This is a genomic window from Caulobacter sp. GW821-FHT11A05, from assembly GCF_058809015.1.
Window position 1 is genome coordinate 55,637 of the sequence record NZ_JBXASF010000007.1, and the last position, 56,554, is coordinate 112,190.

45 protein-coding genes, 1 tRNA gene and 1 riboswitch (2 of these 47 cut by a window edge) are annotated in these 56,554 nt (G+C 70.2%); of the genes, 23 read left to right on the forward strand and 23 right to left on the reverse strand.

The features are described from left to right. Both pgeF and ispH read right to left on the reverse strand, forming a co-directional pair. On the reverse strand, positions 1 to 131 hold the 5' portion of the coding sequence (pgeF, locus tag AC1RSK_RS11655; RefSeq protein WP_492907705.1) for a peptidoglycan editing factor PgeF. It extends 655 nt beyond the left edge of the window; 131 of the gene's 786 nt are visible here — the first part of the coding sequence; it begins with the start codon at positions 129 to 131; the stop codon falls past the left edge of the window. Then, positions 128 to 1,087, reverse strand: a complete 960-nt coding sequence (gene ispH, locus AC1RSK_RS11660) for a 4-hydroxy-3-methylbut-2-enyl diphosphate reductase (RefSeq protein WP_492907707.1) — start codon at positions 1,085 to 1,087, stop codon at positions 128 to 130. Before ispH ends, pgeF begins: the two co-directional genes overlap by 4 nt. A gap of 190 nt (positions 1,088 to 1,277) precedes the next feature. Here ispH and AC1RSK_RS11665 point away from each other — a divergent pair, with 190 nt between their 5' ends. Both AC1RSK_RS11665 and AC1RSK_RS11670 read left to right on the forward strand, forming a co-directional pair. Further along, positions 1,278 to 1,943, forward strand: coding sequence for a Tat pathway signal sequence domain protein (locus tag AC1RSK_RS11665; RefSeq protein WP_492907708.1), 666 nt, complete (start codon positions 1,278 to 1,280; stop codon positions 1,941 to 1,943). Positions 1,944 to 1,969: 26 nt separating this feature from the next. Next, positions 1,970 to 3,811: an arginine--tRNA ligase gene (locus AC1RSK_RS11670; RefSeq protein WP_492907709.1), complete on the forward strand. Its 1,842-nt coding sequence runs from the start codon at positions 1,970 to 1,972 to the stop codon at positions 3,809 to 3,811. Between the two features lie 204 nt (positions 3,812 to 4,015). Here the strand turns inward: AC1RSK_RS11670 and AC1RSK_RS11675 are convergent, their stop codons facing one another. Together AC1RSK_RS11675 and AC1RSK_RS11680 are read right to left on the reverse strand one after the other, a co-directional pair. Continuing rightward, a complete protein-coding gene (locus AC1RSK_RS11675) occupies positions 4,016 to 4,837 on the reverse strand; it encodes a hypothetical protein (RefSeq protein ID WP_492907710.1) in 822 nt (273 codons plus the stop codon). 139 nt (positions 4,838 to 4,976) lie between these two features. Beyond that, the gene (locus tag AC1RSK_RS11680; protein WP_492907711.1) at positions 4,977 to 5,219 is read right to left on the reverse strand and encodes a DUF1674 domain-containing protein; all 243 of its coding nucleotides are present in this window, start codon (positions 5,217 to 5,219) and stop codon (positions 4,977 to 4,979) included. Between the two features lie 55 nt (positions 5,220 to 5,274). Between AC1RSK_RS11680 and AC1RSK_RS11685 the strand changes: the two genes are divergently transcribed. The 6 genes from AC1RSK_RS11685 (at position 5,275) to purH (ending at position 11,966) form a co-directional block, all read left to right on the forward strand. Next, positions 5,275 to 5,700: a hypothetical protein gene (locus tag AC1RSK_RS11685; RefSeq protein ID WP_492907712.1), complete on the forward strand. Its 426-nt coding sequence runs from the start codon at positions 5,275 to 5,277 to the stop codon at positions 5,698 to 5,700. Between the two features lie 87 nt (positions 5,701 to 5,787). After that, positions 5,788 to 6,171, forward strand: coding sequence for a hypothetical protein (locus AC1RSK_RS11690; protein ID WP_492907713.1), 384 nt, complete (start codon positions 5,788 to 5,790; stop codon positions 6,169 to 6,171). A gap of 40 nt (positions 6,172 to 6,211) precedes the next feature. Next, positions 6,212 to 7,492, forward strand: a complete 1,281-nt coding sequence (locus AC1RSK_RS11695; RefSeq protein WP_492907714.1) for an RsmB/NOP family class I SAM-dependent RNA methyltransferase — start codon at positions 6,212 to 6,214, stop codon at positions 7,490 to 7,492. A gap of 187 nt (positions 7,493 to 7,679) precedes the next feature. Continuing rightward, on the forward strand, positions 7,680 to 8,327 hold the full coding sequence (gene rpe / locus AC1RSK_RS11700) for a ribulose-phosphate 3-epimerase (protein WP_492907715.1): 648 nt from the start codon (positions 7,680 to 7,682) through the stop codon (positions 8,325 to 8,327). Positions 8,328 to 8,342: 15 nt separating this feature from the next. Beyond that, a complete protein-coding gene (locus tag AC1RSK_RS11705) occupies positions 8,343 to 10,055 on the forward strand; it encodes a heparinase II/III family protein (protein ID WP_492907716.1) in 1,713 nt (570 codons plus the stop codon). Positions 10,056 to 10,281: 226 nt separating this feature from the next. Further along, positions 10,282 to 10,363, forward strand: a riboswitch (ZMP/ZTP riboswitch). 22 nt (positions 10,364 to 10,385) lie between these two features. Then, positions 10,386 to 11,966 carry a bifunctional phosphoribosylaminoimidazolecarboxamide formyltransferase/IMP cyclohydrolase gene (gene purH, locus AC1RSK_RS11710; RefSeq protein ID WP_492907717.1) on the forward strand — a complete coding sequence of 527 codons (1,581 nt, stop codon included), beginning with the start codon at positions 10,386 to 10,388 and terminating at the stop codon, positions 11,964 to 11,966. A 183-nt stretch (positions 11,967 to 12,149) separates the two neighbouring features. On the opposite strand, the gene AC1RSK_RS11715 is transcribed toward purH, so the two are convergent. Next, positions 12,150 to 12,986, reverse strand: a complete 837-nt coding sequence (locus AC1RSK_RS11715) for an isocitrate lyase/PEP mutase family protein (RefSeq protein WP_492907718.1) — start codon at positions 12,984 to 12,986, stop codon at positions 12,150 to 12,152. A gap of 138 nt (positions 12,987 to 13,124) precedes the next feature. On the opposite strand from AC1RSK_RS11715, the gene AC1RSK_RS11720 reads away from it, so the two are divergent. Further along, the gene (locus AC1RSK_RS11720) at positions 13,125 to 13,880 is read left to right on the forward strand and encodes a dienelactone hydrolase family protein (RefSeq protein WP_492907719.1); all 756 of its coding nucleotides are present in this window, start codon (positions 13,125 to 13,127) and stop codon (positions 13,878 to 13,880) included. Here the strand turns inward: AC1RSK_RS11720 and AC1RSK_RS11725 are convergent. From AC1RSK_RS11725 to AC1RSK_RS11735, 3 genes are all read right to left on the reverse strand, one after another. Next, positions 13,827 to 15,812 (reverse strand): esterase/lipase family protein, encoded by a 1,986-nt coding sequence (locus AC1RSK_RS11725; protein ID WP_492907720.1) that lies wholly within the window; start codon positions 15,810 to 15,812, stop codon positions 13,827 to 13,829. The genes AC1RSK_RS11720 and AC1RSK_RS11725 overlap by 54 nt on opposite strands. A gap of 173 nt (positions 15,813 to 15,985) precedes the next feature. Further along, on the reverse strand, positions 15,986 to 20,836 hold the full coding sequence (locus tag AC1RSK_RS11730; protein WP_492907721.1) for an NAD-glutamate dehydrogenase: 4,851 nt from the start codon (positions 20,834 to 20,836) through the stop codon (positions 15,986 to 15,988). Between the two features lie 330 nt (positions 20,837 to 21,166). Beyond that, entirely contained in the window at positions 21,167 to 22,318 is a 1,152-nt protein-coding gene (locus AC1RSK_RS11735; RefSeq protein ID WP_492907722.1) for an AI-2E family transporter, read from the reverse strand. 344 nt (positions 22,319 to 22,662) lie between these two features. On the opposite strand from AC1RSK_RS11735, the gene AC1RSK_RS11740 reads away from it, so the two are divergent. After that, entirely contained in the window at positions 22,663 to 24,207 is a 1,545-nt protein-coding gene (locus tag AC1RSK_RS11740; protein ID WP_492907723.1) for a helicase HerA-like domain-containing protein, read from the forward strand. A 139-nt stretch (positions 24,208 to 24,346) separates the two neighbouring features. On the opposite strand, the gene AC1RSK_RS11745 is transcribed toward AC1RSK_RS11740, so the two are convergent. Continuing rightward, positions 24,347 to 25,627 (reverse strand): sulfatase family protein, encoded by a 1,281-nt coding sequence (locus AC1RSK_RS11745; protein ID WP_492907724.1) that lies wholly within the window; start codon positions 25,625 to 25,627, stop codon positions 24,347 to 24,349. A 57-nt stretch (positions 25,628 to 25,684) separates the two neighbouring features. Between AC1RSK_RS11745 and AC1RSK_RS11750 the strand changes: the two genes are divergently transcribed. The 6 genes from AC1RSK_RS11750 (at position 25,685) to AC1RSK_RS11775 (ending at position 32,967) form a co-directional block, all read left to right on the forward strand. Beyond that, positions 25,685 to 26,050: a hypothetical protein gene (locus AC1RSK_RS11750; RefSeq protein WP_492907725.1), complete on the forward strand. Its 366-nt coding sequence runs from the start codon at positions 25,685 to 25,687 to the stop codon at positions 26,048 to 26,050. 130 nt (positions 26,051 to 26,180) lie between these two features. Then, positions 26,181 to 27,329, forward strand: a complete 1,149-nt coding sequence (locus AC1RSK_RS11755) for an efflux RND transporter periplasmic adaptor subunit (RefSeq protein WP_492907726.1) — start codon at positions 26,181 to 26,183, stop codon at positions 27,327 to 27,329. A 2-nt stretch (positions 27,330 to 27,331) separates the two neighbouring features. Next, positions 27,332 to 30,565, forward strand: a complete 3,234-nt coding sequence (locus AC1RSK_RS11760) for an efflux RND transporter permease subunit (RefSeq protein WP_492907727.1) — start codon at positions 27,332 to 27,334, stop codon at positions 30,563 to 30,565. A 176-nt stretch (positions 30,566 to 30,741) separates the two neighbouring features. After that, positions 30,742 to 31,365, forward strand: coding sequence for a hypothetical protein (locus AC1RSK_RS11765; protein WP_492907728.1), 624 nt, complete (start codon positions 30,742 to 30,744; stop codon positions 31,363 to 31,365). Beyond that, entirely contained in the window at positions 31,355 to 31,579 is a 225-nt protein-coding gene (locus AC1RSK_RS11770) for a helix-turn-helix transcriptional regulator (protein WP_492907729.1), read from the forward strand. The genes AC1RSK_RS11765 and AC1RSK_RS11770 overlap by 11 nt, the downstream gene beginning before the upstream one ends. A gap of 32 nt (positions 31,580 to 31,611) precedes the next feature. Beyond that, positions 31,612 to 32,967 (forward strand): acyl-CoA thioester hydrolase/BAAT C-terminal domain-containing protein, encoded by a 1,356-nt coding sequence (locus tag AC1RSK_RS11775; RefSeq protein ID WP_492907730.1) that lies wholly within the window; start codon positions 31,612 to 31,614, stop codon positions 32,965 to 32,967. Positions 32,968 to 33,127: 160 nt separating this feature from the next. Here AC1RSK_RS11775 and AC1RSK_RS11780 read toward each other — a convergent pair whose 3' ends face one another. The 4 genes from AC1RSK_RS11780 to cpdR all read right to left on the reverse strand — a co-directional run bounded on the left by AC1RSK_RS11780 (position 33,128) and on the right by cpdR (position 36,936). Further along, a complete protein-coding gene (locus AC1RSK_RS11780) occupies positions 33,128 to 35,548 on the reverse strand; it encodes a putative bifunctional diguanylate cyclase/phosphodiesterase (protein WP_492907731.1) in 2,421 nt (806 codons plus the stop codon). A 177-nt stretch (positions 35,549 to 35,725) separates the two neighbouring features. Then, the gene (locus tag AC1RSK_RS11785) at positions 35,726 to 36,133 is read right to left on the reverse strand and encodes a helix-turn-helix domain-containing protein (protein WP_487297025.1); all 408 of its coding nucleotides are present in this window, start codon (positions 36,131 to 36,133) and stop codon (positions 35,726 to 35,728) included. A 291-nt stretch (positions 36,134 to 36,424) separates the two neighbouring features. Beyond that, a tRNA-Val gene (locus AC1RSK_RS11790) sits at positions 36,425 to 36,499 on the reverse strand. Between the two features lie 77 nt (positions 36,500 to 36,576). Further along, positions 36,577 to 36,936 (reverse strand): cell cycle two-component system response regulator CpdR, encoded by a 360-nt coding sequence (cpdR, locus tag AC1RSK_RS11795; RefSeq protein WP_492907732.1) that lies wholly within the window; start codon positions 36,934 to 36,936, stop codon positions 36,577 to 36,579. Between the two features lie 149 nt (positions 36,937 to 37,085). On the opposite strand from cpdR, the gene AC1RSK_RS11800 reads away from it, so the two are divergent. Beyond that, complete coding sequence (locus AC1RSK_RS11800) at positions 37,086 to 37,997, forward strand: N-formylglutamate amidohydrolase (protein ID WP_492907733.1); 912 nt, start codon at positions 37,086 to 37,088, stop codon at positions 37,995 to 37,997. 76 nt (positions 37,998 to 38,073) lie between these two features. Here AC1RSK_RS11800 and AC1RSK_RS11805 read toward each other — a convergent pair whose 3' ends face one another. Further along, positions 38,074 to 39,513: a DUF1254 domain-containing protein gene (locus AC1RSK_RS11805; RefSeq protein ID WP_492907734.1), complete on the reverse strand. Its 1,440-nt coding sequence runs from the start codon at positions 39,511 to 39,513 to the stop codon at positions 38,074 to 38,076. A gap of 123 nt (positions 39,514 to 39,636) precedes the next feature. Between AC1RSK_RS11805 and AC1RSK_RS11810 the strand changes: the two genes are divergently transcribed. After that, complete coding sequence (locus AC1RSK_RS11810) at positions 39,637 to 39,930, forward strand: hypothetical protein (protein WP_492907735.1); 294 nt, start codon at positions 39,637 to 39,639, stop codon at positions 39,928 to 39,930. A 218-nt stretch (positions 39,931 to 40,148) separates the two neighbouring features. Then, positions 40,149 to 41,981 carry a translational GTPase TypA gene (gene typA / locus AC1RSK_RS11815; protein ID WP_492907736.1) on the forward strand — a complete coding sequence of 611 codons (1,833 nt, stop codon included), beginning with the start codon at positions 40,149 to 40,151 and terminating at the stop codon, positions 41,979 to 41,981. An 85-nt stretch (positions 41,982 to 42,066) separates the two neighbouring features. Here the strand turns inward: typA and bchE are convergent, their stop codons facing one another. The 3 genes from bchE to AC1RSK_RS11830 form a co-directional block, all read right to left on the reverse strand. Next, entirely contained in the window at positions 42,067 to 43,644 is a 1,578-nt protein-coding gene (gene bchE / locus AC1RSK_RS11820) for a magnesium-protoporphyrin IX monomethyl ester anaerobic oxidative cyclase (protein WP_492907737.1), read from the reverse strand. Positions 43,645 to 43,734: 90 nt separating this feature from the next. After that, positions 43,735 to 45,288 (reverse strand): glycine betaine ABC transporter substrate-binding protein, encoded by a 1,554-nt coding sequence (locus AC1RSK_RS11825; protein ID WP_492907738.1) that lies wholly within the window; start codon positions 45,286 to 45,288, stop codon positions 43,735 to 43,737. Beyond that, positions 45,285 to 46,058, reverse strand: coding sequence for an ATP-binding cassette domain-containing protein (locus AC1RSK_RS11830; protein ID WP_492907739.1), 774 nt, complete (start codon positions 46,056 to 46,058; stop codon positions 45,285 to 45,287). Before AC1RSK_RS11830 ends, AC1RSK_RS11825 begins: the two co-directional genes overlap by 4 nt. 289 nt (positions 46,059 to 46,347) lie before the next feature. Between AC1RSK_RS11830 and AC1RSK_RS11835 the strand changes: the two genes are divergently transcribed. Beyond that, positions 46,348 to 46,965, forward strand: a complete 618-nt coding sequence (locus AC1RSK_RS11835) for a DUF938 domain-containing protein (protein WP_492907740.1) — start codon at positions 46,348 to 46,350, stop codon at positions 46,963 to 46,965. A gap of 99 nt (positions 46,966 to 47,064) precedes the next feature. After that, on the forward strand, positions 47,065 to 47,541 hold the full coding sequence (locus AC1RSK_RS11840; RefSeq protein ID WP_492907741.1) for an RcnB family protein: 477 nt from the start codon (positions 47,065 to 47,067) through the stop codon (positions 47,539 to 47,541). Between the two features lie 69 nt (positions 47,542 to 47,610). On the opposite strand, the gene AC1RSK_RS11845 is transcribed toward AC1RSK_RS11840, so the two are convergent. After that, positions 47,611 to 48,090 (reverse strand): GNAT family N-acetyltransferase, encoded by a 480-nt coding sequence (locus AC1RSK_RS11845; RefSeq protein ID WP_492907742.1) that lies wholly within the window; start codon positions 48,088 to 48,090, stop codon positions 47,611 to 47,613. A 40-nt stretch (positions 48,091 to 48,130) separates the two neighbouring features. On the opposite strand from AC1RSK_RS11845, the gene AC1RSK_RS11850 reads away from it, so the two are divergent. Beyond that, complete coding sequence (locus AC1RSK_RS11850; protein WP_492907743.1) at positions 48,131 to 49,285, forward strand: aminotransferase; 1,155 nt, start codon at positions 48,131 to 48,133, stop codon at positions 49,283 to 49,285. 134 nt (positions 49,286 to 49,419) lie between these two features. On the opposite strand, the gene AC1RSK_RS11855 is transcribed toward AC1RSK_RS11850, so the two are convergent. The 4 genes from AC1RSK_RS11855 to AC1RSK_RS11870 all read right to left on the reverse strand — a co-directional run bounded on the left by AC1RSK_RS11855 (position 49,420) and on the right by AC1RSK_RS11870 (position 53,102). Continuing rightward, on the reverse strand, positions 49,420 to 50,193 hold the full coding sequence (locus tag AC1RSK_RS11855) for an SDR family oxidoreductase (protein ID WP_492907744.1): 774 nt from the start codon (positions 50,191 to 50,193) through the stop codon (positions 49,420 to 49,422). Positions 50,194 to 50,255: 62 nt separating this feature from the next. Then, the gene (locus tag AC1RSK_RS11860; protein ID WP_492907745.1) at positions 50,256 to 51,404 is read right to left on the reverse strand and encodes an alpha-L-fucosidase; all 1,149 of its coding nucleotides are present in this window, start codon (positions 51,402 to 51,404) and stop codon (positions 50,256 to 50,258) included. Between the two features lie 118 nt (positions 51,405 to 51,522). Continuing rightward, on the reverse strand, positions 51,523 to 52,281 hold the full coding sequence (locus AC1RSK_RS11865; RefSeq protein ID WP_492907746.1) for an extensin-like domain-containing protein: 759 nt from the start codon (positions 52,279 to 52,281) through the stop codon (positions 51,523 to 51,525). Positions 52,282 to 52,364: 83 nt separating this feature from the next. Continuing rightward, entirely contained in the window at positions 52,365 to 53,102 is a 738-nt protein-coding gene (locus tag AC1RSK_RS11870) for an extensin-like domain-containing protein (protein WP_492907747.1), read from the reverse strand. An 85-nt stretch (positions 53,103 to 53,187) separates the two neighbouring features. Here AC1RSK_RS11870 and AC1RSK_RS11875 point away from each other — a divergent pair, with 85 nt between their 5' ends. Next, positions 53,188 to 54,591 (forward strand): MFS transporter, encoded by a 1,404-nt coding sequence (locus AC1RSK_RS11875; RefSeq protein WP_492907748.1) that lies wholly within the window; start codon positions 53,188 to 53,190, stop codon positions 54,589 to 54,591. On the opposite strand, the gene AC1RSK_RS11880 is transcribed toward AC1RSK_RS11875, so the two are convergent. Further along, a protein-coding gene (locus tag AC1RSK_RS11880; RefSeq protein ID WP_492907749.1) for a methylmalonyl-CoA mutase family protein crosses the window boundary here: on the reverse strand, positions 54,588 to 56,554 show its 3' portion. The gene runs 22 nt beyond the window's last position; only the last 1,967 of its 1,989 coding nucleotides appear in the window; its start codon lies off the right edge, out of view; its stop codon occupies positions 54,588 to 54,590. The genes AC1RSK_RS11875 and AC1RSK_RS11880 overlap by 4 nt on opposite strands.

Genomic DNA, 56,554 nt, shown 5'->3' on the forward strand with positions numbered 1-56,554 from the left:
TCGGACGAGCCGCGGCCGACGTTCAGGCTATCGAACAAGCCTTTGGAGACCCCGCCCTGGCGGGTGAAAAAGGCGTGGCGCACGCCCGGCAAGGCCGCCAACAGCGGCGACTGGACCGGGCTGAGACTCACGCCGTCAGCACGCGCGGCAGCTTGAAGCGCACCGTCTCGCGGGTCGGGGCGACTTCCTCGACAGTGATGTCGAACCGGCGTTCCAGCCGCTCGATCAGTTCCTGCACCAACAGTTCGGGGGCCGAGGCGCCGGCGGTGATGCCGATGCTGGCCACCCCGTCCAGCCAGGCGTCCTTCAGGTCGGCGGCCTTGTCGATCAGATAGGCGCCCTTGACCCCGGCCCGCTTGCCGACCTCGACCAGCCGCACGCTGTTGGAGCTGTTGGCGGAACCGATGACCAGCAGCACCTCGCTGGCCTCGGCGATGGCTTTCACCGCCTCCTGGCGGTTGGTGGTGGCGTAGCAGATGTCTTCCTTATGCGGCGTCGAGATGCCGGGGAAGCGGGCCTGCAGGGCCTCGATGATCTCGGCGGTGTCATCGACCGACAGGGTGGTCTGGGTGACGAAAGCGACGTTCATCGGATCGATGGGATCGAAGCGGGCGACGTCCTCGACGGTCTCGATCAGCTTGACCACCCCCTCGGGCAGCTGGCCCATGGTGCCGACCACTTCCGGGTGGCCCTTATGGCCGATCAGCACGATCTCGCGGCCGTGCTCGTGATGGCGCTGGGCCTCGACATGGACCTTGGAGACCAGCGGGCAGGTGGCGTCGAGATACAGCATCTGCCGCTCGCGGGCCTCGGCCGGCACGCTTTTGGGCACGCCGTGGGCCGAGAAGATGATCGGCCGGTCGACGGGGCATTCGGAGGTCTCCTCGACGAACACCGCCCCCATGGCCTTCAGCCGGTCGACGACGAAGCGGTTGTGGACGATCTCGTGGCGCACATAGACCGGCGCGCCGTACTTCTCGATGGCCCGCTCGACGATCTGGATCGCCCGATCGACGCCGGCGCAGAAGCCGCGCGGGCTGGCGAGAAGGACCTTCAGCGAAGGCTTGGCGGCGACGGTTGCATCCATGCCGCCTAGTTAGGGCTTCGGGCCCCCCACCGCCAGCCTGAACACGGCGAGGCGCGGCGAAACGCCCGCCCGGTTCGCCTCGCACGCTTCGTTGCGTTGCAGGGCCACGCATATGCCTTTATCAGCGGGAACTAACTTACCGGAGGCCGCAGTGCGCGGTCGCCACCTTCTAAGACCTGTCGGGACCCGCATGCGCCGTTTCTTCACCTACGCCCTCGCGGGCCTGATCCTCGTTTCCGCGCCCGCCGCCATGGCCCAGAGCCCCCGCGGCGGCGGTCAGGACCGCCGGCAGGAGGAAGAGTCCGCCAAAAAGAAAAAGACCGACAAGGAGTGGAACCAGCCGGAAGCCCCGCTGCCCGCCCTGCGCAACGCCGGTCCCTGCCCCTATGTGAAGGTGCTCTACGACGCCGGCCGCTACATCGAATTCGAGGGCGGCAAGGAATCAGCCAACACCGTCGTCTACAGCGGCGAGATCCAGGGCCTGTCGTCGGGGTGCGAGTACAAGGACGACGAGCCGATCCGGGTCGCCGTCGAGGTGCTGTTCGGCCTGGGCAAGGGCCCCAAGGCGACCAGCGACCGCAAGACCTACCGCTACTGGGTGGCCGTCACCACGCGCAACTCGGCGGTGATCTCCAAGGAGTACTTTGACCTGCCGGTGAAGTTCGACGACGACCGCACCATGGTCACCGAAAAGCTGGAAGGCATCGTCATCCCACGCGCGACCATGGAAACCAGCGGCGCCAACTTCGAGGTGCTGATCGGCTTCGACGTCACCCCGCAGATGGCCGAGTTCAACCGCGACGGCAAACGCTTCCGCGTCTCCGCCGGCGCTCCTAAAGCGGCCGACTCCAACTAGCCGTTTGCGAAGTCTAGAATAGTTACATGACCGATCTGAAGAGGACGCTTGGCGAGGCGGCCGCAGCCGCGTTCGCCCAACTGGGGATTCCGGCCGAGCTCGGCCGGGTCACCCCGTCCGACCGCCCCGACCTTGCCGACTTCCAGTCCAACGGCGCCATGGCCGGCGCCAAGGCCGCCGGCAAGCCACCGCGCGAAATCGCCCAGTTCGTCGTCGAGCAGCTGACCGGCAACCCGAACCTGGCCTCGGTGGAGATCGCCGGCCTGGGCTTCATCAACATGCGGGTCAGCCCGGCCGCCCTGTCCAGCAGGGCCAATGAGATCGCCGCCGACCCGCGCAAGGGCGCGGTCGAGGTCGAAGAAGGCCGCCGGGTGATCATCGACTACGCCGGCCCCAACGTCGCCAAGCCGATGCATGTCGGCCACCTGCGCGCCTCGATCATCGGCGAGGCGGTCAAACGCATCTACCGCTTCCGCGGCGACGTGGTGCTGGGCGACGCCCACTTCGGCGACTGGGGCTTCCAGATGGGGCTGCTGATCGTCGCGGCCATGGACGAGTTCCCCTTCGTCCGCGCCCTGATGGAGCGGCTGGTCACCGCCCCGGGCGGCTTCTCCGAGGCCGACAGCCAGCGGGTGCTGCAGGAACTGGGCAACCACATCACCCTGGCCGATCTGGACCGGATGTATCCTGAGGCCGCCGGCAAGGCCAAGACCGACGTCGACTACCGCGACCGGGCCCGCAAGGCGACGGCCGAGCTGCAGGGCGGCCGGTTCGGCTACCGCCTGCTGTGGAAGCACTTCGTCAATGTCAGCCGGGTGGCGCTGGAGCGCGAGTTCCACGCCCTGGGCGTCGACTTCGACCTGTGGAAGGGCGAGAGCGACGCCGATCCGCTGATCGCCGGCATGGTCGACGAGCTGCAGGCCAAGGGCCTGCTGGTCGAGGACCAGGGGGCGCGGGTGGTGCATGTCGCCCGCCCCGGCGAGACCAAGAAGAAGAAGCTGGAGGACGGCTCGACCGTCACCGTCCCTTCGCCCGACCCGCTGCTGGTGGTGTCGTCCGAGGGCTCGGCCATGTACGGCACGACGGACCTGGCGACCATCCTGGATCGCCGCAAGAGCTTCGATCCGCAGCTGATCCTCTACTGCGTCGACCAGCGCCAGGCCGACCACTTCGAGCAGGTGTTCCGCGCCGCCTACCTGGCCGGCTACGCCGCGCCCGGCGGGCTGGAGCACATCGGTTTCGGCACCATGAACGGCCCGGACGGCAAGCCGTTCAAGACCCGCGAAGGCGGGGTGCTGAAGCTGCACGACCTGATCGAGATGGCCCGCGCGAAGGCCCGGGACCGGCTGCATGAGGCGGGCCTGGGCAGCGAGTTCCCGCCCGAGGAGTTCGAGGACGTCGCCCATAAGGTGGCGGTCGCGGCCCTGAAGTTCGCCGACCTCAGCAACTATCGCGGCACCAGCTACATCTTCGACCTCGACCGCTTCACCGCCTTCGAGGGCAAGACCGGACCCTACCTGCTGTACCAGGCGGTGCGGATCAAATCGGTGCTGCGCCGGGCCGAAGCGGAGGGGGCCACTCCCTCCAAGGTGTCGGTCAAGGAGCCGGCCGAGCGCGAGCTGGTGCTGATGCTCGACGCCTTCGACGCGGCGGTGACCGAGGCCTACGACAAGAAGGCCCCCAACTTCGTCGCCGACCACGCCTTCAAGCTGGCCCAGACGTTTTCGAAGTTCTACGCCGCCTGCCCGATCATGAGCGCCGAGACCGACGCCGTGCGCGGCAGCCGCCTGCGACTGGTGCGGGCGACGCTGGAGCAGCTGGAACTGGCGCTGGAGCTGCTGGGCATCGAGACGCCGGAGCGGATGTAGGTCTGCGAAGGCGCCCTCCCTCCCCTTTATGGGGAGGGACAGACGGCGAAGCCGTCAGGGTGGGGAACTCACGTTCAAGCCGGGACGGTGGCTGGTCTTGGAATCCCAAGACCACGCGCTCTGGGTGGACTGCATCCGACTACCCCACCCGTCACGCTGCGCGTGACACCCTCCCCATAAAGGGGAGGGAGCGCGACGCCGGTGTCAGTGCCCGCACTTGCCGCAGCCGCCCTTGCCGCCATGGCCGCCATGGCCACCCTTGTGGCCGCCGCGGCCGCCGATGCGGATGCTGACCCCGACGCTGGCCCGGGCCGAGGCGAACGCCGTCGCCCCCGCGCCGGCTTCGGCATAGCCGCCCCCGCCGCCGCCTCCACCGCCGTCGATGTATTCCGGGCCGACCCCGCCGCCGCCCCAGAAGAAGCTGTCGCTCAGGCGGATCTCGCCGCAGCTTTCCAGCAATCGCCCCCGCGCATCGTAGCGCTGACGGCACCGGTCACGGTCCCAGTCAGCGCGGTCGTCATCGCGGCGGTCCCAGCCGCCGCGTTCCTCATAGCCCCAGCTGTAGCCCCCGCGCTCCGCGTAGGAGGTCCGGCGCGCGCCGTAGCGATCCTCGCGCGCTTCGTAGACCAGCCCACCGCCGGTCCGGGCCTGCTCGTCGTGATAGACCGGCTCGCCGACGTAACCGCGCGGCTCTTCGTAATGGGCCGGCTCGCCGACATAGCCACCCTCGTCGTAGCGGACGGGCGGGGCGGCTCGCGGCGGCTCTTCGATCACATAGCCCGGCGGCAGGCAGTAGCCCTGGCAGTTGACCTCGCCGCGCACGGCCGCTCCGCCGCTCTCGCTGGCTTCGCGGCGATAGCTGTAGGCCTCGCCGCCTGAGGCTTGGCGCTGGTAGGCGTAGGCGTCATCGGCATAGCCGGCCGCCGGGGCGCGATAGGGCTCGCGCTCGGCGGCCGGCAGCGACACCGGCCAAAGCGCCAGGGCGCCCGCCAGCAGCAGGGCGGTGTTTCGCAACGCACGCGTCATGGGCCGAACTCCTGGCGCAGATACAGGACCGGCAGGCTACGCCTCGAAAGGAGGCTCAGCGACGCTCTGCGCCCGGCGGGCGAGGGGCAGGGTTAAGGCGCCGCGTGGTTGGTGCTTTTTAACCCTGTCCGGCGCCGCCCTAGAAATCGACAGCGATTCCCTTGCGTTCCCAGTCGCCGAAGCGGGTCGGCTCTGGTCCGGCCGGGCCGCCGTCCTCGGGCGGACGCGTCTCCGGCGGAGCCGCGGCCTTGCGCGCCGCCGCCTCCTCCAGCGCCCGGCGCGCCGCCGGCGTCAGCACCTTCCCGGGCGCGGCGCCGGGGACTTCAGCCACCGCCTCCTGACCAAGATTTAATCGAACACCGTCTTGCGGTTCGTCAGCCATGATGGTCTACGCGCGCTCCCAACAACAACGACAAGTATAGGGAAAGATTACAACCATGTCACGTTGGCCTTATGTGTTTTTCGCCGCCGCCTGCTTCTACATCATGATCGGCGTCTGCTGGGGGATGTACATGGGCATCACCCATGATGTCGCCACGGCTCCCGGTCACGCCCACCTCAACCTTCTGGGCTTCGTCAGCCTGTCGATCATGGGCGGCTTCTACGCCTTGCTCGGCAAGGAGACGCCTGGCTGGCTGATCGCCGTCAACTTCGGTTTGATGAACCTGGGCGTCTGCCTGCTGGCGCCCGCCCTGTTCCTGCTGCTGTCGCAGCGGGTCGAGGTGGCCCAGGTCGTTCCGGTGTTCATGATCGGCGAATTCTCCATCCTGTTCGGCTTCCTGGCCTTCGGCGCCGCCGTCATCGGCGGTCTGCGCCGGGCGGGCAAGGCGCGGTCCGGGCTCCGGACTTTCGCCGCCGCTTGATCAAACGGGGGAACGCTGTTCTCCTGCTGGGGCGGCTTCCGGAGGGGGGGGGGGGGCCCCTTTTTCCTGCCGTTCGGGGGAACGACCATGCCGAAAGTCTCACTGGCCTTCCTGACCACCGCCGCCCTCATCGCCCTGGCCGGCATGGCCTGGGGCACCTACATGGCGATCAGCCGGGATCATTCGCTGAGCCCTGCCCACGCCCACCTCAACCTGCTGGGCTTCGTCTGCCTGTCGATCATGGGCGGCGTCTACGCCCTGCCGGGCATGCGCTACAATACCAGACTGGCCTGGGCCAACTTCGGCCTCTCGGCGTTTGGCGCGGTGGCGATGGGCGCCCTGCTGCCGCAGGTGCTGATGGAGAAGCTGCCCGGTCCGGTGATGATGGCCGCGGAAGTCCCGACCATCCTCGGCATGCTGCTGTTCATCGTCTCCCTGCTCGGCAACTGGCGCAAGCCGGCCGCCGCCTGAATGCCTTGATCCCCGCGCCCGAAAAGCGCAGGGGAGCGGCGTGACCCAAGCACCTTACGACGACCTGGCCGCCCGCCGCGCGGCCCTCACCCTGCTGGAAGCCGCCCTCGACCGCCGGGGCGGCATCGACGAGGCGGCCGCCGCCGGCCCCTTGAAGGCGCTCGACGCCCGCGACCGCGCCTTCGCCAGGGCCCTGACGCTCAGCACCCTGCGCCGGCTCGGCCACATCGACCGGCTGCTGGCGCCCAAGCTGAACCGCGAGCCGCCGCCGCGCATCCGCAACCTGCTGCGCCTGGGCGTCGCCCAGCTGTTCTGGTTCGACACCCCCGACCATGCGGCCGTCTCGACCAGCGTCGACATCGCCGCCGCCGACAAGGCCGGCCGGGCCTTCAAGGGCCTGGTCAACGCCGTGCTGCGGGGCCTGCTGCGCGACGGGGCCCCGGCCGACGATGCCGAGGCCCTGTGCCCGCCCTGGCTGTTCGCCCGCTGGACCAACGCCTGGGGGCCCGAGGCCGCCCGCGCCATCGCCGCCGAGATCGCGAATGAGCCGGCCACCGATCTTACAGTGCGGGCCAACGACGACATCGAACTCTTGACCGCCCAGCTGGAGGCGGCCGCCCTGCCCGGCGGCACCGTCCGCGTCGCCCAGCGCGGCGATGTCGCCCAGTGGCCGGGCTTCGCCGAGGGCCGCTGGTGGGTGCAGGACGCCGCCGCCGCCATCCCCGCCCGCCTGCTGCACGCCAACGCCGAACAAACGGCGCTCGACCTCTGCGCCGCGCCGGGCGGCAAGACCCTGCAGCTGGCCGCCAGCGGCGCCAGCACCGTCGCCGTCGACCGCTCCGAGGAGCGGCTGAAGCGGGTGACCGAGAACCTGGCCCGCATGAGCCTGGCCGCCGAGGTGGTCGCCGCCGACGCCGCCCGCTGGGACGATACGCGCACCTTCGACGCCGTCCTGCTCGACGCCCCCTGCTCGGCCACCGGCACCTTCCGCCGCCACCCGGACGTGCTGTGGGCCGCCAGCCCCGGCGACATCGCCAAGCTGGCCGCCGTGCAGTCGCGCCTGCTGGACAGCGCCGCCGCCCGCACCGCCCCGGGCGGGCGCCTGGTCTACTGCGTCTGCTCGCTGGAGCCGGAAGAGGGCGAGGCCCAGGTCCGCGCCTTCCTGGCCCGCCACAAGGACTTCGCCACCGAACCCTGCGCGGAAGGCGAAGGCGGCGCCCCGGCCGCCTCCCTGACCAAGGAAGGCTGGCTGCGCCTGCTGCCCCATCAGCGCGAGGGCGGCCAGGACGGCTTCTTCGCCGCGCGGCTCAGGCGCAACTAAGGCTGTCATCCTCCGGCCGCGCGCAGCGCGGATCGGGGGACCCAAGGCGGCTCTGGGAAGACTCCAGGCATTCTTCACGCGGACAGATGGGTCCCCCGGTCCGCTGCGCGGCCGGAGGATGACAGCTCTTGTGATTGGAGCCGCGACCGCTGGCCCCTCGCGTGAGTCTCCGCTAAGCCATGGGGCCATGATTATCGCCCCTTCCATTCTGGCGTCGGACTTCTCCAAGCTCGGCGAGGAATGCCGCGCCATCGAGGCGGCCGGCGCCGACTGGGTGCACGTCGACGTCATGGACGGCCACTTCGTGCCCAACATCACCATCGGCCCGGACGTGGTGAAGGCCCTGCGGCCGCACGTCAGCATCCCCTTCGACGTCCACCTGATGATCAGTCCGGTCGACAGCTACCTGGAAGCCTTCCGCGAGGCCGGGGCCGACCTGATCAGCGTCCATCCCGAAGCCGGGCCGCACCTCAACCGCACCCTCAAGCAGATCCGCAAGCTGGGGGCCAAGGCCGGGGTGGTGTTCAACCCCTCCACCAGCCCCGACGTCATCGAATACATGATGGACGACATCGACCTGTTGCTGGTGATGACCGTCAACCCGGGCTTCGGCGGCCAGAGCTTCATCGCCTCGCAACTGAAGAAGATCGAGCGGCTGCGCAGGATGATCGACGCCTCGGGCCGCGATATCATCCTGGAGGTCGACGGCGGGGTCACCGCCGTCACCGCCCCGCAATGTATCGCCGCCGGGGCCACGGCCCTGGTCGCCGGCTCGGCCGTGTTCAAGGGCGGGCCGGACGCCTACGCCGCCAACATCGCCGCCCTCAGGGGCTGACAGGGGGCTTAAGGGGTGAAGCCGCCGCGCCGCGACATCGCCGGACCGGTCCTGACCACGGTCAGGGGCTGGGCCGGCGCGGCCCGTCGGCAGGGCGAGCAGGAGTGGTTCGGCAACCCGCTGCACCAGCTGATGCTCAGCCGCCCGGCGGTGGAGGGCTTCGCCGCCAACCCGCGCGACCGCCGGCCGGTGAACAGCGCCGAGGGCCGGCGCCTGGCTCAGGGCATCTTCGACCTGGCCGGCACGCGGATGAGCGTCGGGGCCAACGGCGACCCGTTCGACAAGCCCAGCCCCGACCGCGCCTTCGCCGTCGCCCTGCATCGCATGGGCTGGCTGCATGACCTGGTCGCCCAGGACGACACCGGGGCCCGCACCGCCCTGCGGCTGGTCACCGACTGGCGGCGCATCTTCGGCCGCTGGAACGGTTTTTCCTGGGGCCATGACTGCCTGGAGCGGCGGGTGTTCAACCTGGCCTGCGCCGCCCGCCGGCTGGCCTCCGTCGCCTCCGACGCCGAGCGGGCCGTGCTGGCCGGCGACCTGGCCCGTCAGGCCCGCCACCTGGCCGACATCTCCATCCATCCCGAACGGGCCCTGCAGCGGGCGGTCGTGGTTGGGGTGGCCGGCTGCGCCCTGGCCGGCGAGGCGGGCGAGCAGCTGATCGACAGGTCGATGGCGGCCCTGACCTCCGGCCTGCCGGCCGCCGTCGCCCCCGACGGCATGCACGCCTCCCGCTCGCCGCAGGCGGGCCTGGAACTGCTGTTCGACCTCCTGACCCTCGACGAGGCCCTGCACCAGCGCGGCCAGGCCGGGCCGGACGAGATGAGCCGGGCCATCGACCGGCTGAGCGCCGCCGCCCGCTTCTTCACCCTGCCCGACGGGCGGCTGGCCAGCTTCCAGGGCGGCGAGGCCGTGGCGTCGCAGCGTATCGCCGCCGCCCTGGCCCATGAGGAGGACGCCGGCCCGCCGCCGTTGAAGGCGCCGCATGGCGGCTACTACCGGCTCGACGGGGCTGGCCTGACCCTGATGCTCGACGGGGCCGCGCCGGCCCAGGGGCCGTGGAGCGCCACCGCCTGCGCCCAGACCCTGGGGATGGAGATCCTGGCCGGCGCCGACCGGCTGGTGACCGGCTGCGCCTGGAGCCCCGACGCCGCCGCGCCTCAGGCCCTGCGCCTGACCGACGGGGCCAGCACCGCCTCCCTCTCCGACGCCTCGGCCGGCGAGCCGCTGCGCGGCCTGACCGCCTGGGGCATCGGCCCCCGCCTCGAGGGCGCGGCCAGGCAGGTCGAGGTCCGCCGCCACGATACCGACGCCGGGGTCTGGCTGGAGTGCAGCCACGACGGCTGGGCCGCCGACTTCGGCCTGATCCACGACCGCCGCCTCTACCTCGACCTGGCGGCCGGCGAGCTGCGCGGCGAGGACGCCTTCCGCCCGGTGTTCGAGGGTCCGCCGACCGACGGCCCGCGCCGCTACCTGCCCTTCACCGTCCGCTTCCACCTGCACCCCGACGCCCGCGCCAGCCTGGCCCGCGACGGCAAGAGCGTGCTGCTCAAAGGCCCCACCGACCAGGGCTGGTGGCTGCGCAACGACGCCATCGAGGTCTCGGTCGAACCCAGCGCCCACTTCGAGAACGGCCGGCCGAGACGGTCCAGCCAGGTGGTGCTGAAGGGACAGGTGCGGGTCGATATCGGCGGGCGGATCCGGTGGAAGATGAGCCGGGCGGAGGGTTAGCCACGGCGTTCCTTCTCCCGCTTGTCGGGAGAAGGTGGCGGCCGCAGGCCGACGGATGAGGGCAGCGCCGGCCCGTCTGGCGACGCGCGTTCTGGCGCGTATCGCGCTATCGCCACCCTTCTCCTTCCGCTCTGCCCTCATCCGACCCGCTTCGCGGGCCACCTTCTCCCGACAAGCGGGAGAAGGATCGGAGGTGGCGACTCCCCGCCACTTCCTGTAAGAGCCAGCTCGTCTCAGCGACTGGCGCACGAGGTGGGTCACCACCGGGGAGCTGACGACGCCATCTGCCGCGCGCCTGGGCGAGACCTCCAACCACAGCCGGAGTCCGCCATGCCCGCCGCCCCCGATTTCCCGCCCTCGCCCGATACCGTCGTCGCCAAACGGGCGCTGATCTCCGTGTCCGACAAGACCGGGCTGATCGAGACCGCTAAGGCGCTGCACGACCTCGGTGTCGAGCTGGTCTCGACCGGCGGCACCAAGAGCGCCATCGCGGCGGCCGGGCTGCCGGTCAAGGATGTGGCCGACCTGACCGGCTTTCCGGAGATGATGGACGGGCGGGTCAAGACCCTGCACCCGATCGTCCATGGCGGCCTGCTGGGCGTGCGCGCCGCGCCGGCCCATGCGGCGGCGATGGAGGCGCACGGCATCGGCGGCATCGATATCCTCTATGTGAACCTCTATCCGTTCGAAGCCACGGTGGCGGCCGGCGGCGACTTCGAGACCTGCGTTGAGAACATCGACATCGGCGGGCCGGCGATGATCCGCTCGGCGGCCAAGAACCACGGCTACGTCGCCGTCTGCACCGCCCCGGAAGACATGGCCCGGGTGGTCGAGGCGCTGAAGGCCGGCGGCACGACGCTGGCCCTTCGGAAAGACCTGGCGGCCCGCGCCTTCGCCCGCACCGCCACCTATGACGCCGCCATCAGCGGCTGGTTCGCCAAACAACTGGGCGAGGCCGCCCCCGCCCGCCGGGCCATCGGCGGCGAGCTGCGCCAGACCCTGCGCTATGGCGAGAACCCGCACCAGTCGGCGGCCTTCTACGTCACCGGCGAGCAGCGGCCCGGCGTCGCATGCGCCCGCCAGCTGCAGGGCAAGGAACTCAGCTACAACAACATCGCCGACACCGACGCCGCCTTCGAGCTGGCCGCCGAGTTCGACGAGCCGGCCTGCATCATCGTCAAGCACGCCAACCCCTGTGGCGTCGGCCTCGGCGCCGACCTTGGCCAAGCCTACGCCCGGGCCCTGGCCTGCGATCCGGTGTCGGCCTTCGGCGGCATCGTGGCGGTCAACCGCCGGCTCGACCGGGCCACGGCGGAGCAGGTCTGCGAGACCTTCACCGAGGTGGTCATCGCCCCCGAGGCCGATGACGACGCCGTCGCCGTGTTCGAGGCCAAGAAGAACCTGCGCCTCTTGGTCACCGGCGGCATGCCGGACGCCTTTTCCACCGGCGAGGTGTTCCGCTCCGTCTCCGGCGGCTTCCTGGTGCAGTCGCGCGACACCGCCCGGCTGACGGCGGCGGACCTCAAGGTGGTCACCAAACGCGCGCCCACCGATGAGGAGGTCCGCGACATGCTGTTCGCCTTCACCGTCGCCAAGCATGTGAAGTCCAACGCCATCGTCTTCGCCCGTGGCGGCCAGACGCTCGGAGTCGGGGCCGGCCAGATGAACCGCAAGGACAGCGCCCGCATCGCCGCCATCCGCGCCGCCGACTTCGGCCTCGACCTGACCGGCAGCGCCTGCGCCTCGGAAGCCTTCTTCCCCTTCGCCGACGGCCTGATCCAGGCGGCGGAAGCCGGGGCGACGGCGGTCATCCAGCCGGGCGGCTCGATGCGCGACGCCGAGGTCATCGCGGCGGCCGACGCGGCGGGGATCGCCATGGTCTTCACGGGCATCAGGGTATTTCGGCACTGACTCCTCCCTCCCCTTTATGGGGAGGGACAGCGAGGCGGAGCCTCGCAGGGTGGGGAACTCAGGTTCCAGCCCGGACGAGAGTGATCTTGGGGAGTCAGGACGGCGGGCTTTGGGCGCGCTGCATCCGACTTCCCCACCCTGACGGCTTCGCCGTCTGTCCCTCCCCATAAAGGGGAGGGATATCTAGAGCCGTTTCGAGAACAGGGCGTTGAGTTCGCCCTGGGGGATCTGGCCCTCCGCGTAGGTCATGGCCGCCTCGGCGCGCAGCTCGCGGGCGGCGCGGCGGACGAGGCCGAGGGCGGCGCGGGCGATGGAGCCGCCGACGCTGATCCGTTGCACGCCGAGGTCCAGCAAGGTGCGCACCCCGCCCTCCATGGCGGTGAGACCGGCGACCAGGTTGAGCGGACCGGGCAGTTCGGCGACCAGGGTGCGGATCGAGGCCAGGTCGCCGACGCCAGGCACGAAGACGCAATCCGCCCCGGCTTCGAGGAAGCGCGCTCCCCGGCGGACGGCCTCGGCCAGCGGATTGTCCATCGAGGTCTGGAAGGGATCGGTGCGGGCGTTGAGCACGAAATCGGGACCGGCGGCGGCGCGGGCGGCGGCGATCCGCTCGACCGCCAGCGCCTCGTCGAGCAGACCGCCGCCCTGGCGGACATCCTCGATGTTGCCGCCGGCCGCCCCGGCGGCGATGGCCAAGCGGATGGTCTCGGCCACGGCCTCGGGCGCATCGCCCCAGCCGGCCTCAAGGTCGGCGTTGACCGGCACCGGCGAGACCCGGACGATCTCGGCGACCCGCGCCAGCATGGCCTCACGCGACACCGCCAGAGCCGGATTCTCGACGGCGTAGTCGGGCCGGCCCAGCGAGAAGGCGATGCCGGCGCTGGTGGTGGCAAGGGCCGGGAAACCCTCCGAGGCCAGCAGGACGGCGCTGCCCGCATCCCAGGCGTTGGGCAGAATGAAACCGCGCGGGGCCTTGTGCAGGGCTCGGAAGCTTTGAGCGGCCTGGGCTTGCGGGGTCATGGCGGTCCCTCGATCTGAGTCGCCACGAGCATGGCTGGAACAGATCGGGAACACAAGCGCGGCAAGGATGTGAGTGAATGATCACTTGCATTTTGAACGCCGGCGGATATCCTGCGGCCCATGAACGCGAGGCGCCGCATGGACACGCTCGAAGCCCGCTGGGCCAGGCTGGAACCGCATGCGGTGGTCCATGGCCCGGCCGACGCTGACAGGCGGCCGGTCGTCATGCTGTTCCATGGCTGCGGCGGCGTGCAGGCGCACCTGGACGCCTACGCGGCGCGGGCGACGGCGGCCGGCTGGCGCTCGGTGATCGTCGACAGCTTCGCCCCGCGCGGCTGGAGCCGGGCCTTTGGCCTGAGCTTCGTCTGCACCGGCACCCAGTTCTGGGGCTTCGAACGGGCCGGCGACGTGCTGGCGACGATCTACGGCATGGGCCAGCGCCAGGACGTCGACCCGACCCGGGTGGTGCTGGCCGGCTGGAGCCACGGCGGCTGGGCGATCATGGACCTGATGACCATGGCCCTGGCCAGCGAGACCGAGGCCCGCATCGGCGGCGCGGGCCCCGGCCTGCTGGACGGCGTCCAGGGCGCCTTTCTCAGCTACCCCTATGTCAACTTCGGCACGCGGGGGGCCAAGCGCGACTGGCTCTACAAGCCCAAGGTCCTGGGCGTCATCGCCCGCCACGACCACCTGGGGCCGCCCAAGCTGCACGAGGCCGCCTACGCCCGGGCCCGGGCCAGCGGCTGCGCGGTCGAGACGGTGATGGTCGAAGGCACGCATGCCTTCGACCAGCCGCAAGAGATGCTGCTCAACCTCTCGCCGATGAAGCGGGACGAGGCGCTATTCCGCGAGAACCTCGGCCGGTTCGGGGGCTTTCTCGGCGGCATCGGCTGACCCTGACAGGGTTTGGGCCGGGAACAGCCGCAGCACCCAGTTTTTCGTCCCCTCGTCGATGGTGCAGTGCTGGGTGTTGCCGCCCGTCGCGTACCACTCGTCGAAGGGCGTCTGGCCGGGCCGCACATCTTCCGGCTTGAAGCCGTAGGCGTCACCGGGCCGTTTCAGGCCCAGGGCGCTGTAGGCCGGGATGAAGCAGCTGTTGGGATGGTCCAGCTGGATCGAGGGGCCGGCGCAGGGCGGGTTCAGGGCGTCCCGCGTCTGGGCGAAGTGCGGCGCCCGGCCGCCGGCGCAGCCGTCGCGGGTGTAGAAACCCTCCGGCGCCGTGATGCTGTAGATGGTCGTATAGCCGAGGTCGCTGATGTAGCAGTTGGCGAAGGCCAGCGGCTGGGGCAGCGGCCGGTTGGCCGTGGTGTAGAGGATGGCGTGGTAGTGCGGCCCCAGGCCCCAGCCCCGCCTGACGGTCAGGGCGTGGGACTCCGGCGGGGCCAGCTGGGCCCCGTTGCGGGCGCCGTTGCAGACGGCGTACGTCTTCATTCCCGTCGGGAAGCCGCCCTTCGCCAGGCCCTCCAGCTCGGCGTAGAAGTCGGTGTAGGTCTTCTTGACGATCGGTTCGGAGGCCGCGCCCCAGTACTGGTGCATCAGCATCTGCCTGGCGCAGTCATAGTTCAGCAGGGTGTTGACGTCGCTCGCCCGGGCCCGGAAGTAGCGGGCCGTGAACTGCACCGCCATCGGCAGGTTGGCCCCGACGTGGGGCGAGTCGAAGGTCATCAGCAGGCTGACCCAGCTGATGTCGACCCGGTTGTGTTCGGCCCAGGCCAGGGCGTAGCGGGCGATCAGGCCGCCCATGCTGCCCCCCAGGGCCGCGACCGGGCCGCCGCATTGGGCGCGGGCCCATTGCAGGTAGCGAAGGTAGGTGGCGGCGTTGGTCTGGATCGCCGCGCCCTTCTTGCCGAAGATCAGGATGACGACGTCGTAGCCGCGCTCGCGCAGGCTGTCGGCCAGGTTGGCGTTGGGGTTCCAGCCCTCCGGCGTCCAGCCGTTGAAGTAGTCGTAGATCATCCGCACCGGATTGCCGCCCGGGAAACCCTCGGCCAGCAGGATCGGCCGCCGCACCTTGCCGCTGGAGTTGCCGCGGCCGAAGTAGACCTGGGCGAAACTGCCGTCGTCGAGGGTGTCGTCGGCAAGGCGGGCGACGACACCGCCGTCATCGGCGGCCCCCTCGTCGGCCGCGACCGAGATCCTGAAGGCCGCCGTCCGTTCGCCCTGCGTGGTCGTGGCGCGCAGCACCACCCGGCGGTCGCCCTCGGCGTCGTAGTCGACGGTCTGCTCGGCGCCCCAGGCCATGGGGCGGAAGCCCTCGCCGTCGTCGAAGTCGATCTCGACGTCGGTCGGCGGGGCGCCGTCGGAGATCAGCAGCTCGGCGGCCAGCCGGAAGCGGACCCGCAGGCCGCGATGCCGGTCGGGCAGCCGTTCGAAACCCCACCAGGCCGGCGCCACGACGGCGCAGGCGGCGAAGGCGGTCTGGGTCTCGAACTGGGCCAGGGCCGGACTGGCCTCGATGGCGGCGTCGTCGCGTTCAGTCCGCAGCAGGGCGTGGGACAGCGGCCGGCTGGGCCGTTGGTAGCGCAGGTGGATCAGGCTGATCGGCGTAACCCCGGGATCGCCGCCCCAGGCCAGATCGAGCACCTCCCGCACCGAACCGAAGCCGCCGGCCCGGCCGCCGTCGACCAGTTCGGCCAGCAGCGACTCCCACTGGCGCTGGTCGACAGCGTCGGTGAAGCGAATGCCGTCACGCAGGGCGCCGAGACCAAAGGCCGGGCCGAGGACGACCGGACCGCCGCCGGCCGCCCTGGCGGCGGTGAGAAGCGCCTCGCGAGCCCGCCGGAAGGTCGGCTTGGGGTCGGTGGTTTCGGTTTGGATGGTGGTCATGTCGCGCTCCCTCAAGGCCAGGATGGCCGGGCGCGGACGGACCGTCTCGGGGCGGAGCTCAACTCTTTCGGGAAACGGTCATCAATCCGCCGGGGATTGTTTTTCCCCGGCGACCGACGTTGGCAATATCGAAACCGGAAAGCGGAGGCTCCGTTTTTCGCGGAGCCTCCGCCCTACTTCGCGGCGTCCTCGGCCAGTTCGCGCAGCGCCGCGTTGGCGATCGTCAGCTTGGCGAAGGTCCAGCCGCCGCCGGCGTGTTCGATCTCCTCGACCGTGCGGCGGACGGCGCGACCGGGGCCCTGGTGCATGGCGGCCCAGGACTTGACGGTCTGGGCGGCCTGGTCGCCGGTTTCGCCGGCCTGGGGGTTGGCGGCGAAGGCCATGACGGCGCGGGTCACGGCCGTCTGTTCGGTCAGCATGTCCTCGATCAGCCGGCGCACGGCCATCCGCTCATAGTGGTCGCCGCCGCGCTTCTCACCGGCCGCGGCGCGCAGCTTGTCGAAGAAGAAGGCGGCGCCGACCTGGTGATAGACGCGGGCGGCGGCCAGGGCCGGCCAGTTCTGGGCGGCGGCCAGGTCGATCAGGTCGGCGGCGGTGGTCAGGGGCTGCAGGGCGGCCACCGCCGTGGCCAGGGCCTCCGGCGCGCCATCGGCGGCGAAGGCCTTGGCGCGGCGGGCGACCGCCTTCTGCTCGAAGGAGGAGAGGATGGCCGGGGTCAGGGCCGCCAGCTCGGCCATGGCCGGGCGGTAGCGGTCGACCAGGGCCTGGACGCTGTCGCCGGCCTTGGCCCGGCGAGCCATCCAGAAGGTCTGGCTGCGCAGGACGTGGCTCAGCGCCCGGAACAGCGACAGCTGGCCCTGGGCCGAGGCCTTGCCGTCGAGGGCCTCGACGTCCTCCCACAGGGCGTCGAAGCCGATGATCCGGCGGCCGGCCTCGAAGCCGATCATCAGGGCGGCGTCGTCGGCGGCGGCGGCGGTCTTCAGCCGGCTGGCGAAGGTCGGGCCACAGCGGTTGACGATCTCGTTGCTCATCACCGTGGCGATGATCTCGCGGCGCAGCCGGTGGCGGTCCATCTCGTCGGCGTATTGCTGCACCCCTTCTGGGAAATAGCCCTGCAGGATGGCGCGGAAGGACGGGTCGTCCGGCCCCTGAGTGGCGATCATGTCGCTGAACAGGTCGAGCTTGCCATAGGCCAGCAGCACGGCCAGTTCCGGCCGGGTCAGGCCCTGGCCGGCCTTGGCCAGGTCCTGCAGCGCCAGCGGGTCGGGCAGGCCCTCGACCCGGCGGTCCAGTTTGCCGTCGGTTTCCAGCTCGGCGATGAAGCGGGCGTGGTTGTCGATCTCGGCCGGGGCGTCCTGCTGCAGCAGGGAGAGGGCCAGGGTCTGGTCGTAATTGTGCGCGAGGACGTGATGGGCCACGTCGTCGGTCATCGAGGCCAGCAGGGTGTCGCGGTCCGGGCGGGTCAGCTTGCCGGCGCGTTCGACCATGCCGGTGAGGATCTTGATGTTGACCTCATGGTCGGAGCTGTCGACCCCGGCGCTGTTGTCGATGGCGTCGGTGTTGATGCGGCCGCCATTGCGCGCGAACTCGATCCGGCCGGCTTGCGTCAGGCCCAGGTTGGCGCCCTCGCCGACCACCTTGACCCGCAGGTCGGGGGCATCGACGCGGATGCCGTCGCTGGCCTTGTCGCCGGCGTCGGCGTGGCTCTCGCGGCGGGCCTTCACATAGGTGCCGATGCCGCCGAGGTAGAGCAGTTCCGCGCGAGCCTTGAGGATGGCGGTCATCAGCTCGTTGGGGGTGACGTGGTCGCTCTTCAACTCGAAGGCGGCCTTGACCTCCGGCGTGATCGGGATGGTCTTCAGGGAACGGGCGAAGACGCCGCCGCCCTTGCTGATCTTGGCCTTGTCGTAGTCCTCCCAGCTGGAGCGCGGCAGCTTGAACATGCGGTCGCGCTCGTCCCAGCTGACGGCCGGGTCCGGATCGGGATCGAGGAAGATGTGGCGGTGGTCGAAGGCGGCCAGCAGGCGAATCTGCTTCGACAGCAGCATGCCGTTGCCGAACACGTCGCCCGACATGTCGCCGACGCCGACGACGGTGAAGGGCTCCTTCTGGATGTCCTTGCCGGCCTCGCGGAAGTGGCGCTTGACCGCTTCCCAGGCGCCGCGGGCGGTGATGCCCATGACCTTGTGGTCGTAGCCGGCCGAGCCGCCCGAAGCGAAGGCGTCGCCGAGCCAGAAGCCGTAGGAGACGGCGATGCCGTTGGCGATGTCGCTGAAGGTGGCGGTGCCCTTGTCGGCGGCGACGACGAGGTAGGGATCGTCGCCCTCATGGGCGATGACGCCGGCCGGGCGGACGACCTCGTTGCCCGAGTCGATGTTGTCGGTGATGTCCAGCAGGCCCGACAGGAAGACGGTGTAGGCGGCGATGCCGCCGGCCCGGATCTGGTCAGGCGTGCCGCCGCGCGGCAGCTGTTTGGGGAAGAAGCCGCCCTTGGAGCCGACCGGCACGATGACGGCGTTCTTGACCTGTTGCGCCTTCACAAGGCCGAGCACCTCGGTGCGGAAGTCGTCGCGGCGGTCGGACCAGCGCAGGCCGCCGCGGGCGACCGGGCCGAAGCGCAGGTGCACGCCCTCGACCATCGGGCTCCAGACGAAGATCTCGCGATAGGGCTTGGGGGCCGGCAGGTCGTCGAGCTCGCGGCTGGCGACCTTGAAGCTGATGTAGGGCTTGGGCTGGCCGTGCTCGTCCTGCAGGTAGAAGTTGGTGCGCTTCAGGGCCATGACCAGCAGGGCCAGGCGGCGCAGCACGCGGTCGGCGTCGAGGCTCTCGACGGCCTGCAGGGCGGCGACGATCTCGGCCATGACCTTGTCGGCCTGGACCTGGCGGGCCGGGACGTCGGCCTTGACGGCCGGGTCGAACTTGACCCGGAACATGTCGAGGATCAGCCGGGCGATGCCGGGGTTGTCACTCAGCGCCTGTTCCTGCACCGACTGGCTGGGGTCGAGCCCCGACTGCAGGCGGTATTTGGCGAAGGCCCGCATCAAGGCGGCGTCGCGCCAGGAGATGCCCAGCTCCAGCACCAGGCGATTGAAGCCGTCGCTCTCGGTCTGGCCGACCCAGACGGCGGTGAACAGCGCCTCGAAGGCGTCCTTGACCTCGGCGAAGATCAGGTGCTCGCCGGCCCGGTCCTCGAGCAGGAACTCGTGGACCCAGACCGGTTCGGGGCCGCTGGGCCCTTGCGGAGTCAGTTCGAAGGCGTCCTCGATAAGGGCCCGCAGGCCCATATGCTCGAGGATCGGGGTGACGTCGGCCAGCGGCAGATGACCGCCCCGATGGTAGAGCTTGAAGCGGAAGCGCAGGGCGCTGTCGCCGACCATGCGGAAAGCGCGGACGCGGAATTCATCCACCCCCATGGCGTCGATTTCCCGCAGGTCGGCCAGGGCTTCGTCGGCGGCGTAGAAGTCGCGGTAGCCGCCGCTGAAGGCGCCCGCCCAGCGAGCCAGGGCCGGGGCGGTCGGCAGGCCGGAGGCGCGGACGGCGGTCTCGAAGCGGTCGCCCCAGGTGCGGGCGGTCTCGGCGATCTCGGCTTCCAGCTCGGCCAGGTCGGGGTCGGCGTGGCCGCCGGGGGTGACGCCGATGATATAGTGGACGCGGGCCAGGGGGGCGTCGGAGAAGCTGGGGTAGTAGGCCGAGACGCGGCCGTTGTAGGCGGCGGCGATCAGCTTGCCGGCCCGCTCGCGCACGCCCGAGTCATAGCGGTCGCGCGGCACGTAGAGCAGGACGGAGATGAAGCGGTCGAAGGGGTCCTTGCGGACGAACAGCTTCAGGCGCGGCCGGTCGATCAGGTGCAGGATGCCCATGGCCTGTTCGAGCAGCTCGCCCTCGGGCAGCTGGAACAGCTCATCGCGCGGGTAGGTCTCGATGATGTGGCGCAGGCGCTTGTCGTTGTGGCTGCCCGGCACGACGCTGGCGTGGTCGAGGGCCAGGCGGATCTTGCGGCGGATCAGCGGCACTTCGTTGGCCGGCGTCTCGTAGGCGTCGGCGGTGAACAGGCCGACGAAGCGGACCTCGCCGGAGGGCAGGCCGTCGGCGCCGTAGCGCTTGAGCCCGACGTAATCCATGTAGGCGCGGCGGTGGACGTTGGAGCGCAGGTTGGACTTGGCGACGGTCAGGGCCGGGCCGGTCTCCAGGTGGCGGCGCACCTGCTGCGAGAGGATGGCCGGCTCGGAGGCGCGGCGCAGGACGGCGCGGGACTGGTCGCGCAGGACGCCGAGGCTGCCTTCGGGCTGGTACAGCGGCTCTTCGGCCGCGTAACCGCCGTCGGCGGTGCGCGGGTATTCGTAGGTGCGGGCCCCGAGGAAGACGAAGCGTTCGTTCTCCAGCCACTTGAGGAAGGCCAGCTGTTCGGCATGCTCGTCGGCGTCGGCCGCGCCGAGGGTGGTGTTTTCCAGCTCCTCGATGGAGCGGCGGATGACCGCCTTCATGGCCTGGAAGTCTTCGACGGCGACGCGGACGTCGGCCAGGGTGGCGGTGACGTTCTCGATCAGGGCCGGGGCCCGGTCCTCGCCGACGGGGTCGAGCTGCACCTGGATCAGCGAGCGGGCCCCCTCCCCTCTTTTTGGGCCGGCGATCCTGGCGATGGGGTGGAACATGGCCCGCACGGGCAGGCCGGCCTCGGCCACCACGCCCATGATGCTGTCGACCAGGAAGGGCCGGTCGTCCTGGACGATTTCGAGGAGGTCGCGGCCCAGGTCGCTGCCGTCCGGATCGGTCCAGCGGCGCAGGCGCACGGCCGGATCCTGGCCGGCGGAGGCCTCGGCGAAGCGCCAGAAGTCGGCGAACATGGCGCCCAGGCCGTCTTCCGAAACGGGGGGCAGTTCCTCGGCCTGCAGGTCGCCGGCGACCTGGTCCAGGAAGCGGGCCTCGGGTTCGAGCAGGGCCTTGGTCTTCAGGTGACGGGCGAAGGCCTGCGCCAGCGGAGAGTCGTCGACTTTGGCAGCCAGGTCGGTTTTCGCGCCGCTCATCCCGTTTTCCTCGAGAATTTTGTCGTTTGAGGGTGATTTAGCGGTCGCTTTAGCCTGTTCGGCGGCAGTTTGCGCTCAAAATCGACCCTGAGTGCGTTGAATTGTCGAACGGGAGTTTAGACCGTTCCTCCCCCGTCGCGCCTGCGGCGCGCCGAGGGAGGATTAGATACGAAGGCGCCGCCGGAGGGGGGTCCGGCGGCGCGTGCCTCGCGGGGGTGGCGAGGCTTATCGAGGGCCCTTCGGGGGGAGGGAGGGCGCCTCTATGGTCCGGGGTTACAGGGGGGAGGGAAGCCCCGGACAGGATCACAGATAGGCGCTCGCTGAACACGTTCAAGAGGCGGAAGGTTTTTGCCTGGGTGAAACTTTCTTCACCTTCGGCTCGGTCTCCCTGGGCGTCCCCGGGGCGTTTTCCAGCGGGCTGTGGCGACCGTGGGCGCCGGCCGGATTGCCGTTGGCCGATAGCAGCACGGCGATCCAGTGCGAGCCCTTGAACTGGGCCAGGATGATCATCGCCATGACCGTCAGCGGCGTGGAGAGGAACATGCCGGGCATGCCCCAGATCAGGCCCCAGAAGGCCAGGGACAGCAGCACCACCACCGGATCGATGTTCAGGCTGTCGCCCTGCATCTTCGGCTGGATGACGTTGCCGACGATGAACTGAACGCTCTGCAGGACCACGGCGATGATGATGGCCGGGACGACGGTCGGAAACTGCATCAGGGCGAACAGCGGCGGCAGGGCGACGCCGATCACCCCGCCGATGATCGGGATGTAGGAGGCCAGGAAGATCAGGAAGGCCCAGAAGAGGGCGTTGTCCAGGCCGACCGCCCACATGCAGAGGAAGGAGCCGAGGGCGATCATCAGGCCGGTGACGGTCTGCACCCACAGATACTGCTCCACGCCGTTGCGGATGCGCTGGAAGATGACCACCGCCTCCTCGCGCTCGGCGTTGTGCGGGAACATGGCGACGATCTTGCGCCGGAAGCCGCGCCGCGAGGCGATCAGGAAGGCCAGGTAGATCAGCACGAAGAAGGTGTCGGACAGGATGCTCTGCGTCTGTTTGGCGATGTCGTCGGCATACTGGCCGGGGTTGGCGCGGCGGATCAGCTCGCCGAGGCTGGGCACGTTCTGGATGCCGAGCGTGTGGGCGGTGCTGGCCAGCAGGCCTTCGAGCCGGGGGCCGTAGCCGGTCAGCTGGTCGGCGAACCCCATGCCTTGCACGGCGATCAGCCAGACGACTCCGATCAGGATCAGGATGGTCAGGCCGATGGCGGTCGGCAGGGCGGCGGCCTTGGGGAATTTCGGCAGGCGCTGCTCCAGCACCCGCGAGAAGCCGTCGATGGTCACCGCCAGGAAGACGGCCAGGGCCAGCTGGGTCAGCACGCCCCGCAGCAGCCAGAGGGCGGCGCCCGAGGCGATGACCGCCATGATGACGACCGCGTTGCGGGAGACGCCGTCGAAGAGGGGCTTGGCGGGGGGCATGGGGCGTCCTGTGTTGCTGCGCCAGAGTCGGGGCGGGGGGAGATTTCGTCAATGCGCAAGGCGATGGCGCGAGGTGCGTTCGCTCTCCGCCCTCCGGGCGGAGGACGGTTCGGAGCGTGAGCGACGGACCAGGAGGCGGGCCCAACGGCGGTTGGGGATTGGCGCGTTCCCTTGGACGCCGGCGGCGGCTTCGGCGCACGACCGCCGGTGGAAGTCCCGCCCCGGTTGGGCTCGCTTGCAGCGCTCGCCCAAGCCACCCCGCCCCAAGGGCGGGGAGCGGAACTTCGGTGACGTCGCCGCCTCGCCACGCTAAGCCTTGGCCGACCCGTAATAAGGAGCCCCGCATGGTCGACGTTCCCGAAGGCGCGCTGTTTGTCGGCATGGCTCCAGAGACGGAGGGCGGGCCGCAGGTGATGCGGCTGGACCGCGCCAACCGCCACGGGCTGGTGGCCGGGGCGACGGGGACGGGCAAGACGGTGACCTTGCAGATCCTCGCCCAGGGCTTTTCCGACGCCGGGGTGCCGGTGTTCGCCGCCGACGTGAAGGGCGACCTCAGCGGCATCTGCGTGGCCGGAACCCCGAACGAGAAGATGCTGGCCCGCGCCGCCGGCATGAAGCTGGAGCTGCGCCCCGACTGCCCGCCGACGGTGTTCTGGGACCTCTACGGCGAGAAGGGCCACCCGGTCCGCACCACCATCTCGGAGATGGGGCCGCTGCTGCTGTCGCGGCTGATGGAGCTCAACGAGGTGCAGGAAGGCGTGCTCAACATCGTCTTCAAGATGGCCGACGACGAGGGCCTGCTGCTGCTCGATCTGAAGGACCTGCAGGCGGCGCTGAAATATGTCGCCGACAACGAGAAGGAGATCGACGTCAAGTACGGCAACGTCTCGGCGGCGACGGTCGGGACCATCCAGCGCGGCCTGCTGCAGCTGGAAACGCAAGGGGCCGAGAACCTGTTCGGGGAGCCGGCCCTGAACCTCAGCGACCTGATGCGGGTCGACGGCTCGGGCCGGGGCATCGTCTCCATCCTGGCGGCCGACAGGCTGATCCAGAGCCCGCGGCTCTATGCGACCTTCCTCCTGTGGCTGCTGTCGGAACTGTTCGAGGAGCTGCCCGAGATCGGCGATCCGGAGAAGCCGCGGCTGGTCTTTTTCTTCGATGAGGCTCACCTCCTGTTCCGCGACGCGCCGCGCGCCCTGATGGAGAAGGTCGAGCAGGTCGTTCGGCTGATCCGCTCCAAGGGCGTCGGCATCTATTTCGTCACCCAGAACCCGGCCGACATCCCCGAGACGGTGCTGGCCCAGCTGGGCAACCGCGTGCAGCACGCCCTGCGGGCCTACACCCCGGCCGAGCAGAAGGGCCTGCGGGCCGCCGCCGCCAGTTTCCGCCCCAACCCCGCCTTCGACACCGCCGAGGCCATCCAGGGCCTGGGGGTCGGCGAGGCCCTGGTCAGCGTGCTCGACGAGAAGGGCGCCCCGACGGTGACCGCCCGCACGATGATCCGGCCGCCGGCCTCGCGCCTGGGACCGGCCAGCCCCGAAGAGCGGGCGGCGGTGCAGGGGCGCAGCCCGGTGAAGGGCCTCTACGATACGCCGCAGGACCGGGAGTCGGCCTTCGAGCGGATCAACCAGAAGACCGCCGACGGCCAGCGCAAGGCAGAGCTGGACGCGGCCGAGGCGCAGATCACCAAGCAGCGCGAGGCCCAGGAGAAGGAATGGGCCAGGGAACAGACGCGGCGCGAGCGGGAGGCCAGCCGGCCGGCGCCCAGAGGCCGCGCCTCCAGCCGCATGGGCATGGGCGAGACGGTGCTGAAGTCGGTGGTCCGCACGGTAGTGCCGCAGCTGACCCGGGCGCTGCTGCGGGGGGTCTTGGGTGGTCTCAAGCGGTAGGGTGTCGAAGCGGCCATTGTAGCACGGCGCGGGAAAGAAATAAGTCTTCTAAATCAACACCCTATGACCTCCCTGGGGTCCGCCGGAGTGGCCGGATCAGCCGCCGGACAGGCCGGATCTCGCCTACGGGGGACCACCCTCAGTCCGGATGCCAGTCGGCGGCCGCGGGACGGACGTAGGGCGGGAAAAGCTTCGTCATCGGCTCGTAGTGGGCGCGGGCCGCGTTGTGCCGGGCCTTGAGGGCGGCGGTGACGTCCGGGTGCAGCGAGGCGACGCTGTAGTTCTCGCCGGGGTCGCGGCGGATGTCGAACAGCAGGGGGTAGTTGAAGCGGCCGACGTTCAATTCGTAGGCCCGGAAGTAGCAGCGGGTGACGTATTTCCAATCCTGGGTACGGACCGCGGCGACCTTGGCGTTGTCGAACAGGATGATGGCCTCGTGCGGCGAGGCGGCGTCGTCGTCGATGACGGCTGAAAGGTCCTTGCCGTCGAGTTCAAGGTCCGGCGGCAGGGCGGCGCCGGTCATGGCCGCGAAGGTCGGCAGGAAGTCGAGGTTGCTGGCGATGGCGTTGCGCACCTGGCCGGCCGGAACGGTCCCTGGCTGGCGCAGGATGCAGGGGACGCGATAACCGCCGTCCCAGCCGGCCCCGCCCTTGCGGTCGCGGAACGGGCCCGAGGAGCCCTCGAACCAGGGGCCGTTGTCGGAGGTGAAGACGACCAGGGTGTCCTCGTCGAGCCCCAGGGCCTTCAGCCGGTCCAGCAGGCCGCCAACGTTGCGGTCAATCTCCTCGACGACATCCCCGTAAGCCCCTGCCGGCGAATCCCAGGCCGCGTCGTCGTTGCGGACCAGCGGCACATGCGGCGCGGTCAAGGCCAGCAAGACGAAGAAGGGCCGGTCGCGGTCCTCCTCGGCGAAGGCCAAGGCGTCGTGGAAGAAGGTCTGGGTCAGTTTGGGGAAGTCGGCCGGCCGTTCGGTCAGGGGACCGTCGCCGACCTTTTCGTAGTGGGCCAGCGGCTGCATGTCGTGGCTGTAGGGCAGGCCCTTGAAGGTATCGAAGCCGTGCACGGTCGGCGGCCAGTGATCGCCGTTGTGCCCCAGGTGCCATTTGCCGATCAGGGCGGTGGCGTGGGTCGGTTGCAGCAGCTTGGGAATGGTCAGCTCGCTGGTGGGCAGGCCACGTGTCTCGGAGGCCTGGATCACCTGGTCGGCGAGGCCCAGGCGGATGGCGTAGCGGCCGGTGAGCAGGCCGGCGCGTGACGGGGTGCAGAGATTGGCCGAGGCGTAGAAGTCGGAGAGCCGCGTCCCCTCCGCCGCCATGCGGTCGAGGTTGGGGGTGCGGATGATGCTCCCGCCGTCGCAGCCCAGATCGCCATAGCCGAGGTCGTCGGCCAGGATGACGATGATGTTGCGCGGTCTGGTCATGGCGGCCCCTGGGTTTGAACCGCGACAGTAGCCAAGCTTTCGCCGGGCGGGAAAGCCGTGCTACAGCCCGCCCCGATGTTGACGGCCGCCTTTCGCCTGCTGGGACGGATCGGACTGCTCGGCGCCCTGTTGATGGCGCTGGCGGCCACGGCCGTCTCGACGCCGGCCGCGGCCTTCGAGACGGGCGCGACCATCGTGGCCTCGGCGACCGCCGACCTGCCGGCCCCCTGCGACTTCGACGACTGCACTGACTGCGGCCCCGCCTGCGGCCATGGCTGCTGTCACGGCTCGCTGGTCGCGGTGGCGGCGACGCAGGCCTCCCTCCCGGCCCCCGTGGTCTTCACGACCGCCCCAGGCTGGACCCAGCGCACCCTGGCGCCGCTCGCCGCGCCCGCCGGGCCGGACCGACCGCCCAGGTCGTAGACCGCCGCCGACCGGCCTCCCGGTCCGCGCGCCCCCTCCCCTGACACGACCGGCCGTGCGGCGCCCCAGGGCGACGCGCGCCCGACCCCGACCATCCGTCGGCCCGTCCGTGGGCCCCGCGAGAACCAGAATGACCCTTGAACGACACTGGCTGCTGACTGGCGTGGCCGTCATCGCCGCCCTGGGCCTGGGCTTCGGCGCCGCCCGCCTGATGCCCACCGGCGCCCCGAAAACGCAGGCCCACGCCGAAGAGGAACACGAGGAGGGCGCGGAGGAAGGCTTTGTCGCCCTCGCCCCGGCGAAGGCCGCCGCGTCCGGCGTCACGGTCGTCGGCCTGGAGCGCGGCGGCGGATCGGAACTGATGCTGCCCGGCCGGGTGGAGTTCGCGCCCGGGGCCGAGGCGGTGGTCGATGCGCCCCTGCCGGGCACGGTGCTGCAGGTGCATGTCGGGCCGGGGACGCCGGTGCGGGCGGGGGCGGCCCTGGTCACCCTGCGCAGCCCGGAAGGGGCCGGGGCCCGGGCCGAGGTCGATGCGGCGGTGGCGGGCGACCAGGCCGCCCAGGCCGCCCTGCGACGGGACCAGTCGCTGTTCGAGCGGGGCTATGTCGCCCGCTCGCGGCTGGACATCACCCAGGCCGAGGCCCGCCGCACCGAGGCCCAGCTGCGCGCCGCCCGCGCCCGGCTGGCCGCCTGGGGTTCGCCCGGCGCCGATGGCCGGGTGGTGGTGCGCAGCCCGGTCGCCGGGGTCGTCACCCGGCTGACCACCTCGCCGGGCCAGGTTCTGCACGAAGAGGATCAGGAGGTCGCGGCGGTGGCCGACGCCGGCCGCGTCGAGCTGGTGTTCGAGGGGCCGCCGGCCGCCGCCGCCCTGCTGCGGGTGGGCGGGGCGATCGAGGGACGCACCGGCGATGGCCAGCCGGTCGCCGGCGTCGTCATCGCCATCGCGCCGGTCAACGAACGCGGCGTGGTCACGGTGCGGGCGCGCTCCACCGGGGCCATGCCGCCGGCCGGGGCGGTGCTGTCGGCGCGGCTGAAATCCGGCGGCGGAGGCGGGGCGCTGACCGTGCCCAGCGAAGCGGTGCAGACCGTCGAGGGCCGCAGCTCAGTGTTCGTCGTCGAGGCCACGGGCTTTCGCGCCCGCGCCGTCGTCACTGGCCGCACCGCCGCCGGCCGGACCGAAATCCTCAGCGGCCTGACCGGGGCGGAACGCATCGCCGGCCCCGGCGCCTTCCTGCTCAAGGCCGAACTGGCCAAGGGCGAAGCCGAGCACGGACACTGACCATGCTGGACAGGATCATCGACGCCTCCGTCCGCTTCCGCTGGCTGATCGTGCTGCTGGCCGCCGTCCTCGCCCTGCTGGGCGGGCGCGAGCTCCTGCGGCTGCCGATCGACGCGGTGCCCGACATCACCAACCGCCAGGTGCAGATCACCACCGTCGCCCCGGCCCTGGGGCCCGAGGAGGTCGAGCGCCAGGTCACCTTCCCGCTGGAGACCGCCCTGGCCGGCCTGCCGGGCCTGACCGAGACGCGGTCGCTCTCCCGGCACGGCTTCTCGCAGATCACCGCCGTCTTCACCGACGCCACCGACATCTATTTCGCCCGGGGCCTGGTCAACGAACGGATGCAGGCGGCGCGCGAGGACCTGCCGGCTGGCCTGGCGCCCACGATGGGGCCGGTGGTCACGGGCCTGGGCGAGGTCTTCATCTGGACGCTCGAATTCAAGGGCGCCCCGGCCAAGCCCGGCGCCGCCTACGTCACGCCCGAGGGCGAACGGCTGGTCACGGACGAAGAGAAGGCGACCTATCTGCGCACCGTCCAGGACTGGATCGTCGCCCCGCAGCTGAAGACGGTGAAGGGCGTCGCCGGCATCGATGTGCAGGGCGGCTACGTCAAGGAGTACGCGGTGCATCCCGACCCCGCCCGGCTGGCCGCCTATGGGGTGGGCCTGGTGCAGCTGGTCGAGGCGCTGGAGCACGCCAACCGCATCGCCGGGGCCGGCTACGTCAATCGGGCCGGCGAGGCCTACATCGTGCGGGCCGACGCCCGGGTGAAAACCCTGGAGGAGCTGGCCCAGACGCCGATCCTCAATCGCCAGGGCCAGGTCATCCGCGTCTCCGACCTGGCCAAGGTCGAGACCGGCCGCGCCCCGCGCCTGGGCTCGGCCAGCGCCGACGGTCGTGAGACCGTCGTCGGCACGGCCATGATGCTGCAAGGCGAGAACTCGCGCGAGGTGGCCAAACGGGTCGGCCAGCGGCTGAAGGACATCGCCCCCAGCCTGCCGCCGGACGTCCTCATCCGCCCGGTCCTGGACCGCACCCAGCTGGTCGAGGCCACCATCCGCACGGTCGAGCACAACCTGGCCCTGGGGGCGGCCCTGGTCATCGCCGTGCTGTTCTTCGCGCTGGGCAACGCGCGGGCGGCGGTCATCACCGCCCTGGTCATCCCGCTGTCCTTCCTGTTCGCCGCCTCGGCGATGAACCGGTTCGGGATCAGCGCCAATCTCCTGAGCCTCGGGGCGCTCGACTTCGGGCTTATCGTCGACGGGGCGGTGGTGGTCATCGAGAACACCCTGCGCCGGCTGGCCCAAGCACAGGAGGCGGAGGCGCGCGCCCTCACCCCGGCGCAGCGGCTGTCGATCGCCGCCAGCTCGGCCCGCGAGATGGCCCCGCCGGCCGCCTTCGGCCAGGCCATCATCCTCTTGGTCTACGCCCCGCTGCTGATGTTCGAGGGCGTCGAGGGCAAGATGTTCGGGCCGATGGCGGCGACGGTGATGCTGGCCCTGCTGGGCGCCTTCGTCCTCAGCTTCACCTTCGTGCCGGCGCTGACCGCCCTGTGGGTGCGCGAGCCGAAAGCGGGGCATGGCGAGACCCGCCTGACCCGCGCCGCCACGGCCCGCTATGCGCCGATGCTGGCCTGGGCCATCGCCCGGCCGCGCGCCATCCTCGCCGCCGCCGGGCTGAGCCTGCTGGTCGGGCTGGCCGCCTTCCTGCTGCTGGGCCGGGAGTTCGTGCCGACCTTGGACGAGGGGGATATCCTGGTCCAGGCGATGCGCGTGCCCTCGACCTCGCTCGAACAGAGCCAGGCCATGCAGTTCCGCGTCGAGCGGACCTTGAAGGCGATGCCGGAGGTGGCGCTGGTCTTCACCCGCACCGGCACGGCGGAGGTCGCCACCGACCCGATGCCGCCGTCGATCTCCGACACCTTCGTCATGCTCAAGGATCGCAAGGCATGGCCTGACCCGGACCTGTCGAAAACGCAGCTCGTCGCGCGCATGGAGACGGCGCTCGGCAGACTGCTGGGCAACAATTACGAGTTCACCCAGCCCATCCAGATGCGCTTCAACGAACTGATCGCCGGGGTCCGCTCGGACGTCGCGGTCAAGGTCTATGGCGACGACTTCGCCGCCATGAGCCGCACGGCGCAGCAGGTCGCCGCCGTCCTGCGCGGCATTGACGGGGCGGCCGATGTGCGGGTCGAGCAGATCTCCGGCCAGCCGACCATCACCGCCACGGTCGACCGCACCATCGCGGCCGCGCAGGGGGTGCATGCCAGCGACGCCGCCGACGCCCTGGCCATCGCGCTGGCCGGGCGGGAGGCCGGCCATGTGCTGGAGGGCGACCGCCGGTTCGATGTGGTGGTGCGGCTGGACGAAGACCTGCGCAACGATCCGGCCGTCATGGCCCAGCTGCCGGTCATGGCCGAGGACGCCCCGTCCGGCGCCGCGACCATCCCGCTGTCGGCCGTGGCGCGGTTCGACACAGCCGACGGGCCGGGCCAGATCGGCCGCGAGAACGGCAAGCGCCGCATCGTCGTGCAGGCCAATGTGCGCGGCCGCGACCTGGGAAGCTTCGTCGCCGAGGCCCGGAGCGCCGTGGCCGGGCAGGTGAAGCCGCCGCCCGGCGGCTGGCTCGACTGGGGCGGCCAGTTCGAGAACCTGGAGCGGGCCAGCGCCCGGCTGGGCCTGATCGTGCCGATCGTCTTCGCCACCATCGGCCTCCTGCTCTACCTGGCCCTGCGGTCGATGCGCGACGCGGCCCTGGTCTTCGCCGGCGTGCCCCTGGCCCTGGTCGGCGGGGCCCTGGCCCTGCTGGCGCGAGGCATGCCGCTGTCGATCAGCGCGGCGGTCGGCTTCATCGCCGTCTCCGGCGTGGTGACCCTCAACGGCCTGGTGCTGATGCAGGCGATCCGGCGGCGGCTTGCGGAGGGCTTGGACCCGGCCCAGGCGGCGCTGGAGGGGGCGACGGCCCGGCTGCGCGCCGTGCTGACCACGGCGCTGGTGGCGATCCTCGGCTTCGTGCCCATGGCCTTTGCCTTCGGGCCGGGGGCGGAGGTGCAGAAGCCGCTGGCGACGGTGGTCATCGGCGGCCTGCTGACGGCGACGGCCCTGACCTTGATCGTTCTGCCGACCCTGGCGGCGTGGGGAAGGGCGTCCCCCGAAGCCCCGCTCATCCCGGCGACCCGAAGGGCGGCGCGAAGCGTCAATGCCGGGACCCATCCGCGTGATCTCGATGCCTGAAGAACGGGAGCCGATCAGTTGTCGGAAGTCGAGATAGGTGGCCAATCGGAATCGCCCGCGCTCTGGCAAATGGGTCCCGGCGTTCGCCGGGATGAGCGGACAGAGAACGTGAATCATGTCCGCTTGACACGACACAATGTCCGGTTAAACGTACATCTCAAGTCGAGGGCATGGGCGTGATCCGGATCATCGTGGCGTTGCTGGGCAGTCTGGGGCTCGGCGCGGTTCTGGCCGCGCCTCTGCCCTGGCCCCTGCCGGCGGGCCTGTTTGGGGCCGCCGTCCTCGTGGTCGCGGCCGTGGCCAGCAAGGTGGTCTGGGAGCGGCGCCGGAAGACGGACCTCGACGTCCCCGGCTGGCGCGAGATCGGGGCCTGGCATGCGGTGGTCGGCTGGGGGGTGGTCTGCGGCCAGCTGGCCATGTCGCTGCTGCGCGGCGTCGACCTGCACCTGGGGTCTGGCAACACCCTGGCCATCGACAACTGGACCCTGGGCGCCGCCGCCGTCATCGCCTGGCTGATCATCCGGCCGCGCGACCGCACCCGCGACGAGCGCGACAGCGAGATGGCCAACCTGGGGGCCCGGACCGGCTTCTGGGCCCTGACCGGATCGCTGGCCGTCGCGGCCGTCGGCATGGGTTTCGCGCCCGTCGTGGTGCAGGAGCGGCTGACCCTCTTCGTCATCGGCAACATCCTGATCGTGCTGATCCTGCTGGGCGGGCTGGCCTACGCCACCGCCCAGCTGGTCGGCTACTGGGCGGCGGCGAGGCCGCCCTTCGACGCGGAAGAGGCCGATGGCGAGTAGCCCGATCGGCAACCATCTGCGCCGCCTGCGGTTCGACCACGGCGAGATGACCCAGGAGGCCCTGGCCAGGGCGGTGGGGATCACCCGCCAGACCGTCATTTCGCTGGAAACCGGCCGCTACGCCCCGTCGCTGGAGCTGGCCATGCGGCTGGCCCAGGTGTTCGGGCGCGGGGTGGACGAGGTGTTTTTCTGGAAATCGCCGCCGGCCGGCTGAGCGCTTCCCTTCGAGACGAGGACTTGATCGCCATGCACATCGACAGACGAAGGGCCCTGCTGCTGGGGCTGACGGGAGCCTGCGGCCTGATGGCCGGCGGCGCGGCCGCCCAGACGGGCCCCCGCTTCACCTTCTCGCCCGGCGTGGAGGTGATGCAGGGATCGCCGCTGATCGTGCGGCTGGAGGGGCTGCTGGCCGGGTCGGCTGTGCGGATCACCGCCGAGCGGCGGTTCGGCCGGCCGGCAGGGGTGCACCGGTCCTGGGCCAGCTTCACCGCCGACGCGCGAGGGACCATCGACCTGTCCCGCGCGGCGGCCCGCGAGGGGACCTACGAAGGCGTCGACCGGGCCGGGCTGTTCTGGTCGATGCAGCCCACCGCCGATCCGCTGCCGGCTGACTGGAAGACCGGCGAGGTGCGGCTGAAGGCCGTGGTCGACGGCCAGGCCGTCGCCGAGGGCATGGTTCGGCTGCTCGGTTTCGACCCGCGGGTGATCGAGGAGCCGATCCCCGGCTTTCCGGCCGCCAGCCTCTATCGCCTGCCCGGCGGCAAGCCCCGGCCGGTCATCGTCGTGCTGCACGGGGCCGACGGCGGCACGGGGGCCAGCCTGCGCTATGGCCGCAAGCTGGCGTCGCTGGGCTATGCGGTGGTCGGCCTGCCCTACTATTCCGCCGACTGGGGACCGGCCGGGCCGCCCAAGCAGATCGCCGAGTTGCCCGGCAGCTTCATCGACATCCGCATCGACCAGATCGCCGAGCTGCGCGACTGGCTGAAGACGCGGCCCGAGGTCGACGCCGGCCGCATCGCCCTGTTCGGCGGCTCCAAGGGCGCCGAGTTCGCCCTGATCGCGGCGAGCAAATACCCCTGGCTGACCTCGGTCGTGGCCTTCGCCCCGTCGGACGTGGTCTGGGAGGGCTGGGGCCTGGAGATGCTGCAGGCGGAGGGCACGCGCTCGTCCTTCGCCTTTGCGGGGAAGGCGTTGCCGTTCATGCCCTACAAGGGGTTCGTCGACGGCCTGCTGGCCGGGCCCAAGGCTGACCTGCTGAAAATCCACGAGGACGGCCGCGCCCTGCACCCCGAGCGGGAAGCGGCCGCCCGCATCCGCGTCGAGGATTTCCCGGGCCCGGTGATGCTGGTGGCCGGTGGCGACGACCGCCAGTGGAAGTCGGGCGTGATGGCGCGGAACCTGGAAAAAGTCCGCAAGGCCCGGCGGCTGGACACCACCCTGCTGCTCTACCCCAAGGCCGGACACGACGTCGGCGGCGACGGCTGGACCCCGACGCTTGGCGAGGTGGCGCGCGGCGGCGGCACGGCCCAGGCCAACGCCCGGGCCCAGGCTGACGCCTGGCCGCAGGTGCTGGGGTTCTTGAAGCGGACGCTGAAGCCTTAACTGCTCCCCAAAGCTGTCATCCTCCGGCCGCGTGGCGGACCGGGGGACCCAACTCTCCGCGTGAAGATCGCCAGGGAATCTTTCCGGAGCCGCCATGGGTCCCCCGGTCCGCGCTGCGCGCGGCCGGAGGATGACAGAAAGGTGGTGGACGCGATGGCTGCTACGCCGCCCGCTTGCGCCGCAGCACCGGCTTGTCGTTGGCCGGCGGGGGCAGCATCGGGCCGTGGTTGGTCCAGGCGCCCAGGGTCTCGGCCGGGGCCGGGCGGCCGATGGCGTAGCCCTGCAGTTCGGCGCACTCCTCGCCGCGCAGGAACTCGCGCTGCTCCTCGGTCTCCACCCCTTCGGCGACGACCGGGATGTTGAGGCTGCGGCCCAGGCCCAGCACCGCCTTGACGATGACCGTGGCCCGCTCGTCGCGATGGATGTTCTCGACGAAGCTCTTGTCGACCTTGATCTTGTCGAACGGGAAGGACTGCAGGGTCGACAGCGACGAGAAGCCGGTGCCGAAGTCGTCCATGGCGATGCGGACGCCCAGGCTTTTGAGCCGGCGCAGGTTGTCGAGCGCCCGCTGGTAGTCCTTGAACAGGGCGCTCTCGGTGATCTCCAGCTCCAGCCGGGCCGGCGACAGGCCGGTGGTGATCAGCACCTCATGGACCAGGGTCGGCAGGGCCGGGTTGTTGAGCTGCAGCGGCGACAGGTTGACGGCGATGCGCAGGGGCCGGTCCCAGCTGGCCGCGTCGGCGCAGGCGCGGCGCAGCACCCATTCGCCGAGCGGGCCGATCAGGCCGCATTCCTCGGCGATCGGGATGAAGTCCAGCGGCGGCACCATGCCGCGCACCGGATGCTTCCAGCGCACCAGGGCCTCGAAGCCGCAGACCTCGCCGTCCGAGGCGCGGGCCAGGGGCTGGTAGTGGACGACCAGCTCCTCGTCGGTGATCGCCTGGCGCAGTTCGCGGGCGAGATTCCGGCGCTCGCGGATGGTCTCGTCCATCTCCCGCTTGAAGAAGCGATAGGCCCCGCGGCCGCTTTCCTTGGCCCGGTAGAGGGCCATGTCGGCGTTGGCCAGCAGGGCCTCGGCCGTGCGACCGTCGTCGGGATAGAGGGAGACGCCCAGGCTGGCGCCCATGGCCATCTCCTGGTCGGCATAGCTCATCGACACCTTCAGGGTGTCGAGCAGGCCGCCGGCCAGTTCGGCGGCGGCGGTCGGCTGGTCCTGGTCGGTGATCTGGACGACGACGAACTCGTCGCCGCCGAGGCGGGCGGCGAAGCTGGGGGCCTGCAGGTCGGCGACCAGCCGGCGGGCGGTCTCGACCAGCACCTGGTCGCCGGCCTGGTGGCCGTGCAGGTCGTTGGCTTCCTTGAAGTGGTCCAGATCGATGCAGACCACGGCCAGGGATTCGCCGGAGGCTTCCACGCGATCAAGCGCAGCGGCCAGCTTGAGCTGCAGGGCGTTGCGGTTGGGCAGGCCGGTGAGGCCGTCGTGTTCGGCCAGGTAGCGGATCTTCTCCTCGGCCGAGCGGCGCTCGCGCAGGTCGCGGATGGCCAGCACTTCCAGGCCCGAGGTCTCGGCGCGGGCCCCGTCGTCCATCAGGCGCGAGAGGACCTCGACGGGGATGGCCTTGGCGTCGCCGAGCGGCTGCAGATGCGCCTCGCGGCGCAGTTCGGCCGACTGCAGGGCGTCGTCGAAGCTGAGCAGGCCGCCGATCAGCGGGGTGCCGATCAGGTCTTCCAGCGGCGCGCCGGCCAGTTCGCAGAAGGCGCTGTTGGCGTCGTTGATCGTGCCGTTCTGGATGACCACGATGCCTTCGTAGGCGGCGTTGGCCAGGGTGCGGATGCGTTCCAGGGCCGAACGGTTGGCGCCGGCCTCGATGAGCAGGGCGCCGAGGCCGCCGAGGATGATCAGGCCGGTGATCGAGGCGACCGCGAAGGTCATCATGCCGACGCCCATCAGCGACGGCGGCACGGCCACGCTGGCGTCGGGCACGATGGTGATGGCCGCCATGCCGGTGAAGTGCAGGGCGCAGACGCCCAGGGTCAGGGCGCCGCCGGCGGCGAACTGCTGCCAGAGCTTGCGGCCCTTGCCGACGATGATCAGCGCCGCGGTGGCGCCGATCACGCCGAGCACCGCCGAGGCGGCGATATAGACCGGCTCCCAGGACAGGTGGCCCTGGGTGATGAAGGCCGACATGCCCGAGTAGTGCATGGCGGCGACGCCGAGCCCGACCAGGATGCCGCCGGCCGTCTTGCTGGAGCGTTCGTCGTCGACCAGCAGGGAGGCGTAGAAGCCTGCCGCCATGAAGGCGACCGAGATCATCAGCGAGCCGACGGTCCAGGTGGAAGAGAAGCCGGTCTCAAGACCGGGCTTGTAGGCCAGCATGGCCAGGAAGTGGGTGGCCCAGACGCCCGAGCCGGCGACCAGGGCGGTCAGCAGCAGCCAGGCCCCGCGCACCAGACCCCTGGCGCCGGTCATGCGGGAATAGAGCCTCATCGCCGTCAGTGACGCCGCGAAGCAGACCAGCCCGGCCAGCAAGACAAGCCGGAAGTCGTGCTCGCTGACGAGACACGTGATGACCTTGAACAACGCCCCACCCCTTCAAACGAGGATTATCGGGGCAGTATCAGGGTCAGTTGCAAAAAAAGCGTTTCAGTCTGGGACGGTGCGACGATCGATCCCTCGAAATGAGCAGATCGCGAAACGCCAAACGCCCCTGGTTGCAGAACCAGAGGCGCTCAACGCAATCGGCGGAGATGGAGCCGTTCAGGCCGCTTCGGCGGACCGGCGGGCTTCCTGGCCGGACAGGGCGCGGGCGACGGTGACCACCGCGTTGCGCGACCCGGCGTCCTCGATGGAGGTGTAGGCGTGCAGCAGGTCGATGGCGCCCGGGTAGGCCAGCATGGTCAGCAGGGTCTCGTCGGTCGGGAAACCGCCGGGCTCCTCGCCGACCAGGAAGGCGACGGGGCAGTCGAGCCGCTTGGCGGCGCGGACCAGCATCGAGGCCGAGACGCGGTTGGCGCCGCGCTCGTACTTCTGCACCTGTTGGAAGGTGATGCCGAGCGCTTCGGCCAGGGCCGTCTGGGTCAGGCCGAGGGTCTTGCGGCGCATACGCATCCGGGCGCCGACGGCGACGTCGATGGGATCGGGCGCGGCGTGCTGAGGACGGGGCAAATCGATATCTCCGGTCGTGGTCTCGTCCCTCTGAATGACGAGAAACTTAGGAACGCACCAAGGTCAAGCACACAACCCTGAAATCTGGTTCTCCACCTATGCGGCAGTCAGCGCAAGCGTGGGCGGCTATTGGCCGCAGATTCTAGACCCGATTTGCGCAGGAATTCAAAGTTTTGGCGAGTTTATTCCCGCATTTGGGGAATGGAGGGCCAATTACGCCTGCGGATGAACGGGCGCGGCGGCCGATTCGCCCCTTCGGAGGCCGGTGAGTCGTTACCCGGGATGGGGGAATGGTGGACGCGACAGGGATTGAACCTGTGACCCCTACGATGTCAACGTAGTGCTCTCCCGCTGAGCTACGCGTCCGAACCGGCAGGAAGGCGGGGTCTATAGCGAGGCTTTTCCGGCCGCGCAACAGCCCATCTGCACGACAGTCTCGCGACTCAGGCGGCGGCCATCATCCGGTCGACCTCGGTGACGATCTCGCGCAGGTGGATCGGCTTGGACAGCACCTTGGCGCCGGCCGGGGCGCGCTCGCCCGCCGACAGGGCGACGGCGGCGAAACCGGTGATGAACATGATGCGCAGGCCGGGGTGGCGGGCGGCGGCGTGGCGCGCCACCTCGATGCCGTCCATGCCGGGCATGACGATGTCGGTGAGCAGGAGGTCCCAGTCCTCGTCGAGGCAGCTGGCCGCCTCTTCGCCGTCGGCGCAGGCGCGGACGTCGTAGCCGGCGCGCTCAAGGGCGCGGCTGAGGAAGTTGCGCAGGGAATCGTCGTCTTCGGCCAGCAGAATGCGGGGCATGGAGGTTTTTTGAGACCCTTGCAGAGAACCTTGGTCCCTTAACCTTAAACCCCAACCCGTAAAGGGCGGGTGAACCTCCCGCCTCGGGCGAGCGTCAAATTGAAGCGAAAGCCTTTGACCCGGCGCCGGGCCCGGATGAAATTGCCGCCATGACGCTGACCGATCCGGACCGGAACCTGGAGCCGGCCAGAGCCCTGCCTGGGACCGAGGCCTTCCGCGTCGCGCGGCCGGGGCCTGGCGTCGCCGCCACGCCGCTGATCTTCGCCTCGCCGCATTCGGGACGGATCTATCCGCCGGAGATGCTGGCGGCGGTGGCGGTTGGCGAGGCGCTGGTGCGCCGCTCGGAGGACGCCTTCGTCGACGAACTGATCGCGGCGGCCCCGGTCCTGGGGGCTAGCTGCATCACCGCTGGCTATGGGCGGGCCTACATCGACCTCAACCGCGACCCCTGGGAACTGGACCCGGCGATGTTCGAGGACGAGCTGCCGCCGCATGTCCAGGGCCGCACGGCGCGGGTGGCGGCGGGCCTGGGGGCGATCGCCAAGCTGGCCGGCGAGGGTCAGAAGATCTACGGCCGCAAGCTGCGTTTCGCCGAGGCCCAGGCCCGCATCGACACCGCCCACCGGCCCTATCACGACGCCCTCAGCCAGCTGATCGGCGAGGCCCATGCGGCGCACGGGGTCGCCATCTTGATCGACTGGCACTCCATGCCCTCGGCGGCGGCGAAAACGGTGGTCACCCCGCGCCACGGCAAGGGCTGCGACATGGTGCTGGGCGACCGCTTCGGGGCGGCCTGCGCCCCGGGGCTGACGCGGCTGGTGGAGAAGGAGCTGGAGGCCATGGGCCACCGGGTGGTGCGCAACGCCCCCTACGCCGGCGGCTACACCACCGAATTCTACGGCCGCCCGGCCCGCCGCATCCATGCCCTGCAGATCGAGATCGACCGGGCCCTGTATCTGGATGAGAAGACGCAGGAACCGACCGAGGGGCTGGCGGCGCTGAAGGCCGACGTGGCGCGACTGACGCAGGCGCTGGCGGCGGGCTGGCGGGAGGTTGGCTAGCCCTCCCCGGGGGAGGGGGACGGCGCCACGCTCAGGGCAAGGCCGATCGCCGCAAGGAGGGCGATGGCCCCGCGCATCAGCGGGTTCTCTTCGGGGTGAGCCTGACGACCGGCTCCGGCCGCCAGCCACCCGAGATCATCTCCGGCTTCGGAAGGTAGGATCGAACGACCAGGTAGAACGGCTGGTCTGGCGCGGGCAGCCAGTTGGCGGCGTCGCGGGGCCGTGCGTGCTGGATCTGCAGGTCGATGGATCCATCCCGATTGACCTTCAGGCCGGGCGTCCGGTCGTTGATCAGGTAGCGCCGCAGTTCGTTCGGATAGAGCGCGAACGTCTCAGCCTCATAGAGGGTGACCGACCAGAAGGCGTTGACCGGCGGCGGCTTGAACGAGAGCGCGTAGTCTCCCTTTGAACCGTCGAGCGGCCGGCCTTCGCCGTCGGCGAAAGTGTTGAACGAGAGGTTCTCCTTGTCGACGTTGGCGCCCAGACCCACGTAGTTGATCGTAGCGCGGCTGAGGTAGTTGAACCCGTACCGGGCCTTCTCCACCCGGCTCCAGCCCGTGCCCGTTGGCGTGCCGAGTTGAGCGCGTGAGGCGACGATGACCTTCATCGCGTCGTCGAAGCCTCCCTCCATGCCCGCGCGCGTCTCCGCGTCCAGGCTCGCTGGGTCGAACGGCTCCGGTCCGCCGATCCCGATTGCGCGGAAGCGGTAGACGAGGGCATCCTCCTGGTCGGGGTGGCCGTCGGTCCGCAGCACGTAGTCCAGCACCTTGAGGAACCCAAAGGCCGTGCCGACATCCGGCGGCGGATAGCCGCCGGTCTTGGCCGACGGCGTCAGCGGCGTGATCTTCACGCTGTCCTGGATTCCCCGCGCGACGGCCACCTCCGCCGGAGTCTGCGCGAAGACCCGCATCAGGATCCAGGCGTGCGGCGTCGCCACCCGGAACAGAGTGACGCCAGCGGGCGGCTCCCCTTTCCAGGCCGCCGGCGCGATCAGGTAGCGGCCGGCCTTGGATCCAAAGGTGCGGGTGCCGATGTTGCTGGCGTTGCTGAACATGTCGAGGAAGTTCAGCGTGAAGTACTTCAGCGGCACGTCCGGCGTTTCGATGAGGACGGGCCCGGCCGTCAGGTCGAGCCAGGCGTTGGAATAGAGCGTGTCGGAATTGGGCGTCTTGAACGCCCTGTAGTCGGGTCCGGCGAGGTCACGATCGTGGGCGAACCGGTTGAAGCCCACGTAGCGGGGACCGCCGGGGTCTACCGCCTGGGCGAACATCTCCCGATACTGGTAGACGCTGGGCAGGCCGTAGATGACCGCCTGCGTGGCCAGCGCGCGGGCGAGGTTGGTCCGCGCCGCTGGGTCCTTGGGCAGGACGTCCCCGCCAGGCGTCGGGTCGAACTGGTCGACGGCCTGCAGCGAGTAGCTGGGCGCCGACTGCGCCGGGTATGGGCGCTCCGCGGCAAGGGGGGCGCTGGCGAGCACCACAGGGAAGACTGCGACGGCGGCCCATTGAACGTTCATGGTGGGTTGCTCACTTGAAACCTAACGGTTTCAATAAGCCCACAGGTCGGGATTCCGCAAGATCATCATGATAAATACTCGCATGGACGAGGGCGCCCAGCGCGGCAGGCCAGGGATGTGCGGATGGTCGCCGAAACCTTTCACGATCTGGGACTGCCGCTGGCTTGGGAGCGGACCCCTTCCGTCAGCGGCTTCGCCGCCGCCACCTTCCCCGAGGGGGAAAGGACCAAAAAAAACGGCCGAGCCCGAGGGCCCGGCCAGTTCATTAGGGAGGAAACGCCCAGGAAGGGCAGAGGCGGCAAGGCCGCCTCACGAATTGAAAGTAGGTTGCGGCGCACAAAACAGCAAGGGCAAAAAGTGCGCCTCAGCGAAGTTTTTCTGGATCACACCTCAGAAAACACCGGTAACGTAAGGTGATATCGTGCCGAAGTTGTCATATTGCGGTGCACAATAATCGGGCCGGGCCTGCCCCAATTCACCAATCCGTGAATAAATACAAGCGTTTGAACCCGCCTCAGGCTGGGCACACAAGGTTCACCCGCGACCTCGTCGGCCCGGGGTGGCTTTGTGCGCCGCACTCGCGTACAAGCGCGCGCCTTCGCGGCCCAACGCTCCTCCCCCGATAAAGTTTGACCATGTCCCTGCGCAACATCGCCATTATCGCCCACGTCGACCATGGCAAGACGACCCTCGTCGACCAGCTGCTCGCCCAGTCCGGCATCTTCCGAGCCAACGAGGCGCAGACCGAGCGCGCCATGGACTCGAACGACCAGGAGCGCGAGCGCGGCATCACCATCCTGGCCAAGTGCACCAGCGTGCTGTGGCATGGCGAGGCGGGCGACACCCGCATCAACATCATCGACACCCCCGGACACGCCGACTTCGGCGGCGAGGTGGAGCGGATCCTCGGCATGGTCGACGGCTGCGTCCTGCTGGTCGACGCCGAAGAGGGTGTCATGCCGCAGACCAAGTTCGTGCTTGGCAAGGCCCTGAAGATGGGCCTGCGTCCGATCCTCTGCCTCAACAAGGTCGACCGGCCGCACGCCGATCCCGACCGCGTGCTGAACGACGCCTTCGACCTCTTCGCCGCCATCGGCGCCACCGACGAGCAGCTCGACTTCCCGCACATCTATGCGTCCGGCAAGAACGGCTGGGCGACGATGGATCTCGACAAGCCCAACGACAACCTGGGCCCGCTGTTCGACCTGATCGTCCGCCACGTGCCCGAGCCCAAGGCCGTCGCCCGCAAGGACGAGCCCTTCCAGATCCTGTCGGTGCTGATCGAAAGCGACCCCTTCCTGGGCCGCCTGCTGACCGGCCGCATCGAGAGCGGCAAGGCCGTTCCCGGCATGGCCATCCACGCCCTGTCGCGCGACGGCAAGGAAATCGAGCGCGGCCGCATCACCAAGGTGCTGGCCTTCCGCGGCCTCAAGCGCCAGCCGGTCGACGACGCCGAAGCCGGCGACATCGTCGCCATCGCCGGCCTCTCCAAGGCCACCGTCGCCGACACCCTCTGCGCCATCGACGTCACCGACGCCCTGCCCGCCCAGCCGATCGATCCGCCGACCATCTCCATGACCGTCTCGGTCAACGACAGCCCGCTGGCCGGCCGCGAAGGCGACAAGGTGCAGAGCCGGGTCATCCGCGACCGCCTGATGAAGGAGCTGGAGCAGAACGTCGCCATTCGGGTCACCGAAACCAGCGAGAAGGACGCCTTCGAAGTCGCCGGCCGCGGCGAACTGCAGCTGGGCGTGCTGATCGAAAGCATGCGCCGCGAAGGCTTCGAACTGTCGATCAGCCGTCCGCGCGTGGTCTTCCAGACCGACGAGGAAACCGGTGAGCGGCTGGAGCCCATCGAAGACGTCATGATCGACGTCGACGACGAGTTCAGCGGCATCGTCATCGAGAAGCTGTCGGCCCGCAAAGCCGAGTTGAAGGACATGGGCCCGTCCGGCGCCGGCAAGACCCGCCTGACGCTGAAGAGCCCGTCGCGCTCGCTGATCGGCTACCAGGGCGAGTTCCTGACCGACACCCGCGGCACCGGCGTTCTGAACCGCGTGTTCAGCCACTATGAGAGCTACAAGGGCGCCATCGAGGGTGGCCGCAAGGGCGTGCTGGTTTCCAACTCCGACGGCGAGACTCAGGCCTATGCCCTGTGGAACCTGGAAGAGCGCGGCACCATGTTCGTCGGCGGCAACGAGAAGACCTACCAGGGCATGATCATCGGCGAGAACAGCCGCATGGACGACCTGGACGTCAACCCGATGAAGGCCAAGCAGCTGACCAACGTCCGGGCCAGCGGCAAGGACGAATCGATCCGCCTGACCCCGCCGCGCCGCATGACCCTCGAACAGGCCATCGCCTACATCGACGAGGACGAGCTGGTCGAGGTGACCCCGAAGAACATCCGCCTGCGCAAGAAGGTGCTGAACCCCAGCTTCCGCAAGCGGCGTGTGAAGGACGAGTAGCGAAGTTCCTCCCCCATCGGGGGAGGGGGACCATCGCGCAGCGATGGTGGAGGGGGTCCCCACCGGCGGGTCAGCCTGAACAGGTTTACCCGCCGACCTGGGATGTGACCCCCTCAGTCAGCCGCTGCGCGGCCGACAGCTCCCCCGGAGGGGGAGCAACTGGCTGGCGCTTGCGCACCGCCATCGACTCCTCCTCATGGTCCTGCAGCTCACCGCGCAGCTGCGCCACGGTCGGCCCCTCCGTCAGCCGCCGCTCATGCACGAGCCAGCGCCAGATCTCGTGGAACCAGACCCGCCGGCCCATGCGGTAGTACCAGCGGGTCGCGTGCCTGATCTTCGCGTCCCGGCGCCAGATCAGCCGCATCAGGGCCTTGGGCCGCGCCTGGGCGACGATCTCCACGAACTTCACCCACAGCAGCACCCGCCAGGCCGGCATGCGGGTCATCTCCAGCACCTGGTGCTTGTAGTCCCACAGGGTCGGATCGGGCTGGATCACCCGGCGGTCCTCGGCGAGGCGGTAGTAGGGCGTCCAGCGGTGCGGCGTCACATAGAGGGCCTGGATCTGGTCGGGGTCATAGGCGATCAGCTGTTTCAGGCCGCGCCAGAAGTCGGCGTCGGTCTGGTCGTCGAAGCCGGCGACCCAGGTGGCCATCGACAGGATGTTGTGCCGGCGCAGAAGCCGGATCGCCTCGCGGTCGGCGCTGACGCTGCCGCCCTTCTTGATCAGCTTGAGGGTCGCCTCGTCGGTGTTCTCCATCCCCATCAGGAAGCGCTCGAACCCGGCCTGTTTGTAGAGATGCAGGAAATCGGCGTCGCGGACGATGTCGTCGGCCCGGGTCGAGCCGACCAGGGTGACCTTGATCCCGGTGGCGATCACCGCCTCCAGGAAAGCCTTCCAGGGCTTGCGACCGGCGCTGGGGTTCTCGTCGGCGAAGTTGAACACCTCCACCCCGTGCTCGCGGTGCAGCCAGGCCATCTCGGCCGCCAGCTTGACCGGGTCGCGGTGGCGCCAGCGGGTCCAGAAGCCCCGCTGGCCGCAGTAGTTGCACAGGTGCGGACAGCCCCGTGAGAACTGGATGACCACCGCCCGCTTGCCTCCCCAGTAGCTGTAGCGGGCGTGGTCGATCAGCTCCCAGCCGATGCGCCAGGCGTCCATGTCGGCGAGGGTTTCGGCCGGCCGGGTGGCGTGGGGGCGGCCATCGCGGCGGAAGGCCAGGCCGGGGAGGTGTTCGAAGCCGGTCCCGTCGCGAATGGCGGCGAACAGCCGGCGGGCGGTTTCCTCGCCCTCGCCGCGGACGATGACATCGACCTGGGGCTCGGCGCCGAGGATGTCGCGCCAGTGGTAGGTCGGATGCACGCCGCCGTAGACGATCAGCGCCGCCGGATGCCTGGCCCGCACCCCGGCGGCGACCTGGGCGATGATCGGCTGGGCCGAGGACGAGCCGGAATGGCCAAACAGCACCGCGTCCGGCCGGCGGCGCACGGCCTCGGCGATCAGCGCCTCCAGCGACATGGGCCCGAGCTCGCCGTCGATCAGCTCGACCGCATGGCCGTCGTCTATCAGGCTGCCGCCGACATAGAGCAGGCCCAGCGGCGGCAGCTGTTCCTTGGGAATCCGACTGCCGATGGCCGGGTGCGGAATGTTTATCAGCAGGATGCGCATGCGGGTCCCTCAAGGCGAGGCGACCCTGGGCCGGCCGTGTTCAGGCGCGGGCCGGCGTCCGTGCAGAGGCGGTGAGGATCGCGCGGAGGCTCACTTCAGCTTGGTCGCCGCCGCCAGTTCCGCCGCCGCCTGGGCCGGCGACTGCTTGGCCTTGTCGCGGTCGACGGCATAGTTGGCTTTGCGCATCGCCTCGACCGGGATGGCCCCGATCATCGGCGCCAGCGCCTCGATCAGCCGTCTGTCCTTGGCCCGCTTGGGCGAGATCAGCACCACGGCGTCGTAGGACGGCACCGCCCCCTTGGGATCGCCCAGCACCACCAGGTCCTGCGCCGCGATCCGCCCGTCGCTGGAGAAGGCCGAGATGACGTCGGCCTCGCCGCTGGCCAGGGCGCGGTACATGAAGGTTGGGTTGAACGACTTCTCCTTGCCGAAGTGGAGGCCATAAGCGGTCTCGATCGCCGCCCACTCCGGCCGCGACAGGAATTCCAGATCGCCGCCAAGCGTCAGGGCCGGCGCCTGGGCGGTCAGGTCGGCGATGGTCTCGACGCCCAGCGAGTTCGCCAGCTTGCGGTCCATGGCCAGGGCATAGGCGTTCTCGAAGCCGAGCGAGCCGAGAACGACGACATGCTTCTCCTTGGCCATCCAGGCGGTCAGCTGCGCCATCAGCTGCGCGCGCGGCGGGGTGTCCTTGCGGCCCATGACGTTGGTCCACAGGGTGCCGCTGTAGTCGACGTAGACGTCGATCTCACCGGCCTCCAGGGCCCGGAAGGCGACGGCGGAGCCGAGGCCGTCGCGGTGGGCGGCCTGGGCCCCGGCGGCGGTCAGCCGGGTCCCGATCAGGTCGGCCAGGATGTACTGCTCGGAGAAGTTCTTGGCCCCGATCACGTAGGTGGGTTTGGTCGCGTGCAGCAGGTTGGGAACGGCGGCGGCCGCGACGCCGGCCAGCAGCAGCACGGCGCCGGCGATGACCGGCAGGGCCTTGCGCAGGCGCACGCCGCGTTCGACCAGGGCCAGCAGGCCGTCGACGGCCAGGGCCAGGGCGGCGCTGGCCGCGCAGCCGAACAGCACGAAGACCCAGTTCTCGGTCTGCAGGCCGGAGAAGATGTAGTTGCCCAGGCTGGTCTGGCCGACCGGCGTCGACAGGGTGGCCGCTCCGATGGTCCAGACGGCGGCGGTGCGCACCCCGGCCATGATCACCGGCGCGGCCAGCGGCGCCTCGACCTGGAACAGCTTCTGGCCGGCCGTCATGCCGACCCCGTCGGCCGCCTCGCGCACGGCCGGATCGACCCCGGTCAGGCCGGCGACGGCGTTCCGCAGGATCGGCAGCATCGAATAGAGGGTCAGGGCCAGCAGGGCCGGCAGGAAGCCCAGCGCCTGCAGTCGCCAGCCGAAGGCATCCTGCGTAAACGCCGAGAGGGCCAGCAGCAGGGGGTAGAACAGGGCCAGCAGGGCCAGGCCCGGAATGGTCTGCACCAGGCCGGCGAAGGTCAGGGCCGGCCAGCGGACCAGGGGGCTGCGGGCGGCCAGCACGGCCAGCGGCAGGCTGATGACCAGGCCCAGGCCCAGGGCGGCGGCGCTGAGCAGCACATGATGTGACAGATAATCGGGCAGCAGGGCCCAGGCGGCGTCGGTCTGCTCGCTCATGCCCCTGCTCCCATCAGGGCCGAGAGGGTGCGGGCCTGACGGGCCGGCGTGTCGATCAGGGCGGCGACGGCGGGGTCGGCATGACCGGCCAGCAGCTCCCGCGGGCTGGCGTCGGCCAGCAGCCTGCCGCCGGCCATGACCAGGATACGGTCGGCCAGCAGCAGGGCCTCCTGCACGTCGTGGGTGACCATCAGGGTGGTGAGGGCCAGCCTGTCATGCAGGTCGCGCGCGGCGCGGCCGAGGGCCTCGCGGGTGATCGGATCGAGCGCCCCGAACGGCTCGTCCATCAGCAGGATGGCCGGCCGCGCGGCCAGGGCCCGGGCCACCCCGACCCGCTGGCGCTCGCCGCCGGACAGCTGGTCCGGCAGGCGGGCGGCGTAGGCCTGGGGCAGGTCGACGAGGCCCAGAAGTTCGGCGACGCGGGCGGCGATGTCAGGCCCGGGCCATTTGAGCAGGCGCGGGGTGATGGCGATGTTCTCACCGACCGTCAGGTGCGGAAACAGCCCGACGCCCTGGAAGACATAGCCGATCCGCCGGCGCAGCTGGACGGGATCCTGGTCGGCGACGTCGGCGCCTTCGACCAGGACCTGGCCGGACGAGGGCTCGGCCAGGCGGTTGACCATCTTGGTCAGGGTGGTCTTGCCCGAACCGGAGGCGCCGACCACGGCGACGAACTGGCCGGCGGGGATGTCGAGGCTCACCCCGTCGACGGCGGCCTGGCCGGCGTAGAGCTTGGAGACGTCCTGGAACTGGATGAGCGGCGCGGCCATGGCGGCAGGGTATAGCGACGGGCGGCTTTGCATAGAGGGCGGCAGGCAGAGGGATTTTTCGCTCTCCGCCCTCTGGGCGGAGGACGGTTCGGAGCGTGAGCGACGGACCAGGAGGCGGGCCCGCCGGCGGTGGGGATTGGTGTGTTCCCTTTCACGCTGGCGGCGGCGGTCGCCCTTCGCGACCGCCGGTGGAAGTCCCGCCCCGGTTTCGCTCGCTTGCAGCGCTCGCGAAGGCCACCCCGCCCCAAGGCGGGGAGCGGACCCTCGCGAACCCCGCTAGTGTCAGCGCATGACCGCCCTCTCCTCCCCGGCCACCGCCCGCAACAAAGACGCCATCCTCGACGTCCTGCGCCAGCATCTGCCCGCAACCGGCCTGGTCCTGGAGATCGCCTCCGGAGCCGGCGAGCACGCGCTGCACATGGCGACCCACCTGCCGGGCCTGACCTGGCAACCGAGCGATCCCGACCCGCAGGCCCTGGCCAGCATCGCCGCCTGGCGCGAACAGGAGGGACCGCCCAACCTGCTGGCCCCGCTCGAACTGGACGCCAGCCGGCCCGACACCTGGCCGGTCCAGGCGGCCGACGCCATCGTCTGCATCAACATGATCCACATCTCGCCCTGGACGGCGACGCAGGGCCTGTTCGCCGGCGCCGGGCGCCTGCTGCCGGCCCACGGCGTCCTCTTCACCTACGGCCCCTACCTGGAGGACGCCGTCGAAACCGCGCCCTCGAACCTCGCCTTCGACGCCAGCCTCAAGAGCCGCAACCCGGCCTGGGGCATCCGCCGCCGCGAGGACCTGGAAGCCCTGGCCGCCACCCACGGCCTGGCCCTCGAAACTCGCGTCGCCATGCCGGCCAACAATCTCAGCCTGGTCTTCCGCCGGTTGGCGAACATGAACGGCAGATGACCATCGCCGTTCAGACTAGGCTCAAGCGGCGCCCCTCATAAGGTCTCCAACGTCGGGGCCACGGATGGTCCGAGCCACCCGCCGGGGAGATTTGAGACCATGAAGAAGTTCCTGATCGCCGCCGTCGCGCTGTCGGTCCTGGGTTCCGCCGGCGCCGCCGCGGCCCAGCCCTACAGCGGTGGTGGTTACGAGCGCCGCGACGAACGTCGTGACGACCGCTACGACCGCCGCGACGAGCGCCGGGATGACCGTTACGAGAGCCGCGATGACCGTCGCGACGACCGCTACGACCGCCGGGACGACCGCCGCGAGAGCCGCTGGGAACGTCGCGCCGAGCGCCGCTACCACAACGGCCGCTACAACGCCCCGCGCGGCTACCAGGCGCACCGTCGCTGGTCGCGTGGCCAGTACCTGCCGCCGGCCTACCGCGATCGCGGCTACTACGTCGACTACCGCGCCTACCGCCTGCCCCCGCCCCCGCGCGGCTACGGCTACTACCGTCACGGCGACGACGTCATCCTGACGGCCATCGCCACGGGCCTGATCGCCTCGGTGGTGTTCAACCTGTTCGACTAGTTCAAGTCGATGCGTAAAGACGCCCCCGGAGAGCCATCTCCGGGGGCGTTTTACGTTTCGGCCCGATCTCTAGGGTAGGGGCCGCGCCATCCAGACGTCGCAGCGCTGATAGGGTGTCTCCTGCCGGGGCAGGTCGGCGAAGCCCATGGCGCGGTAGAGGCCGATCGCCGGCCCCAGGGCCGAATTGGTTTCCAGATAGAGCCGCCGCGCTCCCATCGCCGCCGCCCCGTCGATACAGGCCTGCATCAGGGCCCGGCCAAGACCCGTGCCGCGCGCCGCCTCATCGACGGTCATCTTGATGACTTCGAAGCCGCCGCCATGCTCGGCCGGCACCACCTTCAGGCCGACGCAGCCGATCGGCCGCCCGGCCTCGTCCTCGGCCATGAAGATGCGGCCGCCGGCCTCCAGCACCTTGCCGACCGGATCGTCCAGCACCTCCAGGTCGCTGGGCTCCAGGGCGAAGTGGCGGGTGATCCAGGCCTCGTTGAGGGATTTCCAGGCGGCGGCGTGACGGGGTTCGAAATCGACGATGCGCATGGCATGAAGCATGGGCGCCGTCCGCGCCGCTTGCAAGATTTGGAGCGCCCCCGTGGTCCATCCCGTCTACGCCGACCTGCCGACCACCATCTTCGAGGTGATGAGCGGCCTGGCGCGCGACACCGGCGCCATCAACCTCGGCCAGGGGTTTCCCGACGAGCCCGGCCCGCTGGCCGTGCGGGAGAAGGCGGCCTGGGAGGCGGTGCACGGCTACAACCAGTATCCGCCGATGCGGGGGCTGGCTGAGCTGCGCGAGGCGGCGGCGCGGCATTATGCGAAATTCCAGGGGCTCGACCTCGACGGCCTGACCGAGGTCACCGTCACCTCGGGCGCGACCGAGGCGCTGGCGGCGGCCTTCCTGTCGCTGATCTCGCCGGGCGACGAGGTGGTGCTGTTCCAGCCGCTGTACGACGCCTACCTGCCGATGGTGCGGCGCTGCGGCGGCATTCCGAAGCTGGCGACCTTGCAGCCGCCCCACTTCCGCATCGACCGGGCCATGCTGGAGACGGTGTTCAGTTCCCGGACCAAGCTGGTGGTGCTCAACAACCCGGTCAATCCGGCCGCCACCCTGTGGGCCGACGAGGATTTGGCCCTGCTGGCCGAATTCTGCGTCGCCCACGACGCCATCGCCATCTGCGACGAGGTCTGGGAGCAGATCGCCTTCGACGGCCGGGTGTTCAGGCCGCTGATGGCCTTCCCCGGCATGCGCCAGCGGACGGTGAAGATCGGTTCGGCCGGCAAGATGTTCGCCATGACCGGCTGGAAGGTCGGCTTCCTCTGCGCCGCCCCGCCGCTGATGAAGGCCCTGGCCGGGGCGCATCAGTTCCTGACCTTCACGACACCGCCCAACCTGCAGGCGGCCGTGGCCTGGGGGTTGGACAACAGTCCGGACTGGTTCGCGACCATGCCGCTGGACCTGCAGCGGTCGCGCGACCGGCTGGCCGACGGGCTGGCGGCGGGCGGGTATAAGGTGCTGCCGGCGGCGGGCACCTATTTCCTCAATGTCGATCTGGCCGCTTCAGGCATCGATGAGCCGGACGCTGAGTTCTGCCTGCGGGCCGTGAAGGAATACGGCATCGCGGCGATCCCGATCTCGGCCTTCTATGAGACCGACGCCCCAACCCACCTCATCCGCCTGTGCTTCGCCAAGCGCGACGAGACGCTGGATGCAGGGATCGAGCGGCTTGCGCGGGCGCTAAACCCATAACTCCGATTACCCCGACGAAAGTCGGGGCCCAGCTGGCAGGATGCAAAAAGGGCCGGCGCTGATCAGAGCCGGCCCTTCATTGACTGTGGACACTGGGTCCCGACTTTCGTCGGGATAGTCGGAGTGTGGGGTGATTAAATCGTCGCCCCGCCGTCCACGACCAGCGCCTGGCCGGTCATGAAGCTCCCGGCGTCCGAAGCCAGGTAGACGGCCGCCCCGGCAATCTCGTCCGGCTCGCCGATCCGGCGCAGCGGCACCGGGTCGGTCGCCCGGCGCAGGGTCTCGGGGTTGGACCACAGGGCCTTGGCGAAGTCGGTCTTCACCAGCCCGGGCGCGATGCAGTTCACCCGCACGCCATGCGGGCCGTACTCATGGGCGAGATTCCGGGCCAGCTGGAAGTCGGCCGCCTTGGAGACGTTGTAGGCGCCGATCACCGGGCTGCCGCGCAGGCCGCCGATGCTGGAAACGATGATCACCGACCCGGCTTTGCGCTCGATCATCTCGGGCACGACCATGCTGATCAGCCAGTGGTTGGCGATGACGTTGTTCTCGAGAATCTTGCGGAACTGGTCGTCCTCGATGCCGGCCAGGGGACCATAGTAGGGGTTCGACGCGGCGTTGCAGACGACGATATCCACCTTGCCGAAGGCCTTGCGGGTCTCGTCGACCAGGCGCTGCAGGTCTTCCTTGGAGGAGATGTTGGCCGGCACGGCGATGGCGGCGCCCGGGTGCTTGGCGTTGATCTCGGCGGCGACTTCCTCGCAGGGGCCGGCCTTGCGCGAGGAGATGGTCACCTTGGCGCCGTGCTGGGCCATGCGCTCTGCGATGGCCTTGCCGATGCCCCGCGAAGAGCCGGTGATGACGGCGACCTTGCCGGTCAGGTCGAACAGCGTGCCTTCAGCAGCCATGGCGCGTTTCCCTTAAACGTTTGTTTGAAGTTGCCGCAAACTGCGGCGAAGCTGGCGTTACGTCAAGCGCGCCCAAAGGCGAGGCGCGAAAAGTCGAGCAGCGCCTTCGATTGAACTTCGGGTATGGAGCCGTCGGCGCGCGGGCCGACGTTGAGCAGCAGGTTGCCGCCGCCGGCCTTCACCTGCGCGAACAGGTCGGCGACGTCCTGGCCGGTCATGTAGTCGCCGGTCGGCTCTGCTTCGTTGTAGCCGAAGGCGAGGCCCAAACCCCGGGTCGACTCCCACTTCACCCCCTTGAGGTGGTCGCCCGAGCCGTACTCGACCGTGCGGAAATCGCAGTGCGGCGGCGTCGAACCGCCGTCGAAATGGACGCCGAGCTTGGCGATGCGCTCCTTGAGCCTTGTGTTGAAGGCGGCGCAATTGGCCGGGTCGCGCAGGCTCTCGAACAGCGGCGCGATCCCCAGCCAGCGGTCGTTGACCACCCCGTCGGGGACGACCGCGTAGTAGTGGGCGAAGAGGTCCGGCAGGTCCTCGTCGCTCGGCCAGGCGATGTCGTTCCACAGCACCGAGGGCTGGTAGCGGTCGATCAGTTCGCGGACCTGGGCGGCGGCGTAGGCGCGGTAGGCGTCGCCCGTTGGCACGGCGGCGAACATCTCGCCCATGTTGCGGATCAGGCGGGGATGGGCCGTCCAGTCGAGGCCGCCCGAGTAATAGAGCCCAAAGCGCATGCCTCGCGCCCGCACTGCCGCGGCCAGCTCGCCGACGAAGTCGCGCTGGCTGTTCCAGCCGGGCTTCCAGGGGTTGGGCACATCGGTCGGCCACAGGCAGTAGCCGTCGTGATGCTTGGTGACGAAGACCACGTATCGCGCCCCGGCGGCGGCGAAGAGGTCGGCCCAGGCCTCGGCGTCGAAGGCCCGGGCGGCCTCTTCGAAGGGGGCCCGGAAGGCGTCGTAGGGGGCGTCGCCGTACAGCGCCGCATGGCGTTTGGCCGTCGGGCTGGCCGGGTCGCGCTGGGCGTTGGCGTACCATTCGGCGTAGGGGCCGAGGACGAAGGCCTCGTCGTAGTCGGTCTCAAACAGCTGGGTGAGCGAACGGCCCGGCGGCGCGAAGGCCGGAACGGAGAAGATGCCCCAATGGATGAAGACGCCGAACTGCGGCTCGGCGTACCAGGCCGGCGTGGGCCGATCCTTGAAGGCGCTGAAATCGGCCACGTCGTCCTCCCGCGCAGGTCTGGCGCCCGCCTTCGAGGTCAGCCTAGGCAGCGAAACGGAGGACGACAATCCGGGCCGGCCGGGTTCCCCAGCGTCCAGGGGCCGAAAAAATTCGCCGTCAGGCGCATTTGGGCCAGCCGCCCATGTCGAGGTGGAAGTGGTTGGCGTGCTCGGCGTTGTAGTCGGGGCTGAGGACGGTGAGGAACACCTTGCAGGCCCCGTCGCGCACCTGGTGCAGGAAGCGGCCCTTGGGGCCCGGGTCGTTCCAGTCGTTCTGCACGCTGACCACCGTGCCGTCGGCGAAGCGGAAGCCGGCGATGTCGATGGCGTTGGCCAGGGCGTGCTCGCTGACCGGGCCTTCGGTCTGGCCATAGATGCGCCGGCAGCTGTAGCTGCCGTAGTGGTCGATGCCGACCACCGCCTGGTCGAACTCGGCGAAGGCGGCGGTCTGCACCACCTGCCGCTCCCACAGGGCGACCGCCAGGGCCTCCTTGCAGGTCATCGAAGCGTCGGCGGGCTTCAGCGGGGCCATGCCCGAGCGGATCTGCAGGGCGTCCTTGACCACGCACCAGTTATTGCTGCTGGCCGGCGTCTCGGCATAGTCGATGCCGCCCGCCAGCAGGATGGCGCGGCAGGCGGCCGGGTCGGCCCCAGCGCGGGCGGCCTTGACCTTGGTGGCGGCGCCGACCGGGTCGACCAGGGTCAGCTTCTTCCACGGCAGGTGCTGGCCCGGAATGGCGCGGTCGGCGACCAGGCCCATGATCCCGACCAGCACCCACAGCAGCACGAACCCGACGATCCGCGCCGCCAGGGTCTGGCGACGGGCGTGGTGGGCGATATGCGGCTTGTCCGGATGCGGTACGCGGTAGGCGGCCATAGGAACGTGTGAGGGGGTGGGGGCAAGGGTTAACGGCGAAGGCGGCCATAGCATGACCGGGAACGCCGTTCACCCTCCCGCAATCAGCGGCAGATTTTCCAATGGCCCATGTCCAGATGGAAGTGATCGGCGTGGGCGGCGTTGTAGTCGGGGCTGAGGGTGGTGCCGAAGAGGCGGCAGCCGCCCTTCTTCACCTCTCTCAGGAACGCGCCCTTCGGCCCCGGATCGCGGTAGTCGCGCCGCACCGAGACATGGCCGCCGCCCTGCAGCCGAAAGCCGATGACGTCCAGGGCCGAGGCGGTGGCGTGGCTGCTCGGCCGGGCCCCTTCGCGGCTGTACATGGTGCGGCAGGCGTAGGTCCCGACATGTTCGATGCGCGCCAGGTCCGCGCCAAGGGTCCGGCGGGCGGCGGGCTCAACCACATGGTGGCGCCAGACGGCGTAGTTCAGGGCCAGGTCGCAGCGCATCACCGGCCCGCGCGGCCGCAAGGCCGGGTCGGCCAGGCGCAGGCTGTTGGCGGTCGAGCAGAAGCCCTGGCTGCGATCCGGCGCCTCGACGAAGGTCAGGCCGGCGTCGTCCAGCGTTTGCCGGCATAGGGCCGGATCGGCGCCGATCCGGGCCAGCTTCCAGGATGTGGCCAGGCCGATCGGCTGGCTCATCGAGAAGGGCTTCCAGGGCAGGTCCTGCGGCGCGGCGTTGCGGTCGACGAAGACCAGCAGCAGCAGGGCCGCCAGCACCAGTTCCAGCCCCGTCGCGCCGACGGCCGCCAGCCTGCGCTGGCGGGGCGTGACGGGCGGCAGGGACGGCAGGCGCAAGGGCATGGGGCAGACTAGATCGCACGATGTGCAGGTTTGTTGGAGACGCCGCGCCGCTTGACCCTCGGACAAGGGCTGCCCAAGTGGGGGCATGACGTCCGATCCCGCGCCCGCCGACCAGACCGCCGCCCCCGGCTGGCGCGAGATCCTGGCGCCGCAGTACCTGACCCGGTTCCTGTTCCTCTGCCTGGGGGTCTGGCTGAACGCGGCCGACAGCCTGGTGACAGTGACCATCACCCCCAGCATCGCCCAGGACATCGGCGGCTTCCGCTATTTCGCCTGGAGCGTGGCCGCCTTCCTGCTGGCCTCGATCCTGTCGGGCGCGGCCTCAGGCCGGCTCAGCCTGCGGCTGGGCCTGCGCGGAGCTCTGGTGGTCTCGGCCATCCTCTACGCCGCCGGCTGCGCCGCCAGCGCCCTGGCTCCGACCTTCCTGACCTTCGTGGCCGGACGGCTGCTGCAGGGCCTCGGGGCCGGCGCCATCATGGCCCTCTGTTATGTGGCCACCACCGCCCTGTTTCCCGAACGGCTGTGGGCGCGGGTGTTCGGGGCCATCGCCGGGGTCTGGGGCGTCGCCACCGTGCTGGGACCGCTGATCGGCGGGCTGTTCGCCGGGGTGGGCCTGTGGCGCTGGGCCTTCTGGTTCTTCGCCATCCAGGGGCTGATCTTCGTCGGCGCCGCCCTGGCCATGATCGCCCGCCAGCCAAGGCGCGAGGCCCAGCCGGACGGACCGCCGATCGCCTGGGCCCAGCTGGCCGGGCTGACCGTCTCGGTGGTGCTGATCGCCCTGGCCGGGGTCACCGGCTCGCCCTGGCTGGCCGGGCTTCTGGGCCTGGCGGGGCTGGCCGCCCTGGCCTGGATGATCGCCGTCAACGGCGCCACGCACGGGGCCCTGCTGCCGCGCGCCATCGGCGATCCGCGAACCCCGGCGGCCATGGGTTACCTGATGATCTTCGGGTTCGAGACGGCGCTGATCGCCTTCACCGTCTACGGCCCGGCCCTGGTCCAGGGCGTCCATGGGGCCTCGCCCCTGGTCGCCGGCTATGTGGTCACCGCCGTGGCCGCCGGCTGGACCATCCTGGCCCTGCTGGTCGCCGGGGTGCAGAACCGCGACGGGCTGATGATCCGCCTGGGGGCCAGCGTCATCCTGGCCGGGGCCCTGTTCAGCACCTGGGCCCTGCCGCTGGGCGGGCTGTGGTCGGCGGCGGCGGGCATGGCGACGGTGGGGGCGGGTTTTGGCCTCTGCTGGGCCTTCGCCACGCGCCGTATCCTGTCCGGCCTCGACGAGGAACAGCAGGCCCTGGCCTCCTCGGCGGTGCCGACCGCCCAGCTGATCGGCGGAGCCGTCGGGTCCGCCGCGGCCGGCGCGGTGGCCAACGCCCTGGGGTTCGCCGAGGGCGTTGGGCCGTCGGCGGCGGTGGGCGGCTTCTGGCTGTTCGCGACCTTCCTGCCGGTGGCGCTGGTCGGCTGGTGGGCGGCCTGGCGGCTGGGGCGCTAGGCGCTCGCCAGCACGCTCTCCTCCACCACCTTGACCACATCGCCCATGATCTCGGTCAGCTTGAAGTCCTTGGGCGTATAGACCCGCCGCACCCCCATCTGCTTCAGGACCAGGGCGTCCTCCGGCGGGATGATGCCGCCGACGACGACGGGGATGTCGCCCAGGCCCTCGGCCCGCATCAGCCGCACGACCTCCTGCACCAGGTCGAGGTGCGAGCCCGAGAGGATGGAGAGGCCGACGACGTGGGCGTTGGAGGCCCGGGCGCTGGCGACGATCTCTTCGGGGGTCGAGCGGATGCCGTCGTAGACCACGTCCATGCCGACGGCGCGGGCCCGGGTGGCGATCTGCTCGGCGCCGTTGCTGTGGCCGTCGAGGCCGGGCTTGCCGATCAGGTAGGTCAGGGGCCGGCCGAGCACGACCGAGACGCGGGCCACCTCAGCCTTCACCGCCTCGATGTCCTCCGCCTCGCCGGTCGACACCGTCATGGCCACACCGGTCGGTCCCCGGTATTCGCCGAACACCTCGCGCAGGGCGAAGCTCCATTCGCCGGTGGTGACCCCGGCCCGGGCGGCGGCGATGGAGGCCTCCATGACGTTGCGGCCCTCGGCGGCGGTTTCCTTCAGTATACGGAGCGCTTCGTCAGCGGCGGCCTGGTCGCGCTGCGTCCGCCAGGCTTTCAGCTTGCCGACCACCTCGGCCTCTAGGCGCGGATCGACGGTCTCGATGGAGCCCTCGCCGGCCGACAGGGGGCTCTCCTCGGTATCGGTCCAGCGGTTGACGCCAACCACGGTCATCTCGCCGGTCTCGATGCCGCGGAAGCGGTCGGCGTTGGACCTGACCAGCTGCTCCTTCATGTAGCCGATGGCCGCCGAGGCCCCGCCCATGGCGTCGATCCTGGCCAGTTCGGCCAGGGCGCCGGCCTTCAGTTCGCTGACCTTGGCCTCGACCACATGGCTGCCGGCGAACAGGTCCTCGTATTCCAGCAGGTCGGTCTCGTAGGCCAGCACCTGCTGCATGCGCAGGCTCCACTGCTGGTCCCAGGGCCGGGGCAGGCCCAGCGCCTCGTTCCAGGCCGGCAGCTGCAGGGCGCGGCAGCGGGCGTCCTTGCTGAGGGTGACGGCCAGGGCTTCCAGCAGGATGCGGTAGGGATTGTTCTCCGGCTGCTGCTCGGTGAGGCCCAGGCTGTTGACCTGCACCCCGTAGCGGAAGCGCCGGGCCTTGGGGTCCTGAACGCCGTAGCGGTCTTTCAGGATCTCGTCCCACAGGGCGGTGAAGCTGCGCATCTTGCACAGCTCGGTGACGAAGCGAACGCCGGCGTTGACGAAGAAACTGATCCGGGAACAGACGATCTCGAAGTCGGCCTCCGGCACCTGGCCGCCGGCCCGCACCGTATCGAGCACCGAGATGGCGGTGGCCAGGGCGTAGGCCAGCTCCTGCTCCGGCGTCGCCCCGGCCTCCTGCAGGTGGTAGCTGCAGACGTTGATCGGATTCCACTTGGGCGTCTCGCGGTAACACCAGGCCACCATGTCGCCGATCAGCTTCAGGCTGGGCTCGGGCGGGAAGATGTAGGTGCCGCGGGACAGGTATTCCTTGATCAGGTCGTTCTGCGTCGTGCCCTGCAGCTTGCCCCGGTCCGCCCCCTGCTCGTCGGCCAGCGCCACGTACATGGCCAGCAGCCAGGCGGCCGGGGCGTTGATGGTCATCGAGGTGTTCATGCGGTCCAGCGGGATCGCCTCGAACAGGGTCCGCATGTCGCCCAGATGGCCGACCGGCACCCCGACCTTGCCGACCTCGCCCCGCGCCAGGATGTGGTCGGCGTCGTAGCCGGTCTGGGTCGGCAGGTCGAAGGCCACCGACAGCCCCGTCTGCCCGGCGCTGAGGTTGCGCCGATAGAGGGCGTTCGACTTGGCCGCCGTCGAGTGGCCCGCATAGGTGCGGAAGATCCAGGGGGCGTCGGGGGCGT

Excerpts from the sequence above, each read along its gene's own strand:
- ispH (WP_492907707.1), bottom strand. The coding sequence starts at position 1,087 with ATGGATGCAACCGTCGCCGCCAAGCCTTCGCTGAAGGTCCTTCTCGCC.
- AC1RSK_RS11665 (WP_492907708.1), top strand. The coding sequence starts at position 1,278 with ATGCGCCGTTTCTTCACCTACGCCCTCGCGGGCCTGATCCTCGTTTCC.
- AC1RSK_RS11670 (WP_492907709.1), top strand. The coding sequence starts at position 1,970 with ATGACCGATCTGAAGAGGACGCTTGGCGAGGCGGCCGCAGCCGCGTTC.
- AC1RSK_RS11675 (WP_492907710.1), bottom strand. The coding sequence starts at position 4,837 with ATGACGCGTGCGTTGCGAAACACCGCCCTGCTGCTGGCGGGCGCCCTG.
- AC1RSK_RS11680 (WP_492907711.1), bottom strand. The coding sequence starts at position 5,219 with ATGGCTGACGAACCGCAAGACGGTGTTCGATTAAATCTTGGTCAGGAG.
- AC1RSK_RS11685 (WP_492907712.1), top strand. The coding sequence starts at position 5,275 with ATGTCACGTTGGCCTTATGTGTTTTTCGCCGCCGCCTGCTTCTACATC.
- AC1RSK_RS11690 (WP_492907713.1), top strand. The coding sequence starts at position 5,788 with ATGCCGAAAGTCTCACTGGCCTTCCTGACCACCGCCGCCCTCATCGCC.
- rpe (WP_492907715.1), top strand. The coding sequence starts at position 7,680 with ATGATTATCGCCCCTTCCATTCTGGCGTCGGACTTCTCCAAGCTCGGC.
- purH (WP_492907717.1), top strand. The coding sequence starts at position 10,386 with ATGCCCGCCGCCCCCGATTTCCCGCCCTCGCCCGATACCGTCGTCGCC.
- AC1RSK_RS11715 (WP_492907718.1), bottom strand. The coding sequence starts at position 12,986 with ATGACCCCGCAAGCCCAGGCCGCTCAAAGCTTCCGAGCCCTGCACAAG.
- AC1RSK_RS11720 (WP_492907719.1), top strand. The coding sequence starts at position 13,125 with ATGGACACGCTCGAAGCCCGCTGGGCCAGGCTGGAACCGCATGCGGTG.
- AC1RSK_RS11725 (WP_492907720.1), bottom strand. The coding sequence starts at position 15,812 with ATGACCACCATCCAAACCGAAACCACCGACCCCAAGCCGACCTTCCGG.
- AC1RSK_RS11730 (WP_492907721.1), bottom strand. The coding sequence starts at position 20,836 with ATGAGCGGCGCGAAAACCGACCTGGCTGCCAAAGTCGACGACTCTCCG.
- AC1RSK_RS11735 (WP_492907722.1), bottom strand. The coding sequence starts at position 22,318 with ATGCCCCCCGCCAAGCCCCTCTTCGACGGCGTCTCCCGCAACGCGGTC.
- AC1RSK_RS11740 (WP_492907723.1), top strand. The coding sequence starts at position 22,663 with ATGGTCGACGTTCCCGAAGGCGCGCTGTTTGTCGGCATGGCTCCAGAG.
- AC1RSK_RS11745 (WP_492907724.1), bottom strand. The coding sequence starts at position 25,627 with ATGACCAGACCGCGCAACATCATCGTCATCCTGGCCGACGACCTCGGC.
- AC1RSK_RS11755 (WP_492907726.1), top strand. The coding sequence starts at position 26,181 with ATGACCCTTGAACGACACTGGCTGCTGACTGGCGTGGCCGTCATCGCC.
- AC1RSK_RS11760 (WP_492907727.1), top strand. The coding sequence starts at position 27,332 with ATGCTGGACAGGATCATCGACGCCTCCGTCCGCTTCCGCTGGCTGATC.
- AC1RSK_RS11770 (WP_492907729.1), top strand. The coding sequence starts at position 31,355 with ATGGCGAGTAGCCCGATCGGCAACCATCTGCGCCGCCTGCGGTTCGAC.
- AC1RSK_RS11775 (WP_492907730.1), top strand. The coding sequence starts at position 31,612 with ATGCACATCGACAGACGAAGGGCCCTGCTGCTGGGGCTGACGGGAGCC.
- cpdR (WP_492907732.1), bottom strand. The coding sequence starts at position 36,936 with ATGCCCCGCATTCTGCTGGCCGAAGACGACGATTCCCTGCGCAACTTC.
- AC1RSK_RS11800 (WP_492907733.1), top strand. The coding sequence starts at position 37,086 with ATGACGCTGACCGATCCGGACCGGAACCTGGAGCCGGCCAGAGCCCTG.
- AC1RSK_RS11805 (WP_492907734.1), bottom strand. The coding sequence starts at position 39,513 with ATGAACGTTCAATGGGCCGCCGTCGCAGTCTTCCCTGTGGTGCTCGCC.
- AC1RSK_RS11810 (WP_492907735.1), top strand. The coding sequence starts at position 39,637 with ATGGTCGCCGAAACCTTTCACGATCTGGGACTGCCGCTGGCTTGGGAG.
- typA (WP_492907736.1), top strand. The coding sequence starts at position 40,149 with ATGTCCCTGCGCAACATCGCCATTATCGCCCACGTCGACCATGGCAAG.
- bchE (WP_492907737.1), bottom strand. The coding sequence starts at position 43,644 with ATGCGCATCCTGCTGATAAACATTCCGCACCCGGCCATCGGCAGTCGG.
- AC1RSK_RS11825 (WP_492907738.1), bottom strand. The coding sequence starts at position 45,288 with ATGAGCGAGCAGACCGACGCCGCCTGGGCCCTGCTGCCCGATTATCTG.
- AC1RSK_RS11830 (WP_492907739.1), bottom strand. The coding sequence starts at position 46,058 with ATGGCCGCGCCGCTCATCCAGTTCCAGGACGTCTCCAAGCTCTACGCC.
- AC1RSK_RS11835 (WP_492907740.1), top strand. The coding sequence starts at position 46,348 with ATGACCGCCCTCTCCTCCCCGGCCACCGCCCGCAACAAAGACGCCATC.
- AC1RSK_RS11840 (WP_492907741.1), top strand. The coding sequence starts at position 47,065 with ATGAAGAAGTTCCTGATCGCCGCCGTCGCGCTGTCGGTCCTGGGTTCC.
- AC1RSK_RS11845 (WP_492907742.1), bottom strand. The coding sequence starts at position 48,090 with ATGCTTCATGCCATGCGCATCGTCGATTTCGAACCCCGTCACGCCGCC.
- AC1RSK_RS11855 (WP_492907744.1), bottom strand. The coding sequence starts at position 50,193 with ATGGCTGCTGAAGGCACGCTGTTCGACCTGACCGGCAAGGTCGCCGTC.
- AC1RSK_RS11865 (WP_492907746.1), bottom strand. The coding sequence starts at position 52,281 with ATGGCCGCCTACCGCGTACCGCATCCGGACAAGCCGCATATCGCCCAC.
- AC1RSK_RS11870 (WP_492907747.1), bottom strand. The coding sequence starts at position 53,102 with ATGCCCTTGCGCCTGCCGTCCCTGCCGCCCGTCACGCCCCGCCAGCGC.
- AC1RSK_RS11875 (WP_492907748.1), top strand. The coding sequence starts at position 53,188 with ATGACGTCCGATCCCGCGCCCGCCGACCAGACCGCCGCCCCCGGCTGG.